Raw genomic sequence first — 55933 nt, 5'->3', positions numbered from 1 at the left:
ACGCGCTGGATGCGCCGGATGCGCCGGATGCGCTGGCCGAGGCGGACGCACCGGCCCCGGTGGCCATCCGGCCGCCCACCCGCTACGAGGAGCTGGCCCGCCAGCTCACCGGCATCGGCGCGGTCAAGCGCGACCTCGCCCGCCTCCTCCCCGCGGACTGCCCGCCCGCCGCGGGCGCCGTCATGACGCTGCTCGACCGCCACGGCGAGATGCGGCTCGGCCGGCTCGCCGACCTCATGGCCATCGACATCTCCGTGACCAGTCGGCACGTCGCGCACCTGGTCGACCGCAGCTGGATCACCCGCGACGCCGACCCGGGCGACGGCCGCTGCCGCATCCTGCGGCTCACCCCCGCCGGCCGGGCGCTCCTGGCCGAGATCGGCACCCGCCACACCGGCGCGCTGGAACGGGCCCTCGCCGACTGGTCCGCCCACGACATCGACGTACTCAACACCCTGCTGGCCCGGCTCCGGTCGAGCTTCCAGCTTCCAGACAAAGGACCCGCATGACCACCACCACACCGTCCGGTGTGCGGGGAGGCGCCCCGTCGCAGACCTCGTCCGACCACGCGCCCGCGCACGCGCCCATGACCCATCCGCAGATCATGAAAGCGCTGTCCGGGCTGATGCTCGGCATGTTCGTGGCGATCCTGTCGTCCACGATCGTCTCCAACGCCCTCCCCCAGATCATCAGCGACCTCGGCGGCACGCAGTCCTCGTACACCTGGGTCGTCACCGCCGCCCTGCTGTCGATGACGGCGGCGACCCCGCTGTGGGGCAAGCTGTCCGACCTCTTCAGCAAGAAGCTGCTGGTCCAGCTGGCCCTGGTCGTCTACGTCCTCGGCTCCGTCGTCGCCGGCCTGTCGCAGAACACCGGCATGCTCATCGCCTGCCGCGTGGTCCAGGGCATCGGCGTCGGCGGCCTGTCCGCCCTCGCCCAGATCGTGATGGCCGCCATGATCTCCCCGCGCGAGCGCGGCCGGTACAGCGGCTACCTCGGCGCGGTCTTCGCCGTCGCCACCGTCGGCGGCCCGCTGCTCGGCGGCGTCATCACCGACACCGAGTGGCTCGGCTGGCGCTGGTGCTTCTACGTCGGCGTCCCGTTCGCGGTCATCGCCCTGATCGTGCTGCAGAAGACGCTCCGCCTCCCGGTGGTCCGCCGCGACGTCAAGGTCGACTGGCTCGGCGCCTTCCTGATCAGCGGCGCCGTCTCGCTGCTGCTGATTTGGGTCACCCAGGCCGGCGACTCCTACGACTGGATCTCCTGGACGACCCTGGCCATGACCGGCGGCGCCGTCGTGCTCGGCCTGCTCTTCCTGCTCGTCGAGTCCCGGGCGAGCGACCCGATCATCCCGCTGCGCCTGTTCCGCAACAAGACCATCGCCCTCGCCTCGGCCGCCTCGCTGTTCGTCGGCATCGCGATGTTCTCGGGCACGGTGTTTTTCAGCCAGTTCTTCCAGTTGGCCCGCGGCGAGTCCCCCACGATGTCCGGAATCCTCACGATTCCGATGATCGGCGGGCTCTTCGTCTCCTCCACCGTTTCCGGTCAGGTGATCACCAAGACCGGCAGGTGGAAGGCCTGGCTCGTCTCCGGCGGCGTCCTGCTGACGGCCGGCCTCGGACTGCTGGGCACCCTGCGGTACGACACCCCGTACTGGCACATCGCCCTCTACATGGCGCTGACCGGGCTCGGCCTCGGCATGATGATGCAGAACCTGGTGCTCGCCACCCAGAACCAGGTGGCCCCCGAAGACCTCGGCGCGGCCAGCTCGGTCGTCACCTTCTTCCGCTCGCTCGGCGGCGCCATGGGCGTTTCGGCGCTCGGCGCGGTCATGGCCCACCGGGTCACCCACTACGTGAAGGAGGGGCTGGCCGGGCTCGGCCCGAAGGCCGCGGCCATGGGCCACGGCGGCACCGCCGGCGGCGGGATCCCCGACCTCGACAGGCTGCCGGCGCCGCTGCGCGAGCTGATCGAGTCGGCGTACGGGCACGGCGTCGGCGACGTCTTCCTGTACGCGGCCCCCGCGGCGCTCCTCGGGCTCGTCCTGGTGGTGTTCATCAAGGAGGTCGCGCTGCAGTCGAAGCCGGCGGTGCACGCCCCGGCCGCCTCCTCGCAGGAGTAGGCCCGCCGCGGCCGCGGAGCCGGACCGGCGCCGACGCGGGCCGCTACGGGGCCTCCGGGACCGCGGCCTTCGCCTGGATGCCGGCGATCAGGACGTCGAGGGCCAGGCCGAAGTCCCCGTCGGGCACCCGCCGGGCCGTGGCCCCGCAGCCGTGCAGGAACTGAGAGACGGCCAGGTGGGCGCCGGTACGGCCGGCGTCCGCCAGCCCGGTGGCGTCCAGCAGCCGCTGCACGGCGGAGTCGAAGGCCCGGGCGTGCGGGCCGATGTTGGGGTAGGCGGCCGTCAGCGCCGCCACCCAGGGGTGGTCGGCCAGCAGGCGGCGGTAGCCGCAGGCCAGCAGCCGCAGCCGGCCGGGCCAGCCCTCGCGGCTGCGGTCCGCGGCCGCCCGGGCCGGTCCGGCCGGCGGCAGCGGGATCTCGCCCAGGGCCCGGTCCAGGGCCAGTTCGAGCAGGTCGTGCTTGGTGTCCACGTACCAGTAGAGGGACATCGCGGTGACGCCGAGCGCGGCCGCGAGGCGCCGCATCGAGAACCGGGCGAGCCCCTCGGCGTCGAGCAGCCGCACCGTGGCCTTGGTGATCCGCTCCCGGTCGAGTCCGAAGGCGCCCTCGCTGCGGCGTCTGGCGGGTGCGGCGGGCCCGGCGGCCAGCCACACGCTGGTCCGGGTGTTGTCGGGATCGGCCGCGGTCACCATGGAGGCACCCTCCTCGCACCAGGGGTCGGCCCGGAATGCCCGGTCCGCCCCCTTGATGCTAGAGGGTGCCTCTCGCGTTTCGGCAGGTTCAGGACGGTGCGGACGTGGCGCTCACGGGGGCGGTCAGGTCGTAGAAGGTGGCGCTGCCGACGGTCACCGTACGGAAGTTGGCCTTGACCCACGTCGCGATCTCGTTGCTGGTGTTGCCGCCCGGGCCGCGCATGCCCGGCCCTTCACCGCCGCCCGGACCCTGTTCGCCGCCGATGAAGTAGTGGATCTTCCCGGCCCGGACGTACTCCTGGAACCGCGCGAGCGTCGGCGAGGGGTCGCTGCCGTTGAAGCCGCCGATCGGCATCACCGGCTTGCCGGAGGCCAGTTGGTAGCCGGCCGCGTTCTGGGCGCCGATGGTGGCCGCGGCCCAGGTGTACCGGTCCGCGTCCTTGCGCAGGGCTGCCTTGGCCTCCGCACTCGCCTTCGTTCCGTTCAGCAGGCCGCCGGGGCCGCCGGCCTGGCCGCGCCGCCCGGAGGAGCCGGCCGTACCGGTCCGGCCGCCCGGGCCGCCGGGGAGCGCCTGGCCCGCCTGGCCGCGGCCGGGCCAGGCCGGCCGACCGCCCTGCTGCTGCCCCGCCCCGCCCTGCTGCGGTCCGCCCTGCGGAGCCCCCGGGAAGCCGCCCTGCGGGCCGCCCTGGGCGCGGCCTCGCGCACCGCCCGGGAAGCCGCCCTGCGGGTTCATGCCCGGCGGGAGTTCACCGCCGGCGAAGAAGCGTCCGCCGCCGCCCATCCGGCCACCGGAGACCGCCGGACCGGCCGTCACGATGGAGCCGACGCTCGCGGAGTTCACCGTGGTCAGGCAGTACGCCAGCGGTCCGGCCAGGGCGGCGCCCAGGCCCAGCGCCGCCGCGGCCAGCGTGAACCTGCCACCGAAGCGCCGGCCGAACCGGGCGCCGAGGAACAGCCCGGCCGCCGTGAGCAGCCCGGCCGCGAGCACGGTCCAGCGCAGCCACGGCAGGTATCCGGGGGAGCGCCCGAGCAGGACGTACGACCACCAGGCGGTCAGGGCGAGGGTGGCGGACAGGGTGAGCGCGGCGGACGTGCTGCCCCGCTCCTCCCACAGCACGGACACGCCCATGCCGACCAGTGCGGCCACGAACGGCGCCAGCGCCACCGTGTAGTACTCGTGGAAGATGCCCTGCATGTAGCTGAAGACGAGTGCGGTGATCAGCAGCGCGCCGCCCCACACCAGGAAGGCCGCGCGGGCCATGCCCTCCAGGGAGTCGGCGGCCCGGCGGGCCCGCCAGGTGACCACCAGGCCGGCGACCAGCAGGACCAGGGCGGCCGGGAGCAGCCAGGAGATCTGGCCGCCGACGTTCCCGGAGAACAGCCGGTCGATGCCGGTCTCGCCCCAGCCGCCGCCCCCGCCGCCGCCGTTGCCGCCGGGACGCCCGCCGACGCTGCCGACCTCGTTGCCGTTGATGCGCCCGAGGCCGTTGTAGCCGAGGGTCAGCTCCAGGAAGGAGTTGGTCTGCGAGCCGCCGATGTACGGGCGGGAGGAGGCGGGCCAGAGCTCCACGATCGCCACCCACCAGCCGCCGGCCACCACCGCCACGGCGCCGGCCAGCGCCAGCTGGCCCAGTCGGCGGCGCAGCCGGGTCGGCGCGAAGACGGCGTACACGAGGGCGAGCGGCGGCAGGATCACGAAGGCCTGGAGGGTCTTCGTCAGGAAGGCGAAGCCGATGGCGACACCCGCCCACACCAGCCACTTGGTGTGCGCGCCGTCGAGGGCGCGCAGCACGCAGTACACGGTGACGGTCATCAGCAGGGCCAGCAGCGCGTCCGGGTTGTTGAAGCGGAACATGAGCGCGGCGACCGGGGTGAGCGCGAAGGCGGCGCCGCTGATCAGGGCGGCGGCCGGACCGAAGTGGCGGCGCACGGCGGCGTACAGCACGGCCGTGGTGCCCACCCCCATCAGGGCCTGCGGGACCAGGATCTGCCAACTGCCGAGCCCGAAGAGCCGGACGGACAGCGCCATCGGCCACAGGGCGGCCGGCGGCTTGTCCACGGTGATGGAGTTCCCGGCGTCGGAGGAGCCGAAGAAGAAGGCCTTCCAGCTCTCGCTGCCGGCCTGGACGGCGGCCGAGTAGAAGGAGTTGGCGTAGCCGGAGGCGCTCAGGTTCCACAGCAGCAGGGCGGCGGTGGCCAGCAGGAGGACCGCGAGGGCGGGGCGTTCCCAGCGGGGCCGCGGTGCGGCCGCGGCGTCGGTGGCGCCGGTGCCGTCGGTGGCGCCCGTGGCGTCGTGGGCGGAGCCCGCCGCTCGGGAGGCGGGGTGCGGGGCGGGGGCCCGTTCGGGGAACGGGGAGTCCATGGGCGGTACGGCCGTGGTCATCGCATGTCGTCCTTGGTGAGCGGGGTGCGCCGTTCGGGGAAGACCCAGGCGCGGAAGAGCAGGAACCGCAGCACGGTCGCTGCGAGGTTGGCCGTGATCAGCACGGCCAGTTCGGTGCCGTGGGCGGGGGTCGGCGTGGCCGCGCCGAGGGCGGCGAGGGAGCCGCTGGTCAGGGCCAGTCCGACGGCGAACACGACGAGCCCTTGGGCCTGGTGGCGCACGGCCCGGTCGCGGCCGCGGACGCCGAAGGTGAGCCGGCGGTTGGCCGCGGTGTTCGCGACGGCCGAGACCAGCAGGGCGGCCGCGTTGGCGAGCTGGGGCCCGGCCCCGAGCCGGAACAGGGAGTACAGGGCGAGGTAGGCCAGGGTGGACAGCACGCCGATGGTGCAGAAGCCCAGGAGCTGGCGGGCCAGCCCCCGGGGCACCCCGGGCAGCGCGCTGCGGTCGCGCGGGTCGTCGCCGAAGGGTCGGGCGAGCCGGTCGAGCGGCAGCGCGCCGACGGCCAGGGCCCGGCCCACCCGCCAGACGCCCTTGAGGTCCTCCACCGCGGTCCGCCCGAGGTGGACGGTGGAGTCCGGGTCGTCGACCCAGTCGACCGGCACCTCGTGGATCCGCAGCCCGGCGCGCTCGGCGAGCACCAGCATCTCGGTGTCGAAGAACCAGCCGGTGTCCTCCACCAGCGGCAGCAGCCGCTCGGCGACCTCCCGCCGGATGGCCTTGAACCCGCACTGGGCGTCGCTGAAACGGGCGGAGAGCGAGGAGCGCAGCAGCAGGTTGTAGGCGCGGGAGATGAACTCCCGCTTCGTGCCGCGCACCACGCGCGAGGAGCGGGCCAGGCGGGTGCCGATGGCGAGGTCGGAGTGGCCGGAGATGAGCGGGGCCACCAGCGGCAGGACCGCGTTGAGGTCGGTGGACAGGTCGACGTCCATGTACGCGAGGACGGGCGCCTCGGAACGGGACCAGACGGTCCGCAGGGCGCGGCCGCGTCCCTTCTCCTCCAGCCGGGTGCTGCGTACGCCCTCGATGGCGGCGGCGAGGCCGGCCGCGACCTCGGGGGTCCGGTCGGTGCTCGCGTTGTCGGCGATGGTGATGCGGAAGGGGTACGGGAAGGTGCGGCTGAGGTGGTCGTGGAGCCGGCGTACGCACGGGCCCAGGTCCTTCTCCTCGTTGAAGACCGGGATCACCACGTCGAGTACGGGCTCGCCGGGCACGGGCGCGAGGTGCGCCCGTGCCGGGAGGGCTCCGGTGGAGGTGTCGGTTCGCATGGACCGAGCCTGGCCGGGCGGGCTGTCACCGCTGTGTGGTGAGGCTGTGTCCCGTCTGTGAGTCCGTGACCGTGGCCGTGACCGCGGTCCTGAGGGCGACCGCCACCGCGTCCGGAACCGGATCTGGGTACGGGTCCGGGTCCGGGTCCACCGTCTCGGGGGCGAGGGGGAGCAGGACGTCGAAGCAGGTGTCTCCCGGCGCGCTCTCCACGCCGACGTGTCCCCCGTGCGCGCCGACGACCGCCTCGACGATGGCGAGTCCGAGCCCGGTGGAGCCTGCGGCCCGGGAGCGGGAGGCGTCGCCGCGGGCGAACCGCTCGAAGACATGGGGGAGCAGGGCGGGCGGGATGCCGGGGCCGTCGTCGGTGATCGTCAGCCGGACCACGGATGTTTCACGTGAAACACGGGCCGTGACGGTGGTGCCGGGCGGGGTGTGGGTGCGGGCATTGGCGAGCAGGTTGACCAGCACCTGCTGGATCCGGGCCGCATCGGCGCGGACGGGGGCGGGCTCATCCGGGAGTTCGAGCCGCCAGTGGTGGCCGGGGCCGGCGACGCGGGCGTCGCTGACGGCGTCGACGACGAGCGGGGCCAGATCGGTGTCCACCAGGGACAGGGGGCGGCCGGCGTCGAGGCGGGCGAGCAGCAGCAGGTCCTCGACGAGGCCGGTCATCCGGGTCGCCTCGGACTCGATGCGGCCGAGGGCGTGCCGGGTGTCGGGGCCGGGCTCCTCCCGTCCGCGGCGGGTGAGTTCGGCGTACCCGCGGATGGAGGCGAGGGGGGTGCGCAGCTCGTGGCTGGCATCGGCGACGAACTGCCTCACCCGCATCTCGCTCTGCTGGCGGGCGGTGAGGGCGGAGGAGACGTGCCCGAGCATCCGGTTGAGAGCGGCACCGACCTGGCCGACCTCGGTGCGGGGATCGGCCTCGGCGTCCGGGACCCGCTCGTGCAGGACGGGCTCGCCGCTGTGCAGGGGCAGTTCGGAGACCCGGGTGGCGGTGGCCGCGACCCGGCGCAGCGGGCGCAGGGCGACACCGACCAGGGCCTGGCCGGCGAGGGAGGCCGCGATCAGCCCGGCCAGGGTGACGCAGACCTCGACGGCGATCAGCGTGCCCACGGTGGAGTCGACCTCGGTGAGCGGGTAGCCGAGCGCCACGAAGCCGTCCGGGGAGGCGGTGGCCCGGTACGCGCCGAGCCCGGGCAGCTCCACGTCCACGGGCGCGGGCCGGCCCCGGCCGGCCGAGGCGCGTTGGGCGACCTTCTCCAGGGCGTGGGACTGGGCGGGGGTGAGCGGCCGGCGGGTCTCGAAGCCGGGACCGCCGATGGCGGCGAGGCGGGCGCCCTCGGTCGCGCCGTCCGGCTCCGACCGGATGCCCGCCGCGCCCAGCGGGGTGCCCGGGGCGCTGACGAACCACAGGCCGTCGCGCCCGCTCTTCCCCGGTGTGAGGCTGCGGGGCGTCGCCATGTCGACGGCCACGCGGAGCTGCTGGTCGAGCTTGGCGACCAGGTACGAGCGCAGTGCCAGGGTGGTGACGGCGCCGATCGCGGTGCCCACGACGGCGATCAGCGAGACCGCGGAGACGACGAGCCGGGCCCGCAGGGACCACGGGCGGCCCCGCCGCTGCAGCAGGCGGCGGCGCCCCCGGGTCCGGGGGCGGCGGGGGCGGAGGGCGTCGCGCAGGCGGGAGAACCGCGGCGGGCGCAGGGCTGCTACGGCCACTACGGCCTCTACTCTGCCGGCTTGATCAGGTAGCCGGCGCCGCGCCGGGTGTGGATCATCGACGGCAGGCCGGGGCCGCTCTCCAGCTTCCGCCGCAGGTAGGAGATGTACAGCTCGACCACGTTGGCCTGGCCGCCGAAGTCGTACGACCACACCCGGTCCAGGATCTGCGCCTTGCTCAGCACGCGCCGCGGGTTGCGCATCAGGTAGCGCAGCAGCTCGAACTCGGTGGCGGTCAGGTGGATCTCCCGGCCGGCCCGGGACACCTCGTGGCTGTCCTCGTCGAGCCGGAGGTCGCCGACGGCCAGGACGGAGCCGCCGCGGGCGGCCTGCGCCGCGCCGGAGCGGCGGACCAGGCCGCGCAGCCGGGCGACGACCTCCTCCAGGCTGAACGGCTTGGTGACGTAGTCGTCGCCGCCGGCCGTCAGGCCCGCGATGCGGTCCTCGACGGAGTCCCTGGCGGTCAGGAACAGGACGGGGATCTGCGGGATCTCGCGGCGCAGCCGTCCGAGGACGGCGAGGCCGTCCATGTCGGGGAGCATGACGTCGAGGACCACCACGTCGGGGCGGAACTCCCGGGCGGCGCGGACCGCGCCGGCCCCGTCGCCCGCGCTGCGCACCTCGCAGCCCTCGTAGCGCAGGGCCATGGACAGCAGCTCGGACAGCGGGGCCTCGTCGTCGACGACGAGCACGCGGCAGGGCCCGCCGTCGGGCCGGACCAGGGCGGCGGGGGTTGCGGTGGACGTGGACGCATGGGAGGTGGTCGTCGCAGTCATGCGACCACGCTGGCGGCCGCCTCTGAGAGCGTTCTTGTGCCTGTCTGTGAATTTCCTGAGAAACGGCCGCCGGGACTTCCCGGAGCCCGGCTCAGTCCAGCCCGAACAGGCGGGCGCCGTTGTCGTGGCAGACCGCCCGCAGCCAGCCGTCGCCGAGGCCGAGCCGTTCCAGGGCGGCGAGCTGGTGATCGTACGGGTAGGGGATGTTCGGGAAGTCCGTGCCCAGCAGGATCCGGTCGCCGAGGTCGGCGAGCCGCCCGAGCTCGGCTTCCGGGAAGGTGCTGAACTGCTCGGCGAAGTCGGTGAAGGCCATGGTGGTGTCCAGGTGCACCCGCTCGTACCGTTCGGCGAGGTCGAGGAAGTCGGCGTACTCGGGCATGCCCATGTGCGCGACGACCAGCGCCAGCCGGGGATAACGGGCCAGCAGGGCGGCGACCGGCCCGGGCCCGGTGTGCTTGCCCGGGACGGGCCCGGACCCGCAGTGGATCACGATCGGGATGCCGGCCTCCGCGAGCAGCCCCCAGACCGGCTCGAGCGCCTCGTCGTTCGGGTCGTAGGCGCCGACCTGGAGGTGGGCCTTGAAGACCCGCGCCCCCGCCTCGACGGCCCGGCGGACATAGGCCCCCGCGGACTCCTCGGGGAAGAAGGTCGCGGTGTGCAGGCAGTCCGGGGTCCGGGCGGCGAAGTCCGCGGCCCACGAGTTGAGCCAGGCGGCCATCTGCGGCTTGTGCGGGTAGAGCATCGAGGTGAAGGCCCGCACCCCGAACTCCCGCAGCAGGGCGACCCGCTGCTCCTCCTCGTGCCGGTAGGTGATGGGCCAGGGGACGCCGGTGAGCGGGCCGACGGAGTCGAAGTGGTCCCACACCTTGGCCAGGACCCGCTCGGGCATGAAGTGCGTGTGGACGTCGACCAGTCCGGGCAGGGCGAGCCGTTCCCGGAAGGCGCGGACCGCGTCAGCCGTTGCGGTCAAAGCCGTGACTCCGCTCCACGGTGCCGACGTGCAGGCTGTAGCTCTCGTACCAGTCGGCGCGGCCCTGCTTCATGGCGGCCTGGTGCTCCAGGTCCTGCCGCCACAGGGCGAGGGAGTCGTGGTCGCGGAAGTAGGCGACGGTGATCCCGAGGCCGCCGGGGGTGCGGGCGGACTCGTAGCCGAGGAAGCCGGGGTTGGCGGCGACGATCTCCTGCATGCGGGCGAGGGTCTCCGGATACCCGCTGTCGTCGGCGGTGCGGACGGAGGTGAACACCGCCATGACGTACGGCGGTTCGAAGGCGGGAACGGGCTTGGCGGACTTGATGGTCATGGCCACCAATCTCTGCGCCGGCCTGCGGAATGTCCACGGAAAAGCGGCCCGCGAGCCCAAAGGGATCCAAGTTTTGACCTTGGAGGCGCCGGCAGCGGCGTGGACGCGGCCGCCCGCTCAGAAGAGGCCGTCCTGCCCGCCGGCGGTGTCGGGCGGCACAGCCGGGGCGGTCGCCGCATCGGTCGTCCGGCCGGCGGCCGGGGCGACGAGCTCCCAGCCGGCCAGCAGGCGGGTGTCGACCACGAGACCGTCGGCGAGGTGCAGATCGGGCCCCGCCGCGCCCGCGAGCCGGCCGACGACGGCCGCGCCGGGGGCCATGGCCGTGACCACCCGGGCGGGCTCGGGCAGGGCGTCCAGCGCGAACGCGGCGGCATGGTCGACGACTTCGACCGCCAGCGGCTCCAGCGACTGCGGCCACCCCGGCAGGGCGGCGGCCCGCCCGTGCAGCTCGGCGACCTCCCGGGCCCGGTCCGCCGAGGCGGGCAGCAGGCCCCGTACCGCGCGCTTGCGGGCGTACGGGATCCGGTCGGGCACCCCGAGGGCGGCGCGCAGCAGCTCCTCGGTGCGGCGGGCCGCCATCAACGGGCCGCGGCCGAGCCAGGCCCAGGCCACCGCGCCCTGCTCCAGGAGCCGGACGGGGCCGCGCTCCTCGGCGGTGATGCCGACCTTGACCAGGCCGGGCCCGAACCAGGCCAGGTAGACCCGGTAGGTCCGCGGGTCGCCGGCGTGGGTGTCGGCGGCCACGGAGAACGAGCGGTCGAGGCGGGCGCACTCCGGGCACTGGGCGTTCCCGCTGCGGGCGGGCACGGCGGCGGCCGTGGGGCACGGCGTCCGCTTCCCGGCCCGGCGGACGCCGAGGCAGCGCCGCTCGCCCCGGGCGGCGAAGGCGAGGGACTGTCCGTACGCGAGCGGGCTGGTCCGCTCCCCGCGCCCCTCGGCCCACCACCCGACGGCCGGGCCGCCGCCGCTCCACCGGATGCCGGTGCACCGCCAGGTCACAGCGGCAGCGGCCGCTCGAAGAAGGTCTCCAGCACGACCGTCGCATGCGTCCCGCTGACGCCGTCGATCGCGTACAGGCGGCGCAGGACGTCCTGGAGCCGCTCGGTCGTGGACGTGCGCACCTTGACCAGGACCGAGGCGCTGCCCGCGATGACGTGCGCCTCCTGGATCTCCGGGATCGCCTCGAAGGCGGCGGCCGAGTCCCCCATCCAGGCGTTGGCGTCGACCATCACGTAGGCCAGCACCCCGCTGCCGACGGCGGCCGGGTCCACGTCGACCGTGGTCCGCCGGATCACCCCGCGCTCGCGCAGCTTGCGTACGCGCTCGTGCGTCGCGCCGGCGGAGAGCCCGACGGCGGCGCCGAGGGCGGCGTACGACTGGCCCGCGTCCTGCTGCAGGCGCAGAACGAGCGCCCGGTCGATGTCGTCCACGCGGTCTCCCTCCACGGCAATGCCTTGCGCAGACAGTACATGATCCTGCAATCTCAGCCCTGCGCCGAACAGAATTCGGTGCAACGCCTACAAGGGGGAACTGTGTCTTCCATAGCGGACCCGAATCTGTACGAGATCCTGGACGAACGCTTCCGCACCGGCCGCTGCGCCAACGGCGACGCCCGCCTGGAACGGCTCCACGACGACTGCCGCTGGGCGGAGGGCCCCCTGTACCTGCCGGCCTGGCGGCAGCTCGTGTGGAGCGACATCCCCAACGACCGGATGCTGCGCTGGGACGAGGCGACCGGCGCGGTCTCCGTCTTCCGCTCCCCGGCCGGACACCCCAACGGCAACACCCTGGACCGCGAGGGCCGCCTGATCACCTGCGAGCAGGGCAACCGCCGCATCACCCGCACCGAGCCCGACGGCACCCTGACCGTCATCGCGGACCGCTTCGAGGGCAAGCGGCTCAACAGCCCGAACGACGCCGTGGTCCGCTCGGACGGCTCGATCTGGTTCTCCGACCCGGACTTCGGCATCACCAGCGACTACGAGGGCCGGCGCGCCCCCTCCGAGATCGGTGCCTGCAACCTCTACCGCGCCGACCCCCAAACGGGCGCGGTGCGGCGCGTCGCGGACGGCTTCCTCGGTCCGAACGGCGTGGTCTTCTCCCCCGACGAGACCGAGCTGTACGCGGCGGACACCCGGGCGGGCCACATCCGCGCCTTCAAGGTCGGGGACGACGGCACCCTGAGCGACGACCGGATCTTCACGGCCTGCCCCTCGGTGGACAACATCCGCTTCGACGACGAGGGCCGGCTCTGGGCGGCGGCCATGGCGGACGGCGTCCACTGCTACGACCGGGACGGCACCCTGATCGGCCGCATCCGCGTCCCCGAACCCGTCTCGAACATCACCTTCGGCGGCCCGAAGAACAACCGCCTCTTCATCACCGCCACCACATCGCTCTACTCACTGGTGCTGTCGGTGACGGGCCTCCCGCGCGTCCGCTGAAACCCCGCGCAACGCAAGAGGCCCCCCGGCGAACCGGGGGGCCTCTTCGGCTGTGCACTCGGCAGGATTCGAACCTGCAACCTTCTGATCCGTAGTCAGATGCTCTATCCGTTAAGCTACGAGTGCTTGGGCTTCCCGGGGTTTTTCGCCCCGTTGGCCTTGCGAGAACAACAATACATGGACCTTGCCGGGACGCGAAATCCATTAGCCAGACCGGCTCTGACCTGCGAAAACACCCCGGATCATGATCGTCCGGGCGCTCGGCCCGACGGCGGGTCTCCGCCAAGGGGCGGCAGCAGAAGTCGACAAGAGGTGGCGGCACGAGGCCGGCAGCGGTCGCAGACGCCCGGCGCGCGTCGGCAGCGGCCGGCGGACATCGGCAGCGGCCGGCGGGCGTCGGCAGGAGTCCGCGGAGAGGTGCGCAGATGTGCGCGGACGCAGCGAAGCCCCGGTCCGTGGGACCGGGGCTTCGTGAACTGCGGAGGCGGAGGGATTTGAACCCTCGATGGGGGGTAAGCCCCAAACCGCATTAGCAGTGCGGCGCCATAGACCGGACTAGGCGACGCCTCCAGCACACCCCCGCGTACGAAGGTGCGTGCAGATGATGACACAGCCGCGGGGCCGGTCACCAATCCGCTCCCACGGTACTAGGACAGCTGGCCACAGGGCAAAGCCTTAATCACTCCCGGCACACGGGTCGGGCGGAGCCGTCACGCGGGCACGCGAATGTCGTTGGTCCCGGCGTACGACGTACGGACGACCTGGAGTGCCCCCATGCTGCGACTCGCCGCCTTCGCCGTCACCTCAGCCCTGGCCGCCACGGCTGCGGGTCCCCTGCCCCCGCTCCCGCTCGGCCGGCTGCTGGGCGGGCCCGACCACCTCACCGTCGCCGTGTCCAGGGCCCCCAACCCCCTGGCCAACGGGACGTACGTGCTGGAGTGCAATCCGGTCGGCGGGGACCACCCCGAGCGCGAGGCGGCGTGCGCCCGCCTCGACCGCCTGGAGCGGGACGCCGAGGACCCGTTCGCACCCACGGACGAACGCCGGATGTGCAGCCTGCAGAACGGCGGCCCGGCCGTCGCGCGCGTCACCGGAACCTGGCGGGGACAGAAGGTGGACGCCACGTTCCGGCGAACCAACGGATGCGAGATCGCCCGCTGGAACAAGTTGGAACCTGTGCTTCCGCCCGGACGGTCCTGACCTGGGCGGATGCGGCCGGCGCCCGGCCTCCCGGCAACATCGGCCACCTCAGGCCGGGGACGTGCCCTTAGACTCCTCCCGTGACATGCCGGTAGTCGTGGTCAGGGAGGAAGCTCGTCGTGAGCAGCAGGCCATCCCGAGGCGCTGCTCGCCTCGCAGCAATACTCGACGCGCTCCCGGACGCGCTGCTCCTCGTCAACGCCAACGGCACGGTCGTCAACGCGAATTCGATCGCGCTCGAGGCCATGGAGAGCCCCGGCACCGGACTCGTCGGCCGCGGCGTGCTCGACCTCTTCCCCGAGTTCGACTCCAAGCTGATCCCCGGCTCGATGCGCCGGCCCGGCGACGACGACGGCGGCCGGGCCAAGCCCAAGCGGATGGTCGCGCGCCGCACCGACGGCAGCGAGTTCCCCGTCGAGGTCACCCACGCGCACCTCGACGGCCGCGACGCCTACCGCGAGCCGCAGCCCGCGTACACCGGGGACGAGCTGCTCATGCTCGTCGTACGGGACCTGTCCGAGACCGTGGACACCGAGGCCGAGCTCGCCCGCTCGCAGCGGCAGACCGAGATGATCCTGCGCGCCGCCGCCGAAGGCGTCGTGGGCACGGACACCGACGGGCGGGTCGTCCTCGTCAACCCCGCGGCCGCCCAGATCCTCGGCTACCGCGCCACCGACCTCGGAAACCGCGAGCTGCACGCCCTGATCCAGCATTCGCGCGCCGACGGCTCCCCGTTCCCCTTCGAGGAGTCCCCGCTCGCCGACACGCTGCGCAGCGGCCGCAAGCACCGGGTGCGCGGGCAGGTCCTGTGGAACAAGGCCGGCCAGCCGGTCTCCGTCGACCTGACCACCTCCCCGGTGCGCGACGGGGACATGCTCGTCGGCGCCGTCATGACCTTCACCGACCGGCGGCCCTTCGACGCCCTGGCCGCCCGCCACGCCCAGCTGGTGGCGGTCCTCGGCGATTCGCTGCGCGGCCCGTTGGAGGAACTGCGCGGCGAGCTGGCCACCCTCGCAGCCGACGACGGCGGCCAGCTGTGGCCCGAGGCGAACCAGCTGCTGCACCACCTGGCCGCCGGGTACGCCCGGATGACCACGCTGGTGGACAACGTGCTCGGCTTCCAGCGCCTCGACGCGGGCAGCGAGAAGCTGAAGAAGAAGAACGTCCTGATGGACGGCGTGGTCAAGGCGGGTGTCGACGGCGCCGTCGACCTGATCGGCCCGGGCCGCGCCCAGTTCGCGGTGCACGCACCGACCATCGAGGCCGAGGTGGACGCGGAGCGGGTCGCGACCGCGCTCGCGCACCTCGTCGCGGACGTCGCCGGGGTCGACGCCACCGGCAAGACCCCGCAGGGCAGCGGGTACTCCGACTCCACCATCGTGGTCGCCGCCGCCCAGCGCGGCGAGGTCGTACGGATCGAGGTGCGCGGCCCGTACGAGGGCGGCAACCCGGTCCACGAGCCGATCGTGCGGGGCATCGTCACCGCGCACGGGGGCGTCCTGCAGACCGTCGAGGTCCCGGGCGCGCCCGGCGGCGCGTACGTGCTGGAGCTGCCGCTCGGCACGGGCGCGGGGACGGTGACCCTGCCCGAGCCCGAACCGGAACCCGAACCGGAGCCCGAGCCCGCTCAGCAGCCGCGGCCCGGGCAGCCCGGCGCCGAGGCCGGAGCCACGAAGGGCCCGGGGCGGCGCGGCCGGCGCGGTGTGGATGCGTTCCTGGAGGACTCGTCGGACGAGGCGGCTCCGGCCGGCGCGGCCCAGGGCGGCGGCGCGCTGGCGCTGCCGTCCGGACGGCGGCGGGCCGGCGAGGCCGTACCGGCGGAGGCGGCCGGAGCGGGCCCCGCACTCGCGCAGTCGCCGGTGAACCCGGCCGGCCTGGGCACCGGCCGCCGCCGGGGCAGGGACGGCGACGGCAGCGGCGACGGCAACGGCGGGCCCGGTCGGCCCGTGCCTCCGCAGGGCACCGCCATGCCCGCGCTCCCCCCCGTTCCTTCCGTACCCCCCGTCCCGGTGGCCGAGCACCCGGCCGCGCGGCGGCGCGCTCTGGGCCAGGCGGGCCCGGTGCGGCCCGGCGGCCCCGTGCCCGCAACCGGCCTCGGCCCGGCCCCGGCCGGCGGCCCCGGCCCGGTGCCGCCGCGGCCCGTCGCCCCGGAGGGCGGCTTCGCCCTGCCCGCCGGCCCGACCCCGGCGCCCGCCGCCGCCCAGGGCCCGGCCGCGCCCGGAGCCCCGGCCCCCGTTCCGGCCGGCGGCCCCGTCCCCGTTGCCGCTGCCGGACCCGTCCCTGCTGCCGGACCCGTCCCCGCTGTCGGACCTGTCCCTGCTGCCGGACCTGTGCCCGCTGCGGGACCCGTCCCGGCCGCCGGACCGGTTCCTGCTCCGGGTGCCGCGCAGGCCCCCGTCCCGGCCGAGGGCGAGCCACCCGCCGGGCGCCGGGCGCGCCGTGCGCTGGGTACGCCGGGCACCGAACCCGCGGCCGCCGCCGCGCCGCCCGCCGCGGCTGCGGAGGAGTCAGCGGTCCCGACCGGGCGGCGCCGGGCGCTGCCCGCCACCCCGGCCTGGCCGGTTCCGGCGGCCCGGACCGCCCCCGAGGACGACGGCGCCACGGGGCAGGTCGCCCTGCCCGGGGCCCGGCAGCCGCAGGACGCCCAGGCGGAGCCCGGCCGGCCGATCAGCGTGCGCGCCCTCGGCACCCTCGGCCAGGGCATCTCCGTCGATCCCGCGGCCGCCGACCCCGCCGCCGGAGCCGGTGCGGGGGCGGCAGGCGGGTCCGGCCGCCGCCGGCGCCTCGCCGAGCCCGCACCGCAGGGCCGGACCTTCGCGATAGGAGCCCCGGAGGCGGGCGCCGCCGAGGGCCCTGAGCCGCTGGACGGGCCGGGAGGCGCCGTCGAGGTGGTCAGTCGGCCCGTGCCGCCGCCCGTGGACGACGAACTGCCGCCGGAGCCGCTGGACAACCCGCGCCGGCTCCTGGTGTGGCCCGCCCCCGACGTGCAGACGCAGCAGGCGCTCAGCGACCGCGGCTACCGCCCGGTGGTCGTGCACTCCCGCGAGGAGGTGGACGCGCAGATCGCCGCGTTCCCCGCCGCCCTGTTCGTGGACCCGCTGACCGGGCCGATCACCCGGACCGCCCTGCAGTCCCTGCGGACCGCCGCGGTGGCCGCGGAGGTGCCCGTGCTGGTCACCGCCGGGCTGGGCCATGCCTCGCGCGAGGCGGCGTACGGCGCCGATCCGGCCGTGCTCCTCAAGGCGCTCGCGCCGCGCGACAGCGAGCAGCACCCCTCCCGGGTGCTGCTCATCGAGGAGCGCGACGAGATCGCGATCGCACTGACGGCCGCGCTGGAGCGGCGCGGCCTGCAGGTGGCCCGCGCGGGCGCCGACACCGATGCGGTGGAGCTGGCCTCCCGGATGCGGCCCAACCTGGTGGTCATGGACCTGATGCAGGTCCGTCGCCGACGGGCCGGGATCGTGGACTGGCTGCGCGCCCACGGGCAGCTGAACCGCACCCCGCTGGTCGTCTACACGGCCACCGGCATCGAGGCGGAGGCGCTGCCCCGGCTCGCCTCCGGCGAGAGCGTGCTGTTCCTTGCCGAGCGGGCCACCACGGCGGACGTCCAGGGCCGCATCGTGGACCTGCTGGCCAAGATCGGCGCCAACTAGCCATCCTGGCCCGATGGCCATCGCCGACACGTCCGAGCACACCGTCCCCGCCGACAGCGGGGAGGTGAGCCTGCTCATCGCCCGGCAGGTGGAACCGGGCTACGAGGAGGCGTTCGAGACGTGGGCGCGCGGGATCCTGGAGACCGCCGCGACCTTCCCGGACCACCTCGGGTACGGGCTGTTCCGCCCGGCGGCTCCGGGGGCGCCCTGGTTCCTGGTGCACCGCTTCCGCAACCAGGCCGCGTTCGAGCGGTGGCAGGACTCCCCGGAGCGGGCCGCGTTCTTCGCGCACTGCGAGGGCCACCACCACACGGAGATAGCCCGGCGCGAACTGCACGGCATGGAGACCTGGTTCGCCAAGCCGGGCACGACCCGGCCCGCGCCGCCGCGGTGGAAGATGGCGATCAGCTCGGGGCTGGCCATCTTCCCGATCTCGCTGCTCGGCAACGCGGTGCTCGGGCCGTACCTGGTGGACGTGCACTTCGTGGTGCGGACGGCCGCCTTCGCGGCCGTCTTCAGCACCCTGATGACCTACGTGGCCATGCCCGCCGTCAGCAGGCTGCTGCGGCCATGGCTCACGCGGGGCTGACGCCTACGCCGACGCCCCGACAGGGCCTCAGTCGAGGCGGGTCACGTCGAGCTCTCCTTCGGCGTACTGCCTGCGGATCACCTTCTTGTCGAACTTGCCGACGCTGGTCTTCGGGACGGACTCGATGAACGTCCAGCGCTCGGGCAGCTGCCACTTGGCGATGGACTGGGAGAGGAACGTCCGCAGTCCCGCGTGGTCCACTGTGGCGCCCTCCTTGAGGACGACGGTGGCCAGGGGGCGCTCGCCCCACTTCTCGTCCGGGACGGCGACGACCGCGGCCTCGGCGACCTCGGGGTGCGCCATGAGCGCGTTCTCCAGCTCCACGCTGGAGATCCACTCGCCGCCGGACTTGATGACGTCCTTGGCCCGGTCGGTCAGCGTGAGGAACCCGTCGGGGCTGATCACACCGACGTCACCGGTCCTGAGCCAGCCGTCGGGGCTGAACTTGTCCTCGGGGCGCAGCGGTTCGCCGGACGCGCCGCCGTAGTAGGCGCCCGCGATCCAGGTGCCGCGCACCTCCAGCTCGCCGGCCGACTCCCCGTCCCAGGGCAGAATGTCGCCGCCGGGGCCGACGAGGCGGGGCTCTACGCCCGCCGGGAAGCGGCCCTGGGTGATCCGGTACGGCCACTCCTCCTCGGCGCTCAGGCCGGCCGGCGGGTGCGCCATGGTGCCCAGCGGGGAGGTCTCGGTCATGCCCCAGGCGTGGCAGACGCGGACGCCGAGCTTGTCGTACGCCTCCATCAGGGAGGGCGGGCAGGCCGCGCCGCCGATGGTGACCTGCCGCATGGAGGACAGGTCGCGCGGGCGGGCGGTGACCTCGGCGAGCAGGCCCTGCCAGATGGTCGGGACGGCCGCGGCGTGCGTCGGCTTCTCCTGCTCGATCATCTCCGCGAGGGGGGCGGGCTGGAGGAACCGGTCGGGCATCAGCATGTTGATGCCGGTCATGAAGGTGGCGTGCGGCAGCCCCCAGGCGTTGACGTGGAACTGCGGGACGACGACGAGGGTCGTGTCCTTGTCCGTCAGGCCCATCGACTCGGTCATGTTGACCTGCATGGAGTGCAGGTAGATCGAGCGGTGCGAGTAGACGACGCCCTTCGGATCACCGGTGGTGCCGGATGTGTAGCACATGGCCGCGGCCTGGCGCTCGTCCAACTCCGGCCAGTCGTAGGCGTCCGAACGGCCCTCGAGGAGCTCCTCGTACTCGTGGACGGCCACGCCGAGCCCGTCGAGGACCGAGCGGTCGCCGATGCCGGTGACGACCACGTGCTCGACGGTCGGCAGGTGCGGCAGGAGCGGCGCGAGCAGCGGCAGCAGGGTCCCGTTGACCAGCACGACCCGGTCGGCGGCGTGGTTGACGATGAAGACCAGCTGCTCGGGAGGCAGCCTCAGGTTGAGCGTGTGCAGGACCGCGCCCATGGAGGGGATCGCGAAGTACGCCTCGACGTGCTCCGCGTTGTTCCACATCAGGGTGGCGACCCGCTCGTCCTGCCGGACACCGAGCTCGTCACGCAGCGCGTGCGCGAGGCGCGCGGCGCGGGCGCCGATCTCGGCGAAGCTGCGGCGGTGCGGCTCCGCCTCCCCCGTCCACGTCGTGACCTGGGAACTCCCGTGGATCGTCGTCCCGTGCCGGAGGATCCGGCTGACGAGGAGCGGTACGTCCTGCATGGTGCTCAGCAAAGCGTCCTCCCGGTGGGCGCTGCGGCGCTGCGGCGGCTTGGAATGCTGCCGATTCTGCGCACGTACCGGTCGGCATGTCACTACCCGGAGGTACAAACGCGGCGGGGAATCGCTGTGGGGGAACTCGACCTGGCACCGGGCACAGGCCGGGTGTGCCCGAACCGGGCATCGTGCACAAGCCGGGCCAGGAGCCTGCACCGATGTTTCACGTGAAACGGGCTGTTTCACGTGAAACCGCGAGGTCGGCCGCTCAGCGGACCGGGGTGAGCTCCGGGTCCTCGCGGAGCTTGACCAGGGCGCGGGAGACGGCGCTCTTGACCGTGCCGATCGAGACCCCGAGGAGCTCGGCGGTCTGCGCCTCGGTCAGGTCCTCGTAGTAGCGCAGGACGACCATGGCGCGCTGGCGGTCGGGGAGCCGGGTCACCGCGCGCCACATCGCGTCGCGCAGGGCCTGCGCCTCGGCCGGGTCGGTGCCCGGCGGCTCCTCGGTCTCCGGGAGCTCGTCGCAGGCGAACTCCTCGACCTTGCGCTTGCGCCACTGGGAGGTGCGGGTGTTGACCAGGGCCCGGCGGACGTACCCGTCCAGGGCCCGGTGGTCCTCGATGCGGTCCCAGGCGGCGTACGTCTTGGCCAGCGCCGTCTGCAGCAGGTCCTCGGCGTCGCACGGGTTGGCGGTGAGGGAGCGGGCGGTGCGCAGCAGAGTCGTGCCGCGGGTCCGGACGTACGCCGAGAACGACGGGTACGGCGTCGGTTGCGAGGCGAGCGTGCACACGGGCGTGGTCATGGCTCCACGCTAGGAGCGCGGGGCCCGCGGGGGATCGGCCGCAAGTGCCGAAGCGGGGTCCGTCTCAGGTTGTAGGGGTGGGGGCCGCCCCACCTCCTGAAGGTGGAGGAGGCGGGGCGGGCCCGGGGGCGGCCTCAGCCGTCGGCTCCGAGGACGAGTCCCGAGGTCGGCACTCCCGTCCCCGCCGTGACCAGGGCGTGGGCTGCGCCGCGGACCTGGTTGACGGAGGTGCCGCGCAGCTGGCGGACGGCCTCGGCGATGCCGTTCATGCCGTGCAGGTACGCCTCCCCGAGCTGGCCGCCGTGCGTGTTGAGCGGCAGGGCGCCGGCGGCCACGAAGTCGGCAGCCTCGCCCGGCTTGCAGAAGCCGAACTCCTCCAGCTGCATCAGCACGAACGGCGTGAAGTGGTCGTAGAGGATGCCGACGTCGATGTCCGAGGGCCGCAGTCCGCTGGTCCGCCACAGCTGCCGGGCGACCACGTCCATCTCGGGCAGCCCGGTGAGGTCGTCGCGGTAGAAGGAGGTCATGGCCTCCTGGCGGCGGCCCGCGCCCTGTGCGGCGGCCGTGATCACCGCGGGTGCGTGCCGCAGGTCGCGGGCCCGCTCGGTGCTGGTGACGACGAGCGCCTGGCCGCCATCGGTCTCCTGGCAGCAGTCCAGCAGCCGCAGCGGTTCGACGATCCAGCGGGAGGCGGCGTGGTCGGCGAGGGTGATGGGCTTGCCGTGGAACCAGGCGGCGGGGTTGTTCGCCGCGTGCCGGCGGGCGGTGACCGCGACGTGGCCGAACGCCTCGGGGGTGAGGTGGTGGGTGTACAGGTAGCGCTGGGCGGCCATGGCCACCCAGGAGGCCGGGGTGAGCAGGCCCCACGGCAGCGACCAGCCGAGGGCCGCCCCTTCGGCCGAGGGTTCGCGCTGCTGGACGCCGGAGCCGAAGCGGCGGCCGGAGCGCTCGTTGAAGGCCCGGTAGCAGACCACGACCTCCGCGATCCCGGTGGCGACGGCGAGGGCGGCCTGCTGGACGGTGGCGCACGCCGCGCCGCCGCCGTAGTGGATGCGGGAGAAGAAGGAGAGGTCCCCGATGCCGGCGGCCTGGGCCACCGTGATCTCGGGGCTGGTGTCCATGGTGAAGGTGACCATGCCGTCGACGTCGGCGGGCGTGAGGCCGGCGTCGTCAAGGGCGGCGTGCACGGCCTCGACGGCGAGCCGCAGCTCGCTGCGGCCGGAGTCCTTGGAGAACTCGGTCGCGCCGATGCCGGCGATGGCGGCGCGCCCGCCGAGCATGTCGCGGGCCCGTACGCTCATGCCGCACCTCTCGTGGGCTCCGCAGCGGCCGCCGGGACGGTGACCCTGACGGTTCCGGTGACGTGGTGGCCGATGCCGTTGGCACCGACGACGCGGATCTCGGCGGTGTCCCCGTCGAGGGCCGTGACGGTCCCGGTGAGGGTCATCGTGTCGCCGGGGTAGTTCGGGGCGCCCAGCCGGATGGACACGGCGCGCAGCACGGCGTGCGGGCCGAGGTGGTCGGTGACGTACCGGCCCACCAGGCCGTTGGTGGTCAGGATGTTCATGAAGATGTCCGGAGAGCCCTTCTCGCGTGCGAGGAGGGTGTCGTGGTGCACGTCCTGGTAGTCGCGGGAGGCGATCGCACCCGCGACGATCAGTGTGCGGGTGATCGGGATCTCCAGCGGCGGCAGCGCGTCGCCGACGTTCATGCGTCGTCCCCCTCGGATATGAGTGCGCCCAGTTCGGCGAGGAGTTCGCTGCCGCAGCCGAGGTGGGCGTCCAGCTGGCGTCCCCACAGGAAGTGCCGGTGCACGGGATGGTCCAGGTCGGCGCCCATGCCGCCGTGCAGGTGCTGGCCCGCGTGGACGACCCGCTTGCCCGCCTCCGAGGCCCACCACGCCGCGGTCAGGGCGTGCTCGCGCGCCGGGAGCCCCTCGTCGATGCGCCAGGCCGCCTCGTACGCGGTGACCCGGATCGCCTCCGTGTCCATGTACGCATCGGCCGCGCGCAGCATGACCCCCTGGTTCGTGGAGAGCGGCCGGCCGAACTGCTCACGGGTGGAGGTGTAGGCGGCGGCCCGGGCCACGGACCCGGCACAGACCCCCGCCTGGAGCCCGGCGAAGGCGGTACGGGCCGCGGTCAGGACCTCGTCGTACGCCCGCGGGCCGCCCAGGCGCTCGCCCTCGGCCCCGGTCAGGGTCAGGCGCCCCGCGGACCAGGGGGCGGTGGTCTCCACGGCGGCCGTCACCACGCCGGGCGCATCGGTCCGTACGAGCCACAGGGCCCGGTCGGCATCCGGGACCAGCACGTGGGTGGCGTCGCGCAGCCAGGGCACGGCGGGGGCGGTGCCGGTGAGCCGGCCGTCGGCGCGGGCGCTGATCCGGCCGCGGTCGGGGAAGGCCCCGGTGGCGACCGCCTCGCCGCTGCCGAGGGCGGGCAGCAGGCGGGCCCGCTGGTCGGCGGTGCCGTGCGCGGCGACGGGGAGGACTCCGTACGCGCAGGTGGCGGCGTAGGGGACCTGGGCGGTGGTGCGGCCCTGCTCCTCCAGCAGCAGGACCAGGCCGAGCTGGCCGACGTCCTCGACCGCGGCGATCAGGCCGGAGCCGGAGAGGGCCTTCCACAGCTCGGCGTCGCTGCCGGTGCCGGCCGCGGCGAGGCGCTCGTGGGTGGCGAGGTCGCCGAAGATGCGGGCGGCGAGTGCCGCCGCGGCGGCCTGCTCCTCGGTGGGACGGAAGTCCATCAGCTCTCGCTCCCTCGGAAGACCGGCAGTTCCAGCTCCTGGTCGACCCGGAGGAACTCCAGCCGGACGGGCAGCCCGATGCGCACCCGGTCGTGGGGGACGCCGGTGATGTTGGTGACCATGCGGACCCCCTCGGCGAGTTCGACGAGGGCGACGGCGTAGGGAGGGTCGAAGGCCGGGAACGGAGGATGGTGCATGACGACGTGGCTGAAGACGGTGCCCTCGCCGCAGGCCTCGACGGTGTCCCAGTCGAGGGAGGCGCAGGCGTTGCAGCCGGGCAGCCAGGGGAAGCGGAGGGTCGAGCAGGCGGTGCAGCGCTGGATCAGCAGCTTGTGGTCGCGCACGCCGTCCCAGAAGCCCTGGTTGTCGCGGTTGACGACGGGGCGGGGTCGGCGGGGTGCGGGCTGCGGCTGCGGTTCCGGCTGCGCCGCCGGCTGCGGACTCCGCTGCGGGGCGGGCTGCGGCCGCTCGGGGCGGGCGGCCGGCGCGTACTTGAGGATGCGGAAGCGGTGGGTGCCGGCGGGCTCGCCCCCGGCGCGGACGTCCATGCGGGTGGTCACGAAGTGGCCCGTGCCCAGCTTGGTCGTCTTGCGCGGCGACACCGACTCGATGACGGCGTCGAAGGTGATCTCGTCGCCGGGGCGGAGCGGCCGCAGGTACTCCTGCTCGCAGTCGGTGGCGACCACGGAGGTGCAGCCGGCGCCGTCGAGGAGGGCGAGGAGTTCGTCGTACGCGGAGGAGCGGTCGCCGTGGCCCGACAGCCCGCCCATCGTCCAGGCCTGGAGCATGGTGGCCGGGGCGACGGCGTCCGGGCCGGTGTAGGCGGGGTTGGTGTCGCCCATGGCCTCGCACCAGTGGCGGATCATCGGCCCGTTGACCGGGTCCTTGCCCCGGCCGCCGGTCGCGGCGGGCCGGCCCTCGAAGGCCCTGAGGAGCTCGTGGAAGCGGGCTGCCTCCTCCCCGGCCCCGTCCGCAGTGCCGGACGCGGTGGCGGTCATCGCTTCCGTCCCTTCATGCCGAGCCGCATCATGGCGACGATCTCCCGCTGGACCTCGCTGACCCCGCCGCCGAAGGTGTTGATCTGGGCGGCCCGGTTCATCCGCTCCAGCTCGCCGCCCGCGAAGGCCCCGGGTCCCGGGCCCCGTACGAGGGCCTCCTCGCCCACCACCTCCTGGCAGATCCGGTACACCTCGACGGCGGACTCGGTGCCGAGGAACTTCACGCCGCTGGCGTCGCCGGGGGCCAGGGTGCCGGCGCCCACGTCCTGGACCAGGCGCCAGTTGAGGAGGCGTACGGCGGCCAGCCGGGCGTGCGCCTCGGCGAGCCGGGACTGCACCCAGGGGCGGTCGGCGGGGCGTTCGCCGGTGGCCGGGTCGGGGGTGCGGGCGTGGCGCAGGGCGGCCGCGTGGAAGTCCTCGGCCTGCATGCCGATGGCGGCGAGCGCGACGCGCTCGTGGTTGAGCTGGTTGGTGATCAGGCCCCAGCCGCCGTGCTCGGGACCGACGAGGTTCGCTGCGGGCACCCGGATCGCGTCGTAGTAGGTGGCCGTGGTCGTCAGGCCGCCGACCGTCTCGATCGGGGTCCACGAGAACCCGGGCGCGTCGGTGGGGACGAGGATGATCGAGATGCCCCGGTGCTTGGGGGCCGCGGGGTCGGTGCGGCAGGCGAGCCAGATCCAGTCCGCGTTCTGGGCGTTGGAGGTGAAGACCTTCTGCCCGTCGATCAGCCAGTCGGCTCCGTCGCGTACGGCCCGGGTGCGCAGGGCGGCCAGGTCGGTACCGGCGCCGGGCTCGGAGTAGCCGATCGCGAAGACGATCTCGCCGCTGAGGATGCGGGGCAGGAACCACTCCTTCTGCTCCTGGGTCCCGTACTTCATCAGCGTCGGGCCGACGGTGTTGAGGGTGACCATGGAGACGGGGGCGCCGGCCCGGTAGGCCTCGTCGAAGAACACGAACTGCTCCTCGGCCCCGCGGCCCCGACCGCCGTACTCGGCGGGCCAGCCGAGGCCGAGCAGACCGTCGGCCCCCATGCGGCGCAGGAGCGCGCGCTGGGCTGCCGGGTCCTCGGGGACGCCGTCCGCGAGGAGGTCGTGGAAGTACGCGCGCAGTTCGGCGCGGAGCCGCAACTGGCCTTCGGTCGGGGCGAGGTGCACGGTGCTGGCCTCCCGGCGTCGCGTCGCATCGGCGAGTGGATCTGACTGTCCGTCAGATCTACTGCGGGTGTCAAGGCGTAGGCCGGGAGCCGCTCACGGCGGCGGGAGTCCGACGCGGACGCTGCCAGGCGGGGCCGCACACACGGCGAGGGCGCCCGCGCTGCCGGACCCCAGCCGGTCCGGTCGCACGGGCGCCCTCAGCGCTCAGAGCTGGTGCTGTTGCTGCTCTTGTCACCACTGCCGCTGCCACTGCCGCCACCGCGCAGCGAGCGGAGCACCCGCAGCACCTACCACCACGGGTGGAAGTTGAGCGCGACGTTCCCCTGGTTGATCGCTGTCAGGGCGGAGCCGTTGACCTGCGCGGCGTTGTTCTGGTTCGACGCACCGGAGCCGGTGGCGACCTGTTGGGAAGTGGACGAGTTGCCGAGGTTGTTCCCGCCCACGCCGCTGCCGACGATGCCGGCGACGCTCGCATTCGATCCGTCGTTCGCGAAGGAGCCGTTGTCGGCCGAGGCCACTCCGCCGAAGAGCGCGGCGGCGAGGGGGAGGGCGGCGACTGCGGCGAGGACGCGGGCGGTACGGATGATTGCCATGTTCGTGGATCCTCCAGGAAACCGACGTGGGGGTGCTTGCAAGGCAGTTGGCCGACCGCCTCGGCGTTTTCTGTGGTGACGACGTCGCGAGACCAGAGTTGCCCACCGAATCCCCGGCGAACCACCCCGGAGCCCGTGATTCCCCCGCAAGCATGAGCAACATCGGATAAACCTCCTTTGCATCCCGACGTCCCAGGTCAACGGGCCTGCGGCGGTTGAAACCACGACCGGGCAAGAGGCGAAACGTTCCTCCGGAATGATCCCTTCCGGGCATGCCGAAAGGGCCGCTGCCTCCGGGAACCCCACCGTCTCCCGGGCCTGCGACCCTGCAATGCCAAGCTTCACGCCCCCTGCACGCCTCCAGTGCGCCCCGGCGCCCGCCGCGTACGCGGTACGAGCGCTACGCGACGAGCGCGACCCCGTCACGACCGAGGGCGCGGGCGGGGGCGGGGGCGGCGACCACGGCGAAGGCGGCGACAGGGGCAGCGGAAGGGGAGGGGACAGCCGCAGCCGGGGGAACCGGGTCGGTGGCGGCGAAGGCAGCAGGAGCGGCGGAACGCCGGACGGAGGGGGAGGCACCGTGCGCCTCGGCGCCGATCCGCTGCTTGATCGTCGGCGGGAGCGAGCGGCCCAGCACCATCGCCCGCCAGACCCGCCGCGCGACCGGCCGGCGCACGGAGGCGGCAGCAGGCCGGACGGCAGCACGGACCGGGCCGGTGCCCGGCGCCGCGGCGGCGACCGCCGGGGTGGCGGCCCGGCCCCGGAACCCGAGAGCGGCGAGGAACGCCATGAGCGCGGTGACCACTGCGGTCCGGAGCGACGTGAGGGTGATGCGCTGAGCCATGGCGGGGTGCCTCGATTCGCGATGTTCCGACGGGCGGATCTGCATACATTCGTCATGATGTGTCCGCAACCGGAGCGCTCCCACCACGCGCGCCGATCTTCCGACAAACACCACCCGAAAGGCCGAGCCCGGCCCCGGAGGCCGCCCGGCCGACCCCCGGCACCACCCTCCGCACCCCACCCCGATGACCAACCGTCGTGGACCGGCCGGACGTTGACGTTCGGCCGTCCCGGGGCCGCACCGCCCTGGTCGGCAACGCCGCGTACCGACCGCCGAACGGCCCCGTGGAACGACGAAGGGGCGCCCCGTACGGGGCGCCCCTGTCGGTCGGCGTCTGTGCCGACCTGGTGCGGTGGGTGTGGGATTTGAACCCACGGTGGCTTGCGCCACGACGGTTTTCAAGACCGTTCCCTTAGGCCGCTCGGGCAACCCACCTGGCCGGTACAGAGTACCGGGAGGTGGGAGGCGCTGGGGTCAGGAATTCTGGGCCTTGTCGTAGGCGGCCTTCGCCTCGTTGCCGAAGTACGGGCCGAACATCCGGTTCGGCAGGAAGTTGTAGCCGAAGCTGTTCACCGAGACCTGGGTGCCGAGGCCGGTGGCCTCGTTGAAGTCCTGGAACCAGGGGCCGCCGCTGGAGCCGCCCGTCATGTTGCAGGCCAGGCTGTGGTCCTTGGTCAGCAGGAAGTCCTTGCCCGTGCTGCCGCTGCAGTAGATCAGCTTCTTGCCGTCGTAGGGCGCCGCCGCCGGGAAGCCGAACGAGTACATCTTCTTGTTGTAGCCGCCGTTGAACAGGATGCCCTGGGCGCCGACGGCCTGGCTGAGCTTCTGGCCGTTCAGCGGGGCGACGACGGCGAGGCCGACGTCCATGTTCATGTCCTCGCTCGCGGCCCACTGGTCCGTCGCGAAGGTCTTCGTGGCCGACCACTGCCCGTACGGCGCGTTGCCGTCGTCGTAGCCCGGGACGAAGATCCAGTTGGTGTGCCAGGTGCCCTGGTACTTCACGCAGTGGCCTGCGGTGATCACCGTGCTGCCGTTGGCGCTGGTGATGGAGTCACCCGAGCAGGAAGCGGTCCGGTCACCGAAGGTGAAGAACACCCGGCCCGAGGTCTTCACCACCGCACCGCCGCCGGTCCACGCGCCGCCCGCCTGCGGGAACGCCGTCGGAGAGGCGGCCGCGGACGGCGTCGTCGGCGCGATCCGCGTGGCCTGCGCCGAGCTCGCGACGGGGGCGCGCCCACTGCCCGGCGCCGCCACCACGTCCAACGGTGTGGCGCTGCGCATCCGATCCGCGGTCCAGAAGCCCTGGGTGTGCTGCGGCCGGAACGAGGCGGGGGCATCGGCGGCGGTCGCAGGGCCGGCCGCCGAAAGCGCGCCCGCGATCAGGGCGCCCGCGGCCAGGAGGACCGATGCTGCCGTGCGATGACGATTCACGCATGACTCCTTCTGCCGTGCCCGGTCCCGTCGGACCGGGCAGGGTGGGGGTGAAGAGCTGTCGGTGCGGATCGGCCGCAGGGTCGCACGCGCGGCACGAGAAGTCAGGAGACAGTCGGAACGTTCGGTCGGTTCCGGCCAGGAATTGGCCAAGTCCCGTCCGTGCGGCGGTCATACGGTCAGCAGCACCCCGGCATACGAGACCCCGGCCACCACGATCCACGCGCCCAGCCCGAGGAGGGCGGCCCGGCCGCCGGTCCGCGCCATGGACGGGAGGTCGACCGCAGTGCCGAGTCCGAACAGGGCCGCGGCGAGCAGGAGCTCCTGCGCCGTGTGCGCCCAGTCCAGGGCCGCACCGGGCAGCACGCCCGTGGCGCGCAGGGCGGCCGCGGCCAGGAACCCGGCCACGAACAGCGGCACCGGCGCCGGGCGGCGCCCCGACGGCGTGCGCACGCCGGTACGGCGGGCCCGGACGGAGAAGGCCACGGCGGCCACCAGCGGGGCCAGCAGGGCCACCCGCATCAGCTTGACCAGCACCGCCTCGCCGAGTGCGTCCGGGCCGGCGGTCTGGGCGGTCGCCACCACCTGGCCGACGTCGTGGACGCTCGCCCCGACCCACCGCCCGAAGGCGGCGTCCGAGAGCCCGAGCGGGTCCTGGAGCAGCGGGAGGACCGCGATGGCCAGCGTCCCGCACAAGGTCACCAGGGCCACCGAGGCGGCCACGTCCTCCTCGTCGCTGCCCGACACCTGGCTGACGGCCCCGATGGCCGAGGCCCCGCAGATCGAGTAGCCGGTGGCGATCAGCAGCGGCTGGTCGCCCGGCAGCCCGAGTCGGCGGCCCAGCCAGAGCGTGCCGAGGAAGGTCGCCGCGACCACGGCCGCGACCATGGCCACCGTGGCCCAGCCCAGCCGCAGCACCTGGTCCAGGCCCAGGCCGAGGCCGAGCAGGACGATGCCGATCCGCATCAGCCGCCGGCCGGCCAGTGACAGGCCCGGGCGGCCGACGCCGCGTACGGTCGCCCGTACCCCGGGCAGGTGGGCGGCGGCGATGCCGAGGACCACCGAAGCGGTCAGCATCGGGATCCCCGGAACCAGCCGGTGCACTCCCCAGGCGACGGCGACACCGGCGGCAGCCATGGCCAACCCCGGCCAGGAGGAGGGTGTTTCACGTGAAACCGCGCCGGCAGCCGCACTTCCGGCCGCGCGTACCGGGCGGTTGAGCAGCGCCATCAGTCGGCGGGAAGGGTGTAGACGCGGCGTACGCTGCTGCCCAGGCGGCTGACGTCGGCCCCGTAGACGTGGATGGAAATCGCCTTGGTGCGACAGGAGTTGCGCACCTTGTGGATGTCCCCGGGAGGGGCGAAGCCGCAGACCTCGCCGACGCCGTTGACGACCTGCTCGGTGGCCACCAGGCGGGCCCCGGCGTCTCCCGCGGCGGGGGCGAGCCGGTAGCGCAACTCGCTCTCCTCGCCCTCGTGCACCCCGGCCACGCACCAGGAGACGTGGTCGTGGATGGCGGTCTCCTGGCCGGGCAGCCACACCAGCGCCACGACCGAGAAGCTGCCGTCCGCCTCGGCGTGCAGGACGTGCTGCCGGTACCGGTCGGGGCTCCCCACGCACTGCTCGGGCGTGAGCAGGTCGGCGGCGGCCAGGTGCGGGGCGAGGCGCTCGCCCACCAGGTAGGCGGTCAGGTCCGGGGCCAGGCCCCGGTCCACGACCGTGCGTATCTCACGGACGAGGGCGGACATCCTCGCGGTCGTCCGGGACGGTGTCGTGGTCGTGGTCGTGGTGGTCATATGGGCAGCGTCGAGGAGCCGACCCATCACGTCCAACGACAGTTCTCACCTGAAATCCCAAGCACAGCTTATGGATTCGGCGGGTGCGCGGTCAGCACCCTATGCGGTTGGAGGCCACCACCCTGAGCGCGTCGAGCACCACCGCCGTCGCCGGTATCCGCAGGTGATCGCGGTAGACGTAGGCGGCGATGTGTCGGCGGGCGGCCGGCTGGAGGGCCCGCCCGCACACCCGGTTCAGCGAGAGCGAAGGCAGCACCAGGGCGGGCATCATCGCCACGCCGAGCCCCTGCCCGACCATGCTCTGCACCACCAGGTTGTCGTCCGTGGCGAACCGGATGTCGGGGACGAAGCCCAGCTCGGCGCACTCGTGCAGAAGGTTGGCGCGGCAGCGCGGGCAGCCGGCGATCCACCGTTCCTCAGCAAGGTCGGCCAGGTGCACGGCCCGGCGCCGGGCCAGCGGGTGGCCGGTCGGCAGCAGCACCGTCAGCTGGTCCTCCAGCAGCCTGACCTCGGCGACCTCCCCGGGGATCTCCTCGTGGAGCCCGGGATAGGTGAAGGCCAGGGTGATGTCGCACTGGCCGCGCTCGAGCCGGCGCAGCGATTCCGGCGGCTCCCCCTCCAGCAGCTCGACCTGGATGCCCGGGTGGTCCTTGGCGAGGCTGCTGAGAGCCTCCGGGACGAGGGTGGCGTTGGCGCTGGGGAAGCCGCACAGCCGTACCCGGCCGGTGCGCAGGCGCGCGTACGCCTTCAGCTGGGCCTCGGCGGCGGTGAGGCTGCCGAGGATGGACTCGGCGTGCCGGGCCAGGGACTGCCCGGCCTCGGTGAGCTGCATCCTGCGGCCCACGCGGGTGAACAGCGGGGTGCCGACGGCGCGTTCCAGCGCCTTCATCTGCTGGGTGATCGCGGGCTGGGTGTAGCCGAGGACACGGGCGGCCGCCGAGTACGAGCCGGAGGCGACCACTTCGTGGAATGTACGGATGTGCCGCGAATCGAACACACGGGAAGCATAAGCGGACGTTGGGAGGGGCCGTAGGCGGAATCCCGCCCCCGGCCCCTCACCATCCGGCCACCTGCCGGGCGCCTGCCGGGCACCGGCTCGCTCCGGCCTGCCGCCGGCCGCTGCGCCGGCCGCTCCGGCTACTTGTCGCCGACGCGCGAGCCGAGGGTGATGTCCACGGTGGTCGGCTTGCCGTCGCGCAGGTACGTCAGCTTCACGACGTCGCCCGGCTTGTGCGTCCAGATCTCGCTGATGAGGGTCGGGCCGCTGTCGATCGGCCGGTCACCGAACCGCGTGATGACGTCACCGGGCCTCAGGCCCGCCTTGCCGGCCGGGCCGTTGGGGTCGACCAGCTCGTCGGCAGGCGCACCCTGCTCGGAGATCTTGGCGCCGTCCACCTTCGACTGGAGGTCCACGGAGACCGAGATGACGGGGTAGACCGGCTTGCCGGTCTTGATCAGCGACTCGGCCACGTTCTTCGCCTGGTTGATCGGGATGGCGAAGCCGAGGCCGATCGAACCGGCCTGGCCGCCGCCGAGGCCGCTGCTGCCGGCGGACTGGATCGCGGAGTTGATGCCGATGACCGCGCCGCGCCCGTCGATCAGGGGACCGCCGGAGTTGCCGGGGTTGATCGAGGCATCCGTCTGCAGGGCGCTCATGTACGAGCTCTTGCCGCCGGAGCCGTCTCCGGAGGCCACCGGGCGGTCCTTGGCGCTGACGATGCCGGTGGTCACGGTGTTGGACAGGCCGAACGGCGCGCCGATGGCGATGGTCGGATCGCCGACCGCGACCTTGTCGGAGTCGCCGAGCGGCAGGGGCTTGAGCCCGGACGGCGGGTTCTTCAGCTTGATCACGGCCACGTCGTAGCCCTGGGCCCGGCCGACGACCTCGGCGTCGTACTTCTTGCCGTCGGGGAAGGTCGCGGAGAGCTTGCCGCCGTTCGCCGCGGAGGCGACCACGTGGTTGTTGGTGAGGATGCGGCCCTCCTGGTCGTAGACGAAGCCGGTGCCGGTGCCGCCCTCGCCGTCGCCCGCGGAAGCCTGGATGGTGACCACGCTGGGCAGCGCGGCGGCGGCGAGGCCCGCGACGGAGCCGGGCTCGCGCTTGAGGTCCTTCGGCGTGTTCCCGGCGGTGATCGTCGTCGAGCCGAAGCCGTCCTTGTCGTTCCGCTCGGCGGCCCAGTAGCCGACGCCGCCGCCGACGCCGCCCGCGAGGAGGGCCGCGACGAGCACGGCGGCGATCAGACCGCCCCGGCCCTTCGCCTTGGCCGGCGGAACCCCGTCGGCCAGGGACGCACCCCAGCCGCCGCCGTGGCCGCCGCCCGCCCCGTACGCCGGGGCCGCCGGCGGCGGGGGCGGCCAGCCCTCCGCCCCGTGCGCGGCGGGGGCAGCGGCCTGGGCCGGGTACGGCTGCTGCTGCGGATGCGGTGTGGGGGCCTGGGCGTAGCCCGGGGCCTCGGCCGGGGTCGGCGGGATCTGCTGAGTGTGCTCCGCGCTGGGCGCGTTCGTCGGCGGGAGCTGCTGGGTCGCGGGCTCGGCGGCCGGCGCGGCGTGGACCGGGACCTGGGCCGTCGGCGCAGCGTGACCCGGGGCCTGGGCGGCCGGCGCAGCCGGGGCCGCAGGCGCCGGGGGCTCGGCGGGCGCGGCCGGCGCAGGCGTCGCGGAAGCAGGAGCGGCCACCGGGGGTGCGGACGGGGCCGCGGGGGGCGTCGGGGCCGCGTTGCCCTCGTTCTCGGTGCTCACAGCGCTCTCTCCTCGTCACACACGGCTTCGTACAACCAACGTTTAGGCCCGACTGAACGTTCGACGAGCCTCACAAGTTCCAGGGAAAGCGTTCCCCATCACCCGTCAGAGCACTGTAAGCCGGACCTGTGCGTCTCCCCCATCCTTCATCTCCGGCATTTCGGTCGCATCCGCAGGCGGGACCCGCCGTCCGGGGCCCCCGCGGTGGCACCATGACCCGGTGACCCACGCAACGCCGCCCATCCAGGTCGTCGCCCACCGCGGAGCTTCGGAGGACGCCCCCGAGCACACGCTGGCCGCCTACCGCAAGGCCATCGAGGACGGCGCCGACGCCCTCGAATGCGATGTCCGGCTCACGGCCGACGGCCATCTGGTCCTGGTCCACGACCGCCGGGTCAACCGCACCTCCAACGGCCGCGGCGCCGTCTCCGCCCTGGAGCTGGCGGACCTCGCCGCCCTCGACTTCGGCTCCTGGAAGGACCGCGAGGAGTCCCCCGACTGGGTCGCCGACCCCGAGCGCACCTCCGTGCTGACCCTGGAGCGGCTGTTGGAGCTGGTCGCCGATGCGGGGCGGCCCGTACCGCTCGCGATCGAGACGAAGCACCCCACCCGCTGGGCCGGACAGGTGGAGGAGCGCCTCCTCTTCCTCCTCAAGCGGTTCGGGCTGGACGCCCCGCCCTCCGACGGCCCCCACCCGGTCCGCGTCATGAGCTTCTCCGCCCGCTCCCTGCACCGGGTCCGGGCCGTGGCGCCGACCGTCCCGACCGTCTACCTCATGCAGTTCGTCTCGCCGCGCATGCGCGACGGCCGGCTGCCGGCGGGAGTGCGGATCGCCGGCCCGGGCATGCGGATCGTGCGCAACAACCCGGGCTTCGTCCGCAGGCTCCAGAACGCCGGCCACTCCGTCCACGTATGGACCGTGAACGAACCGGATGACGTTCAGCTCTGCGCTGATCTGGGTGTAGAAGCGATCATCACGAACCGGCCACGTCAGGTTCTGTCCCAGCTCGGACGCTGACGTCCCGATTTGCCCACCCGCCCCGTACGGCTCGTGCGTGACACGGTGTGCCCCGGCGCATCCGCTCCGCAGTCGCTGGTCATGAATGCGTCAGAGGGCTCCGCTTCACCGGTTTCCGGTCCAGGCCACGGGGGCATCCAGACCATGGCGTGGGACTAAGGAGGTTCCGGGGGTGGCGTTGGTGGTGGCACAGGAAGTGCCCACGTCGTCGTGCGTGGACGTACGCCATGGTCCTGCGGGCGTGGGTGAGGCGAGACACCGGATGCGCGAGCAGCTGCGCATCAGCGGGGTGTCCGAATCGGTCGTGGACGACGCCGTACTGATCCTTTCCGAACTGCTCAGCAACGCCTGCCGGCACGGCAGACCGCTGGGCGCGGGCGAGGTCGGGGACGGGGAGATTCGCGCCGCATGGCGCGTCGACCAGGCGGGGCGGCTGACGGTCGAGGTGACGGACGGGGGCGGACCCACCCGGCCCGTTCCGGCCACGCCTTCGGTCACCGCGCACGGCGGCCGGGGGCTGAACATCATCAGCGCCCTCGCACAGGACTGGGGAGTGCGGGACGGGGCGGCGGGCGAGGTCACCGTATGGGTGATCGTCGCGTGCGGGCCCCGCCACGTCGATTTTGCTACGCGCGTTGCGGCCCCGGTCCTCGACTTCGCCTCGGCCTTCGACGACCTGGATCCCTGACCGGATCGCGGCCGTCCGCACACGCGGCCGACCGGGAGCGCACGCCGACCGTGCTCCCGGCCGCACCCCACCGGTTGCGGCGGTACGAGCGGCTAGGCTCACGCCCAGACGCAACAGCCGTACCGCCGCAACCGGGAGTCACGCACGATGGCCAAGAAGCGCCCCGCAGCCAAGACTGCAAAGCCGCAGATCGAGAACGGGGAGATCCCGGTGGTGGGCGCCCGCGAGCCCTGCCCCTGCGGATCCGGCCGCCGCTACAAGGCCTGCCACGGCGCGGCCGCCTCGCACGCCGCCACCGCGCACGTGCAGCGTCCGTTCGAGGGTCTGCCGAACGAGTGCGACTGGGTGGCGCTGCGCGAGCTCGTGCCCGCGGCCACCGTCCCGCTCTCGCTCAAGGGCGGCCTGCCCGAAGGCGTCCCCTCCGTCACGCTGGTGACCGTACTGCCCATGGCTTGGCCGGCGCTGCGCCGCGAGGACGGCTCCGTCCTGCTCGGCCTGCAGAACGACTCCACCACCGGGGACCTCGCCCGCGACATGGCCGACACCCTGGAGCGCGCGCTCGCCACGGAACCGGGCAATCCCGTTCCGGGCCGCCGGGTTCCCGCCGAGGGGCCGCGACTTCAGGATCTCCTGGACACGGACGGCGTTTTCGAGCCGGTTGTGCACAGCGGCTTCGAATTCTGGATTCCGGATGCGGAGACCGCCCAGAACGCCTCCCCGGAGATCGCCGCCTCCCTGGAGCGCGCCAACGCCGCCGCCATCCCCACCGTCAAGCTGGCCGGTGTGGACGCGGCCTACTGGTGCGAGACCCCGGACAAGAACCACCTGCGCTGGGTCATGCCGCACCCCGAGGAGAAGCTGCTCGACGCCCTGGCCCGGCTGCACGCGGCGGGCACCTCCTCGCTCGGCGAAGGCACGCGGCTCGTGGGCTCCTTCCGGGCGCACGGCCTGATGGTCCCGGTGTGGGACCTGCCCACCGGGATGACCGCGCAGGACGTGGAGAAGCCGGCCGCGGAGTTCGCGGAGCGGCTGGCCACGGCCCTGGCCTCGGATGCCCCGCTGACCGCGGAGGAGCGCCGGGCGCGCGGCGGGCTCACCAACCGCCAGATCACGCTCAGCTGATCCGGGAGCGGCCCGCAGGGGCGGTGACCGGAGTCACAACTCCCGCTAATCGCCTGCAAATCGGTGTCTGAATATCAGAGATCGAATTTGCGAACAGGCGATCTCTTGTTACCGTTCTTGTAGCCCGGTCGCTGGTGCATCCCCCGTCGCCAGCGACCGGGCCCTTCCATTTCCGGGCCGGGTCAACCGTCCGCCGGTGCCGGTGAGTTGCTCCCGGACCGCAGCAGCAGGTGTCCTTCGTCGCCCGGAGCCGCGTACTCCGCCACCGCCGAGTACGCGTCCTGCAGCCCTGCCGAAGGCTCCCGCGGCGTCTCGCACAGCCCCGGTTCGTCCCCCGCCCCGACCGTGCAGCGGATCTGGACCGTGTGCCCGGCCGGCCCCATCACCGTCAACACCGCGTCCAGGGCGCGGCCGCTGGTGTTGCGGTAGTAACTGCGGCCCCACGTCCGGCCCTCGGCGGCCAGGACGCACGTCTGCGCCTCCAGCCCCGGCGGAGCGGAGAGTTCGGGTCCGCACCGGGAGTCGGTGCGGGGCTGTTCGGGCGGACCGGGCTGCTGCGGTGCGGCCGATGCCGGCGCACCCGAGGGGGCGGCGGAACCGGGACCGCCGGACTCCCCCGCTCCGGCCGGGCGGCCGTCGGCCGCGGCAGCAGGTGCCGGCGTACGGGAACGGCCCTGAGAACCGGAAGAGCCCGAAGAGCCTGAAGAACCGGAAGGGCCTGAAGAACCGGAAGAGGCCGAGCGGCCCGAGGGGTCGGCAAACCCGAGCGACGAGAGCAACCCGCCGCCTTTTCCGTCATCCTGACCGGCGAAATCCGGTCCGGCGATCGCTCCTGCCAGCGGGAGCGACAAGATGATCAGCACACCGGCGCCGATACCGATCAAGCGGAGATTCATTCGGCGAACATAGCGATGCGGGAATGGGGCACGGAGATCCCCGCGCCCAATTCCCTTGGAAACGCGTCGCTCTGGCACCCGTACGAGTGATCCGGAGGGGTCCAGGGCGCCAGGTGAGCCCGGAAGGCGCAGGCCCTGCCGGTCCGCTCAGTACGCGAGCCGGCTGCCGCCGCCGGAGGCCCCGCTGCTCGCCTCGACCAACGCGTGCACCACGGCCTCGACCTCGGGCAGCCACAGGCTCCCGGTATCCGCCGGTTCCCGCTCCCAGCGCACCTGTCCGCCGCCGGACGCGGGCGAGGGCGGCAGCAGCAGGTAGCCGCCCTCGCCGTGGAAGCGCAGCGCGGAGGGCACGTGGTCCTTGGCGTAGAGGAGTTCGCCGAGGCGCTCCAGCGAGTACGGCGCCACCAGCAGCGACCAGCGGGTGGGCGTGGCCGCGATCGGGCCGAGCCGCATGCCCTGCGCGTCCAGCCGTACGACGGCCCGCGCGGCCGCGGCGGCCGGCAGGCTCACCGCGCACGGAGCGGAGCCGCCGGTGGCGAGCAGCACCGGGGCACTGGGCCGGCGGGTCCACCACCACGCGACCATCCGGGGGTCGGTGGTGGCCGCGAGCAGCCCGGGGTCGAAGGGGTGTGCCCCGGGGACGGGGCAGTCGGGGTCGGGGCAGGCGCACCGCGCGCCGTCGGACCCGCCGCCGGCCCGGCCGACGCCGGGCAGAACGGGCCACTGCCAGACGGAGGCGCAGGTCAGCGCGGTGTCGAGGAGGGCCGGGTCGGGGGAAGCCGGGTCGGGGGAAGCCGGGTCGCCGCTCTGCACCGCGGCGGGCCGAAGGGTTTTCAGGCGGTTGCGGAGCCGCTGGAGACGCCTTCCGAGGATCTCGCGCATGAGCGCTCGTTCCTTTCCGTTGAACGCCGAGGGCCACATCACACCATGTGAGCGGTGTCTCACCACACGTACACGTTTCGCGTCACTGTCCGCCAGAAGCAGGTTCACACGGTTCGTGCAGTTTTCTTACGGGCTCATGAAACGCCCGGCGGGGGCGGAACGCGACCCGCGCCGGCGCCGGGACCGGCTGCCGCTGCTGAGGACGGCGGCCCGTGCCGGGCGGTTCCCGGCGGACGCCGGGCTGCGCCAACTGTCCCCGGACATCACGGACTACGTACCCGGGGCCACTTCGACGCCTGACCAGTCGATCGCAAAAACCGTCCGCTTCCGGCTTTTTCCAGCCAAGTTCTAGCCTTGGCTGGACCGTGAGTTGCTGTCTCACGGACACCAGGATTCCCACCGGGACAATGCTGGACATCGATCCTCGTGTGCGTGTAGATGTGGATTCATTGATGGCGGCGCAGCACGATCTGGGGGTTTGCGATGCTATATGGCGAATCGCACCAGGTGGAAAGGCGGACGCCATGAGCGCCCCGCATCTGCCGAAAGTGGCTGGAATCGATCCGGAAGCTACAGCGGTCCCGCACACTACGGCACCCGCGCCCGCCCGCACCGTGCTCGCACCGGCCGCGGCGCCCGCCCCGAGCACGCTCATCCAGGACCGGCTCGCGGGCATGGTCTCCGACCTGACCACCCTCCACGAACTGACCGAGCGACTCGCCCGCGCCTGCGACCTCGACTCCTCCCTCCAGGAGTTCCTGCGCGCCGGAGCCGCCCTCGTCGGCGCGCGCCGCGGCCTGATCGTCCTGGAGCCCTCCGACGGCCTCGGCCCCACCACCACGATCGGCCTCGGCCTCGGCCGCGCGGACCTCGGGCACATCGAGACCGTGCCGCGCGCCGCGACCTCGTACGGCCGCATCCTCGACGGACTCCCCGACGCCCACGGCGGCTCCGAGGTGCTCCCCGAGCCCGATGCCGCCCCCGGCATCGGCGGGTACGGCGCGCCCGTCGACCCCCGGCACCGGGAGGTCGCCGCCCGGCTCGGCTACGCCGCCAGCTACGCCCTGCCGCTGACCGCCGAGGCCACCGGCCGGCTCGGCGCGGCCGTCTGGCTCTACGACGAGCAGGCCGAACCGAGCGACCGCCAGCGCGACCTCGCCGGCCTCTACGCCCGGCACGCCGCCGAGCACCTGGCCCGGATGCTCGAGGTGGAACGGTCCCGCAGCCGCCTGGCCACCGTGGCCGAGGAGTTGCTGCCCAGCCGGCTGCCCCGGATCCCGGGTGTCCAGCTCGCCGCCCGCCACCACACCGGGCCGCGGGGCGGCGGCGACTGGTACGACGCGCTGCCGCTGCCCGAGGGCGCGCTCGGGCTGGCCGTCGGCTCCGTCACCGGCGCCGGGCCCAGCGCCGTCGCGGCCATGGGCCGGCTGCGGGCCTCGCTGCGGGCGTACGCCGTCATGGAGGGCGAGGACCCCGTCGCCGTCCTGTCCGACCTCGAACTGCTGCTGCGGCTGACCGAGCCCGCGCGCTGCGCCACCGCCCTGTTCGCCTACTGCGAGCCCGCCCAGCGCAAGATCCTGCTGGCCGGTGCCGGGCACGCCCCGCCGCTGGTGGTCGGCGAGCGGCGCACGGAGTACGTGGAGACCTCGCTGTCGGCGCCGCTCGGGATGCTGTCCTGCTGGGAGGCGCCGAGCGTGGAGATCGACGCCGCGCCAGGAGAAACGGTGCTGCTGTACACCGACGGGCTGCTGCGGCGCACCGGGGATGCGATGGACCGGGCCTACGCCCGGCTGCACGCGGCAGCGGCGGGGGCGCCGCGCGGCGTCCGGGACGATCCGGCGGCGCTGTGCGACCACGTCCTGCGGACGGTGCTGCCCGAGGGCGACCCGGCGCTGGCGGCCGTGGTCGGCCCGACCGGCCCGGCGGGTGCGCCGGCCGGGATGCCCACCGCCCCGACTGCGCCCGGCCTGGCCGCGGCCGGGGGCCGCACGGGGGAGGCAGTGGAGGACATCGTCCTGCTCGCCGCCCGCTTTGACTGATTTGTCACATCCGCGGCCGGGCGTCTTCCCCTCGCACATACGATGGACAGGGTCCCTACCCGGTCCTGTCTGTCGTAGCTGAGGAGAAGACGTGGCTGACGAGCTCACCCCGGAGACCCCGGAAGAAGAGCAGCCCAAGGAGACGCACAAGCCGCGCAAGAACGGGCTCTACCCGGGCGTCAGCGACGAACTCGCCGAAAACATGCGCACGGGCTGGGCGGACACAGAGCTGCACGGCCTGGAGCCGATCGCCCAGGCCGAGCACACCGCCGCCCGCCGAGCCGCGCTGTCCGCACGCTTCCCCGGCGAGCGCCTCGTCGTGCCCGCCGGCCGGCTGAAGGTCCGCTCGAACGACACCGAGTACCCGTTCCGCGCCTCCACGGAGTACGCGTACCTGACCGGCGACCAGACCGAGAACGGCGTCCTGGTCCTGGAGCCCTCCGGCGAGAGCGGCCACACCGCGACCGTCTACCTGCTGCCCCGCTCCGACCGCGAGAACGGCGAGTTCTGGCTGTCCGGCCAGGGCGAGCTGTGGGTCGGCCGCCGCCACTCCCTCGCCGAGGCCGAGCGGCTCCTCGGCATCCCCGCCAAGGACGTCCGCGAGCTCGCCGACGCCCTCGCCGAAGCGACCGGCCCGGTCCGCGCGGTCCGCGGCCACGACGCGGTCATCGAGAAGGCCCTGACCGACAAGGTCACCGCCGAGCGGGACGAGGAGCTGCGCGTCTACCTCTCCGAGGCCCGCGCGGTGAAGGACGACTTCGAGATCGGCGAGCTGCAGAAGGCCGTCGACTCCACCGTCCGCGGCTTCGAGGACGTCGTGAAGGTCCTGGACAAGGCCGAGGCCACGTCCGAGCGCTACATCGAGGGCACCTTCTTCCTGCGCGCCCGCGTCGAGGGCAACGACGTCGGCTACGGCTCGATCTGCGCCGCCGGCCCGCACGCCTGCACCCTGCACTGGGTCCGCAACGACGGCCCCGTCCGCCCCGGCGACCTGCTGCTCCTCGACGCCGGCGTGGAGACCCACTCCCTCTACACCGCCGACGTCACCCGCACGCTGCCGATCAACGGCACGTACACCGACATCCAGCGCAAGGTCTACGACGCGGTGTACGAGGCCCAGGAGGCGGGCATCGCCGCGGTCAAGCCGGGCGCGAAGTTCCGCGACTTCCACGACGCCGCCCAGCACGTACTGGCCGAGAAGCTCGTCGAGTGGGGCCTGCTGGAGGGCCCGGTCGAGCGCGTCCTGGAGCTGGGCCTGCAGCGCCGCTGGACCCTGCACGGCACCGGCCACATGCTCGGCATGGACGTGCACGACTGCGCCGCCGCCCGCACCGAGGCCTACGTCGACGGCACGCTGGAGCCGGGCATGTGCCTGACCGTCGAGCCCGGCCTGTACTTCCAGGCCGACGACCTGACCGTGCCCGAGGAGTACCGGGGTATCGGCGTCCGCATCGAGGACGACATCCTCGTCACCGAGGACGGCAACCGGAACCTGTCGGCCGGCCTGCCGCGCGCCTCGGCCGAGGTCGAGGACTGGATGGCGCGCCTGAAGGGCTGACGCCGCGGGCCGCTCAACCCCGAACGGGCGGGATCTCGTACGCACTGTCGTACGCAGGTCCCGCCCGTCGGCGTTCCCGCAGCGGCCTCGCCGCCGCTACGAGGCCTTGAGCAGGGCACCCTCGCGCCACTTGAGGATCTTGTCGAAGCTGACCACCGCACCGCGGCCCGGCCGGTTGCGGAACCGCACGTGGTCCGCGAGCTCCTCGATCAGCCACATCCCGCGGCCGTTCTCGCGCTCGGACGGCTCCACGGCGTCGCGGGCGTCCCGGGGCGCCGACGCCCGCTCCGGCTGCGCCTCCGGAAAGCCCGGGCCCGAGTCGGTCACCTCGATCCGGCAGCGGTCCCCGTCGAGGTACGCCGTGACGCGGTAGCCGGAGTGCGCCTCCGGGAGCGGATCACCGCCGTGGCCGGCGGGCTGCGCCGGTCCGCCGTGCTCCACCGCGTTGGCGCAGGCCTCGCTCAGCGCCACCGACAGCTCGAAGGAGATGTCCGGATCCACCCCCGCGGTCTCCATGGTTCTCAGCAGCAGCCGCCGGGCGAGCGGCACGCTCGCGGCTTCGCGCCTCAAGTGGAGAGACCACCAGATGCTCATACGGGTACCTATTGCCGCCCACGGCGGACCGTAAGCCCCCGACCGCCTCCGGAGCCCTCATTCGGCCGATGCGGCTCATGCGGGGGCGTTGTATGCGCACGGGGTCGTGGGCTCCCTCCGGCCGTGGTGTCGTGGGCACGCTCCGGTTCGTCGGCACACTCCAGTCGCAGGCGCACTCCGGCTGTGGGCGCACCCCGGCCCCGCGAACCTGACGGCCTTGCGGACCTGCCGTAGGGAGGGCGTGAGTGCAGTGCGATGATGGCCCGGCCATGACTGTCCCCCACACGACGCCCGCCGGAGCCGGTCTCCGGCTGCTCCGGGCCGCGGTGTTCACCGCGGTCTGCGTCGTGCTGTCGGCGGGCGGGCACGCCCTGGCGTCCTGCGCCACCGTGCCCTGGTGGGCCCTCGCCCTCGGCTTCCTGGCCGTGCTCGCCGTCGCCGCCCCGCTCGCGGGCCGCCGACGCTCGCTGCCCGGGATCGCCGCGGGACTCGCCGTCGGCCAGCTGGGCCTGCACGCCGTGTTCGGCCTCGGCCAGCACAGCGCCGCGGCCGCACAGGCGAGCACCCCCTCCGACACCTCGCTCGCGGCGCTCGCCGCGCAGCTGGTGTGCGGGGGCAACTCGGTCCCGCTGACCCCGTCCGACGCCCGGCAGATCCTGGAGGCCGCCGGACTCGACCCGGCCGCCCTCGCCGCCCAGGCGGCGGTCCAGGGGCACCTCGGCCACGCCCACATGGCACAGGCCTCCGCCGCTCCGGCCACCGGCCTGTTCAGCCCCGGCATGCTCCTCGGCCACCTGCTGGCCGCGCTCGCCGCGGGCTGGCTGCTCGGGCGCGGCGACGCCGCCCTGTTCCGGCTGGTCGAGCTGTCGCGCGGCAGTGCGGCGGTGGACCCGGTGCGCCCGCTGCGCGCCGCGCTGGCTTTCGTACGGGCGCTCGCGGCCGGGCTTGCGGGCGCACCCGCCCGGGGTCGGCAGGCTCCGCGGACCGCGTCCGAGCCGGCTCCGTACACCGGCAGGGAAACGCTCCAGCACACGGTGGTCCGGCGCGGGCCGCCCGCGGCCTTCGCCCTCGCAGCCTGACGCGGCACCCCTGATCCCCGGAGCACCCGGGGCGCTGGTGCCGCGGAATCCGCGCGCGCCCGCGTGCGGTGCCACCGTCACCCTGCCTCTGGAGTGTTCCGCCATGAAGACCTCGAAGACCTCGCGCGTCTCCCTCGCCGCCGCCCTTGCCGCCGGAGCCGTCCTCGTCCTGTCCGGTCCCGCCTTCGCGCACGTCAGCGTGCAGCCCGGGGAGGCCGCGAAGGGCGGCTACGCCACCTTGAACTTCAAGGTCCCGAACGAGCGCGACAACGCGTCTACCACGCAGCTTGAGGTCAATTTCCCGACCGACCAGCCGCTGTCGTCCGTGATGCCGCAGGACATCCCCGGCTGGACCGTCACGGTCGAGAAGACCAAGCTCGACAAGCCGCTGACCGTGCACGGCAAGCAGATCAACGAGGCCGTCACCAAGGTGACCTGGAGCGGCGGCAAGATCGAGCCGGGCAAGTTCCAGCAGTTCCCGGTCTCCGTCGGCAAGCTGCCGGACAACGCCGACCAGATGGTCTTCAAGGCGATCCAGACGTACGACAACAACGAGGTCGTCCGGTGGATCGAGGAGGCCAAGGAGGGTGCGGCCGAGCCGCAGAACCCGGCGCCCGTCCTGAAGCTGACGGCCGCCAAGGCCGCCGACGGCCACCACGACGACGCCAAGAAGCCGGCCGACTCCGACGACCACGCCAAGGAAGGCCACGAGGAGGCCGCTGCCAAGAGCGGCTCCGACACGACGGCGCGCGCCCTCGGCATCGCCGGCATCGTCGTCGGCCTCGGCGGTCTCGCGTTCGGTATCGCCTCGCGCCGCCGCGCCTCCTGACCCGGCGCCCTCCGGGGCCGTATCCAGAAACATCCGCACAGCCGGGGGCCCGGCGCGGCCGGAAGCGGGACTGCCCGCGTCCGCGGCGCCGCCCTGCCCGGCCGTGCATCCGCACACAACCCCCGATCCCAGGGACATCCTCACCATGCGCACCACACGTGTGACGACGGTCGCCGCCCTCCTCGCGGCGGCCGCGCTCACCCTCACCGCCTGCGGCGGCGAGCCCGCCGCCAAGACCCCCGCGGTCACCCAGCTCACCGGCCAGTCCGAGCCCGGCCGGGCGACCGTCCTCGACCGGCCCTTCGACAAGCCGGAACTCGTGCTCACGGACACCACGGGCAAGCCGTGGAACCTGCGCGAGCAGACCAAGGGCAAGCCGACGCTCATCTACTTCGGCTACACCAACTGCCCCGACGTGTGCCCTCTGACAATGAGCAACATCGCCGTCGCCAAGAAGGCACTGCCCACGGCGGACCAGGACAACCTCCGGGTCGTCTTCGTCACCACCGACCCCGAGCGCGACACCCCCGAATCCCTCGGTGCCTGGCTCAAGGCCCAGGACCCGTCCTTCATCGGGCTGACGGGGGACTTCCCCACGATCCAGGCCGCCGCGCGCAAGCTCGGCATCGGCATCGACCCCGCCAAGAAGGAGGCCGACGGCAAGGTCGTCTCCATGCACGGTGCCCAGGTCATCGCGTTCTCGCCCAAGACCGACGAGGGCTACGTCCTCTACGGCGAGGGCACGACCGTCGACGACTACACCAAGGACCTGCCGAAGATCGCCAAGGGGGAGAACCCGTGAACCGCCGCACCATCCGCACCCTGGCCACCGCCCTCTCCGTGACGGCTGCCCTGGCCATATCCGGCTGCTCCTCGGACTCCGGCTCCGGCTCCGATTCCGGCGGCAAGGCCGCAGCGGACAAGCCGAAGCCGACGGTCAGCGGTGCGTTCATGCCCGAACCGGTCAACGACAAGATGGCCGGCGCCTTCATGGTCATCAAGAACGACTCCAAGACCGCCGACAAGCTCACCGCCGTCACCAGCCCGCTCTCCGACGACCTGCAGATCCATGAGACCAAGGACCAGAAGATGCAGCAGGTCCCGTCCATGGACCTGCCGGCGAACGGCGAACTGAAGCTGGAGCGCGGCGGCAACCACATCATGTTCATGGGGCTCAAGGACAAGCCGAAGGTCGGCGACAAGGTCACCATCGAGCTGCGCTTCGAGAAGGCCGACCCGGTCAAGGTCGAACTGGACGTGAAGGAACGGACGTACCAGGCCCAGAACACCAACGCCCACTGACGGACCGAGGGACTGACACGCCATGACGGCCACCGCCCCCGCCCCTTCCACGGCCCGCGACCGGGCCGCGGCGATCCTGCCGCGGCTCGCGCTGGTCCTCGCAGCCCTGTTGGCGAGCCTGTTCACCGCGGCCGGCCCGGCCGCGGCGCACGCCGCACTCACCGCGAGCGACCCCAAGGACGGAGCGGTGGTCGCCACGGCCCCCGCCCAGGTGACCCTGTCCTTCTCGGAGCAGGTCGCCATGGGCGGCGACTCCATCCGCGTCCTGGACCCCCAGGGCAAGCGGGTGGACACCGGCGAACTGCGGGACATGTGCAGCGGATCCACCGTCCGGTACGGCACCGCCCTGCACTCCGGGCTGCCCGACGGCACCTACACCGTCGCCTGGCAGGCCGTCTCCGCGGACAGCCACCCCGTCTCCGGTGCCTTCACCTTCTCCATCGGCGCCCCCTCGGCCACCAGCGTCTCGCTCCCCTCCCGCGAGGCGGGAGGCGGGCCCGTCGGCATCGCGTACGGCATCGCCCGCTACGCCGCCTACGCCGGCTTCACCGTCCTGGTGGGCGCCTCCGCCTTCATCCTGCTGTGCTGGCGCCGGGGCGCCGCCGAGCGGCCGCTGCAGAAGCTCGTCCTGCGCGCCTGGGTCACGCTCACCGCCGCCACCCTCGCGATGCTGGTGCTGCGCACCCCGTACACCGGGTCCGGGAAGTTCGCCGACGTGCTCGACCTCGACGGCCTGCGGGCAGTCCTGGGGACCAAGACCGGTGCCTCCCTGGTGTCGCGGCTGCTGCTGCTGGGCGCCGCCGCGCTGTTCCTCGCCGTCCTGTTCGGCGCGTACGCGCGCCGGCAGGCCGGCGAGAGCGGGACCGTCGGCACCGGCGCCGAGGACGAGACAGACGCAGAGAAGAACAAGGAGAAGGACAAGGAGACCGGCGACCTGGAGTTCGGGCTCGGGATCGGCGGGGCCGTCGTCGCCGGCGGCATCGCCGCGACCTGGGCCCTGTCCGAGCACGCCTCCACCGGCATCCAGCCCGGTATCGCCATGCCGGCCGACATCCTGCACCTGCTGGCCGTCGCCGCCTGGCTCGGCGGACTCACCGCGCTCCTCGTCGCACTCCACAAGGTGCCCGGAATGGAGCGCGAGGCGGTCCGGCGCTTCTCCCGGGTCGCCTTCACCAGCGTCGTCGTCCTCACGATCACCGGCCTCTACCAGTCCTGGCGCCAGGTCGGCAGCTGGTCGGCGCTGACCGGAACCTCCTACGGGCGGCTGCTGCTGATCAAGGTCGGCCTCGTCGCCGTTCTCGTCGGGATCGCCTACGTCTCGCGGGGCTGGACCGCACGGCTGGCCCAGGTATCTGCCGCGCGGCCGGTCGAGGTCGGCGCACCGGCGGGCCGTGTCTCCGCCCCGGCCACCGCTGGGAGCACCTCCGGTGAAGCGGCCCTGGCCGATGTTTCACGTGAAACGGACTCCGCCGACGTTTCACGTGAAACATCCCCCACCGAGGAAGCCGCCCTCGAGGAAGCCGCCCCCGAGGACCCGAAGCGGGCCGCGCAGCTGGCCCGGCAGCGGGCGGCGCGCGAGAACGCACGGGAGCGGCAGGCCCGCGACGCCGATCCGAACCGGGCCGGCCTGCGCCGCTCGGTTCTCGCCGAGGCCGCGGTGGCCGTCGTCCTGCTCGCCGTGACCACCGTGCTCACCGGTACCGAGCCCGGGCGTACCGCGCAGAAGGAGGCGGGGCGCAGTTCCGGCGCGGCCTCCACGGCGGTCCCCGACCGTGCGGTCAAGGTGACGCTGCCGTTCGACACCGGCGGCCCCAGCGGCAAGGGATCGGTGCGGCTGGAGCTCGACCCGGGCCGGGTCGGCGCCAACACCCTCCACCTCTGGGTGGAGTCCCCCGAGGGCGGGCCGCTCGACGTCCCGGAGCTCAAGGTGGCCTTCACCCTGCCCGCCAAGGACATCGGCCCCCTCCCGCTCGTTCCCGAGCGGGCGACGCCGGGACACTGGAGTGCCTCCGGAGTGCAGCTGCCGCTCACCGGGGAATGGCGGATCGACGTGACCGTCCGCACATCCGACATCGACCAGACGACCGTCCAGAAGACCGTGAAGATCGGCTGACCAGCGTGAGCGAGAGCAACCCCCACATCGACATCTCCCGCCGCCGGCTGCTGGGCACCGTGGGTGCCGCAGGCGCCACCGGGCTCGCGCTGGGTGCGACGGGCGGCGCGCTGGTGCACTCCGCGCTCGGCGACGCGCCGGCCGGAGCCTCCGGCGCGGCGGGAGGCCTGGCCTCGGTGGGTGCCACCCGGGTCGCCTTCCACGGCGAGCGCCAGGCCGGCATCACCACGCCCCTCCAGGCCAAGGGCCACGTCCTCGCCTTCGACCTGGCGCCCGGCGCCGGCCGCAAGGAGGCCGCCGCCCTGCTGCGACGCTGGTCCGAGACGGCCCGCCGGCTGATGGCCGGTGAGACTGCACCGACAGCGGATTCGGGCATCGCCCTCGACTCCGGGCCGTGCTCGCTCACCGTCACCTTCGGGTTCGGCCACTCCTTCTTCGAGCGCACCGGGCTCACGGACCGTCGGCCCACGGCGCTGGACCCGCTGCCGGACTTCTCCGCCGACCAGCTCGATCCCCAGCGCAGCAACGGCGACCTGTGGGTGCAGATCGGCGCCGACGACGGCCTCGTCGCCTTCCACGCGCTGCGCGCGCTGCAGAAGGACGCCGGGGACGCCGCCCGGGTGCGCTGGCAGATGAACGGCTTCAACCGCTCTCCCGGGGCCACCGCCTCCCCGATGACCGCCCGCAACCTGATGGGCCAGGTCGACGGGACCGCGAACCCCAAGCCGGCGGACCCCGACTTCGACAAGCGGATCTTCGTGCCCGCGGCCGGGCCGGGCCCTGCCGCGCACGCGTGGATGGGCGGGGGCTCGTACGCCGTCGTGCGGCGCATCCGGATGCTGCTGGATGCCTGGGACCAGCAGAGCCAGGCCCAGCAGGAGCAGGTCATCGGCCGGACGAAGGCCAACGGAGCGCCTCTGAGCGGCGGCACCGAGACCACCGCGATGGATCTCGACAAGCTGGGCCCCGACGGGAAGACCGTCATCGCCGCCAATGCGCACGCCCGGATCTCCGCGCCCGCGCAGAACGGCGGGGCCGCCATGCTCAGGCGCCCCTTCTCCTTCCACGACGGGATCGCGGCGGACGGCACCCCCGACGCGGGGCTGCTGTTCATCTGCTGGCAGGCGGACCCGCTGCGCGGTTTCGTGCCGGTGCAGCGCAAGCTCGACCGCGGGGACGCCCTGTCGGCGTTCATCCGGCACGAGTCCAGCGGCCTGTACGCGGTGCCGCCCGGCCCGCGTGAAGGGGAGTACGTGGGGCAGCGGCTGCTCGAAGGGTGAACAGCACCCCTCGGGCCGGGGGCCCGGCATTAGGCTGATCGCATGTCGGCCACCCGCTTCACGTATCTCGGTCCCGAGGGCACCTTCACCGAAGCCGCCCTCCGCACGCTGCCGGAAGCCGCGACCCGGGAGCTCGTCCCGATGGTGTCGGTGGCCTCCGCCCTGGATGCCGTGCGCAACGGGGAGGCTGCGGCCGCCTTGGTGCCGATCGAGAACTCGGTGGAGGGCGGTGTCACCGCCACGCTGGACGAGCTGGCCTCGGGCGAGCCGCTGATGATCTACCGCGAGGTGCTGCTGCCAATCGCGTTCGCGCTGCTCGTGCGGCCGGGCACCGCGCTGTCGGACGTGAAGACCGTCACCGGGCACCCGGTCGCCCAACCGCAGGTGCGCAACTGGCTGCGGGCGAACCTGCCCGACGCGGTATGGGAGTCGGCCGCGTCGAACGCCGACGGGGCCCGGCTGGTCCAGGAGGGCCGCTTCGACGCCGCCTTCGCGGGCGAGTTCGCGGCGGCCACCTACGGGCTCGTCCCGCTGGTCACGGAGATCCATGACGCGGAGAACGCGGAGACGCGCTTCGTGCTCGTGGGCCGCCCCGCCCGACCGGCCGCCCCGACGGGCGCCGACAAGACCTCCGTGGTGCTGTGGCTCGGCGACGACCACCCCGGTGCGCTGCTGGAACTGCTCCAGGAGTTCGCCGTGCGGGGGGTCAATCTGATGCTGATCCAGTCGCGGCCGACGGGGGAGGGAATCGGCAACTACTGCTTCGCCGTGGATGCCGAGGGCCACATCTCGGACCGCCGCGTCAGCGAGGCGCTGATGGGACTGAAGCGGACCTGTCCCCAGGTTCGCTTCCTGGGCTCCTATCCGCGGGCGGGCGTCACCCGCAGTGAGGTCCGGGCCCCGCGGCCCGGGACGTCGGACGGTGACTTCACGGCCGCTTCGGACTGGCTGACACGCTGCCTCGACGGCCGGCCGTAGCCGCCTCCGGCGGTTCTCCACTGTCCACAGAGTTATCCACAGGGCGAGATGCGGACCTGTGGACTAGTCGACAGTTGAGCCCGGCAAGGTCGACAAATCGGTCGGCGAGCCCAGGTTTCGCGCTGAAGAGCGGAAGGTGAACGGCGTCACCCGCGCATCACCGATGAACTCTTAGGGGCGAGGCATTCCCACCCGAATGAGTGTGTGGAGCCGGTTTGAACCCTGATTCGTTCCGGCCGCCAGGTGAACGGGATTGATCTCATTCCGTGTCCACAGATGCGGCGCACAGCCTGTGGACAACTCGGTGGGCTGGGCGTTTCCTGTGGACAAGGTGAGAGCTCCGACGCCCACCCAGAGGGGCGGGATGCTCGGATTGTTCCCCTTTCCGGGGAATGGGGCATTCTTTGTCGACGATTCGGGAGGGCCCACTTCCGGCCAGTCGATCAGAGTTTTCCATTCTCGGCAATTAGGACATAGCGACACGCAGCGTGATATCGGTGTGAGTCCTGGAAGCCCAGACCGGTAGCCTGGAGGGGTGATTGACCTTCGGCTGCTCCGTGAAGACCCTGACCGTGTCCGCGCCTCGCAGCGCGCCCGTGGAGAGGACGTCGAGCTCGTCGACGCCGTGCTCTCCGCCGATGAGCGCCGCAGGTCCTCCGGCATGCGCTTCGACGAACTGCGCAATGAGCAGAAGTCGCTCGGCAAGCTCATCCCCAAGGCCTCCCCGGAGGAGCGGGCCGAGCTGCTGAAGAAGGCGGAGCAGCTCAAAACCGACGTCAAGGCCGCGGAGGCCGAGCAGAACGAGGCCGACGACGCGGCCCGCACCCTGCTCCTCAAGCTCGGCAACGTCGTCCACCCCGACGTGCCGGTCGGCGGCGAGGAGGACTTCACCGTCCTCGAGACGCACGGCACGATCCGCGACTTCGCTGCCGAGGGATTCGAGCCCAAGGACCACCTGGAGCTCGGCGAGGCGCTCGGCGCCATCGACGTCGAGCGCGGCGCCAAGGTGTCGGGCTCGCGCTTCTACTACCTCACCGGTGTCGGCGCCCTGCTGGAGCTGGCCCTGGTCAACGCCGCCATCGCGCAGGCCACCGAGGCCGGCTTCATCCCGATGCTCACCCCCGCGCTGGTCCGTCCGCGCGCCATGGAGGGCACCGGCTTCCTCGGCCAGGCCGCGGAGAACGTGTACCACCTGGAGAAGGACGACTTCTACCTGGTCGGCACCTCCGAGGTCCCCCTCGCCGCGTACCACATGGACGAGATCATCGACGCCGAGAAGCTGCCGCTGCGCTACGCCGGCTTCTCCCCGTGCTTCCGCCGCGAGGCCGGTACGTACGGCAAGGACACCCGCGGCATCTTCCGCGTCCACCAGTTCGACAAGGTCGAGATGTTCTCGTACGTCGCGCCGGAGGACGCCGAGGCCGAGCACGCCCGCCTGCTCGCCTGGGAGAAGCAGTGGCTGACCAGCCTCGAGCTGCCGTTCCAGGTGATCGACGTCGCCACCGGTGACCTCGGCGCCTCCGCCTCGCGCAAGTTCGACTGCGAGGCGTGGATCCCGACCCAGGGCAAGTACCGCGAGCTGACCTCCGCCTCGAACTGCGACGGCTTCCAGGCCCGCCGCCTGTCGATCCGTGTCCGCGACGGCAAGAAGACCCAGCCGCTCGCCACGCTGAACGGCACCCTGTGCGCCGTGCCGCGCACGATCGTCGCGATCCTGGAAAACCACCAGCAGGCCGACGGCTCCGTGCACGTGCCCCCGGTCCTGCGTCCCTACCTGGGCGGCCGCGAGGTCCTGGAGCCGATCACCAAGTGAGCCCGGCCCCGTTCCCGTACAAGCTCGTCGCGACCGACCTCGACGGCACTCTGCTGCGTGGCGACGACACCGTTTCGGAACGCACCCGTGAGGCGCTCGTCGCGGCCACCGCGGCGGGCGCGGTGCACATCATCGTCACGGGCCGGGCCGTGCCCTGGACCCGGAGCGTGCTCGACGACCTCGGCTACCGGGGGATCGCGGTGTGCGGGCAGGGCGCCCAGGTCTACGACGCGGGGGCGCATCGGCTGCTGACCTCGGTGACCCTGGACCGGCAGCTCGCCGGGCTGGCACTGGCGAAGCTGGAGGCCGAGGTGGGCCCGCTGGCCCTCGCGGCCAGCCGCGACGGGCTCGACGGCGACGTGCTGCTCGGGCCGGGCTACCGGGTACAGGGGGGCCTTCCGGCCCGCTACCTGGACGACACCGCGGCCATGTGGTCGGCTCCGCTGAACAAGCTGTACATCCAGCACCCGGAGCTGGACGACGACGCGCTGGTCAAGGTGGCCCGCGAGACGGTCGGCTCCCTCGTGGACATCGTCATGGCGGGCCCCGGGATAGTGGAGATCCTTCCGCTGGGGCTCACCAAGGCCACGGGCCTGTCCCTGGCCGCACGCCGGCTGGGGGTCAAGGCGGCCGAGACGATCGCCTTCGGCGACATGCCCAACGACATACCGATGTTCGGCTGGGCGGCGCACGGCGTGGCGATGGCCAACGCCCATGCGGAGCTCAAGGCGGTGGCGGACGAGGTGACGACCTCCAACGAGGAGGACGGCATCGCGGTCGTCCTGGAGCGCCTGCTCGGCGCCGCATGAGGCTTGGGCGGCCGCGGCGTCATCGCCGCGGCCGTCATGCACGAGGGTCCGGGGCAGCCCGCGCCGCAGGGCGCGCTCGAAGTGGCTGCCCCGGACCTTTTGTTACTCCCCGCACGACTCACTCTGCCCCTGCCCGAAGCGCCGTACCAGCGATTTTCTCCGTACGTCAGCCGTGGCGCCGGCGCCGCCAGTAGGCGACGGTCACAACGGCGAGCAGCGGCCCCCACAGCACCAGGGGCGCATAGCAGAAGGTCATCACCCAGGCCGCGGTTCCGGTCGGAGCATCTGCCGCCGCCATCGCGTCGTCCCAACGCCACAGGCCCGGGAAAGTGATCAGCGTGACGGCCGCAGCGCCGACCGAGGCCGGGATGACCGCGGCGAGGGGCGGGATGCCGCGCCCGCCCAGCCACGGGACCCAGTGCGGCAGCACCTCGCCCCAGCGCTGGACCAGTCCGAGGCTGAGCAGGCCCAGGCATTCGGCGAAGAGGGTCAGGCCCACCAGGTAGAAGGAAGTGGGGCCGGGGAAATGATCGACGTGCAGCGGGTTGCCGGGCTTGAAGCCGGACGGCACGCCGACGGCGACCGCCAGCCGCCACAGGCCGCTCGGCACCAGCGTGAGCGCGGCGGCCCTGGCCACCCACACCAGCGGCCGGCTGACGCCCTCGGCCGGGTCGGTGGCAGCGGGCCGGGGCGGGATGGGCATGGCGCTGGCGGTGGGCGCGGACATCGTGGACTCCGTTCGGCGGGGCGGCGGTTGCTGCCTCAAGGCTCGACCGACGCTGCCACCGGCCGCCATCCGCCGATCGGCACGGCCAAGGCCTTCCCGGGGCGGCTCCCGTCTGCCGAACGGCAGATGGTCGGGGCGAGCCGGGGCTCGTAGGGTCGCGGGCATGTCCCTGAAGCTGCGTGCCTGCCCCCTGTACGCCCCGCTGACCGCCGTCACCGGCGTGCTCTGCCTGGGCTGTTCGGTGGCCGGGGCGCCCGCGGCCTGGCTGCTGGCCGGGGCCGTGCTGCTGCTGCCGCTGCTCGCGCTGGCGGCCCGGTGGGCTCCCCCGCGCCGGGCGGTGTCCGCCTGTGCGGTGGGCGTGGCCGGCGTCGCGCTGTGGCCGGTGCCGTTCCTGCTGGACTCGGGGGCGGACTTCGCCTCCGACGGCGGGTGGGCGCGGTGGCTGGAGATGGCCGGGGCCGCGGCGTTCTGGTCGCTGCCCGCGCTCGGCGCCGTGGCCGTCGGCGGGTACCTGCGCTTTCAGGCGGCTCGGGTGCGGCAGGCGGTCCGGGAGGCCCGGCGGGACCAGCAGCTGGAACTGGCCCGGGATCTGCACGACTTCGTGGCCCACGACGTCAGCGCCATCGTCGTCCAGGCTCAGGCGGCCCGGTTCGTGGCCGACAGCGATCCGGGCCGGGCCCTGCCCGCCCTGCAACGCATCGAGGCGGCGGGCCTGAGCGCACTGGCCTCCATGGACCGCACGGTGCACGCCCTGCGGGCGGCGGGCGGCGGCCCCACGACCCCGGCGCCGGGGCTGGATGCCCTGCCGGAGCTCGTGGGGCGGTTCGAGGGCGCGGCGCTGGAGGCCGCGCCGGAGGCAGCGGGCGCGCTCTCGCGCGAGGCGGACGCCGCCGCGTACCGGGTGGCGGTGGAGGCACTCACCAACGTACGCCGCCACGCGCCCGGGGCTCGGGCGGTACGGGTGGAGGTGCGCCGGGCCGGGACGGGGACGGAGCTGGCCGTGTCGAACAGCGCGCCCGCGCGCGGGTCCCGCAGCCTGCTGGGCCGGTGGCGCCACGGCGGGGGCACGGGTCTGGCCGGGCTGCGGGAGCGCGTGGAGGCGGCAGGCGGCACGCTGGACGCAGGCCCGGACGGTACGGGCGGATGGCGGGTTCTCGCGGTGTTCCCTGCCGTGGACCGGGGCGACGGGTGATCATGGCGCCGTGACCACACGCATCCTGATAGCCGACGACCAAGAGGACATCCGCAGCGGCTTCCGGCTGATCCTCGACTCGCAGCCGGACATGACCGTGGTGGGGGAGGCCGCCGACGGGGAGAGCGCGGTGGCGCAGGCTCGGGCGCTGCGGCCGGACGTGGTGCTCGCGGACATCCGGATGCCGCGGCTGGACGGACTGGAGGTGACCCGCCGCCTCTCGCCGCAGACCCGGGTCGTGGTGGTCACCACCTTCGACCAGGACGAGTACGTGCAGACGGCACTGCGCCACGGGGCCTGCGGCTTCCTGCTGAAGCGGTCGGGGCCGACCCTGCTGATCGAGGGGGTGCGGGCGGCGATGGCCGGGGACACCCTGATCAGCCCGCAGATCACGGTACGGCTGCTGAGCCGGCTCGCCCCGGCCCGGCCCGCGGTGCCCCGGGCGGATGCGGCCCATCCGCTGACCGGGCGGGAGGTGGAGATCGTACGGCTCGTGGCGCGGGGGCTGACCAACGCGGAGATCGGCGCCGAGCTGTACATCAGCGCGGGGACGGCGAAGACGCACATCGCGAACGTGCAGGCGAAGGTCGGTGCGCGCAACCGGGTGGGGATCGCCGCGTGGGCCTGGGAGCACGGGGTGGTGCGGGCGGAGGACCGCGAGGTCTAGCCGGCTCGCCATGTTTCACGTGAAACAGCGGCTGTCGGCGGAGGGTGGCGGGTGAGCGGCCAGGCGAGCAGGCCGACGGCGAGCGAGATGGCATGCCCGAGGTCGGTGAACGTGCTGCCGGTCAGGAGCGGGATCCCGTAGAAGGCGACGGCTCCGGCGAGGTAGAACCACCGCACCGGGCTGGGCAGGTGGTAGGTCAGCACGCCGATGGAGGCGGCCAGGCCGTAGGAGACGCCGACGTCGACGACGTGGACCATGCTCTGCGGTGCCCGGTGGTCCTGGATGGCCGTCAGAACGACCTTCTGGCTGATCAGGGTGGCCGTGATGTGCGCGGTGGCGACGATGGCGAGCCAGCGCAGGGTGCCGAGCCAGCGTTCGACGGGGGCGTGGAAGAGCTCGAAGAGGACCGCGTACAGGACGAGCGAGGCCGGGTTCTCGATCCAGAAGGCGCTGGAGAGCAGGGCCCGTACGGGGTGTCTGGTCAGCTCGTGGATGTTGCTGCTGTGCCGGTGAAGCAGCACGTGTTCGAGATGGTCGGGGGCGATCACGACGATGAGGCTGGTGATGGCGATGACGAGCAGCCATATGTGCGTGCCGGGCGAGGAGCGTATCCAGGACCGTACGGGCCTGGACGGCTCGGGCTCGGCGTGCTCCGTCATGCACCGATCATGCCTCGGACGGCCGTGCCCCGCCCGGCCGGTGGGCCGGGCGGGGCACGGGCTGCGGGGCCGGTGCGGCCGGTTCTACTCCTCGCCCGCCAGGGTGAGGCGGCGCAGCTTCTGGCCGGCGTAGAGGGTGGCGCCGACGGTGACCACCGACAGCAGGACCACCGCTGTGGGCAGGCCGACGGTGGCGTCGACGTAGCCTTCGCCGGCGACCTTCTCGGCCAGGGCCAGGGCCCACTGCTGGACGCTGAGGGTCTTCGCGCCGGAGACCAGGCTGCCGAAGAGCGACTCCCAGATCAGGGCGTAGACGAGACCGAAGACCACCGCGTGTCGGCTGACCGTGCCCAGCAGCAGGAACAGGGCGCTGTAGGCGATGGAGGCGACGAGGGCGGCGACGGTGTAGGCGACGGCGATCTGCTGGCCGTTGCCGTTGAGGATGAAGCCGGCGACCAGCGTGGGGATGGCGGAGAAGGCCATGGTGACGGCGATCGCGACGGTCAGCTTGGTGAGGATGATCGTCGGCCGCTTCACGGGCTTGGAGAGCAGGTAGACGATCGAGCCGTCGTCGATCTCGGGGCCGATGGCTCCGGTGCCGGCGATGACGCCGATCAGCGGGACCATGGTCGCGAGGGCGAAGCCGCCCAGCAGATCGGCGGCGATCTTGTCGTGCGCGCCGGGGGGGGCGCGGCCGGCGCCCGGGTTGTAGAAGAGCACGGCGGGGCGCGCGGAGAGGGTCGGCGCGCGGGGGCGGGCGAGCAGGGGGGGGTTGGTGTGGCGGGGGCC

The 55933-nt window shown here is 73.3% G+C and carries 51 protein-coding genes and 3 tRNA genes; 22 read left to right on the top strand and 32 right to left on the bottom strand.

What is annotated here, in order from left to right; all coding sequences use genetic code 11:
- The first annotated feature begins 59 nt into the window (after positions 1 to 59).
- Together AB0F11_RS10080 and AB0F11_RS10075 are read left to right on the top strand one after the other, a co-directional pair.
- On the top strand, positions 60 to 509 hold the full coding sequence (locus tag AB0F11_RS10080) for a MarR family transcriptional regulator (RefSeq protein WP_362170460.1): 450 nt from the start codon (positions 60 to 62) through the stop codon (positions 507 to 509).
- The gene (locus AB0F11_RS10075) at positions 506 to 2122 is read left to right on the top strand and encodes an MDR family MFS transporter (RefSeq protein ID WP_362170307.1); all 1617 of its coding nucleotides are present in this window, start codon (positions 506 to 508) and stop codon (positions 2120 to 2122) included. The genes AB0F11_RS10080 and AB0F11_RS10075 overlap by 4 nt, the downstream gene beginning before the upstream one ends.
- 43 nt (positions 2123 to 2165) lie before the next feature.
- Here AB0F11_RS10075 and AB0F11_RS10070 read toward each other — a convergent pair whose 3' ends face one another.
- From AB0F11_RS10070 to AB0F11_RS10030, 9 genes are all read right to left on the bottom strand, one after another.
- Positions 2166 to 2813 (bottom strand): TetR/AcrR family transcriptional regulator, encoded by a 648-nt coding sequence (locus AB0F11_RS10070; RefSeq protein WP_362170305.1) that lies wholly within the window; start codon positions 2811 to 2813, stop codon positions 2166 to 2168.
- Positions 2814 to 2901: 88 nt separating this feature from the next.
- Entirely contained in the window at positions 2902 to 5196 is a 2295-nt protein-coding gene (locus AB0F11_RS10065) for a glycosyltransferase family 39 protein (RefSeq protein ID WP_362170303.1), read from the bottom strand.
- Positions 5193 to 6461: a bifunctional glycosyltransferase family 2/GtrA family protein gene (locus AB0F11_RS10060; protein WP_362170301.1), complete on the bottom strand. Its 1269-nt coding sequence runs from the start codon at positions 6459 to 6461 to the stop codon at positions 5193 to 5195. Before AB0F11_RS10060 ends, AB0F11_RS10065 begins: the two co-directional genes overlap by 4 nt.
- Positions 6462 to 6486: 25 nt before the next feature.
- Positions 6487 to 8088, bottom strand: a complete 1602-nt coding sequence (locus AB0F11_RS10055) for a HAMP domain-containing sensor histidine kinase (protein ID WP_362170458.1) — start codon at positions 8086 to 8088, stop codon at positions 6487 to 6489.
- Positions 8089 to 8186: 98 nt separating this feature from the next.
- Positions 8187 to 8954 carry a response regulator transcription factor gene (locus tag AB0F11_RS10050; RefSeq protein WP_361903565.1) on the bottom strand — a complete coding sequence of 256 codons (768 nt, stop codon included), beginning with the start codon at positions 8952 to 8954 and terminating at the stop codon, positions 8187 to 8189.
- Between the two features lie 91 nt (positions 8955 to 9045).
- Entirely contained in the window at positions 9046 to 9924 is an 879-nt protein-coding gene (locus AB0F11_RS10045; RefSeq protein WP_362170299.1) for an amidohydrolase family protein, read from the bottom strand.
- Positions 9908 to 10255 carry an antibiotic biosynthesis monooxygenase gene (locus AB0F11_RS10040; protein ID WP_362170297.1) on the bottom strand — a complete coding sequence of 116 codons (348 nt, stop codon included), beginning with the start codon at positions 10253 to 10255 and terminating at the stop codon, positions 9908 to 9910. The genes AB0F11_RS10045 and AB0F11_RS10040 overlap by 17 nt, the downstream gene beginning before the upstream one ends.
- Before the next feature lie 117 nt (positions 10256 to 10372).
- Positions 10373 to 11254: a DUF2797 domain-containing protein gene (locus AB0F11_RS10035; protein ID WP_362170295.1), complete on the bottom strand. Its 882-nt coding sequence runs from the start codon at positions 11252 to 11254 to the stop codon at positions 10373 to 10375.
- Entirely contained in the window at positions 11251 to 11685 is a 435-nt protein-coding gene (locus tag AB0F11_RS10030) for an Lrp/AsnC family transcriptional regulator (protein ID WP_362170293.1), read from the bottom strand. The genes AB0F11_RS10035 and AB0F11_RS10030 overlap by 4 nt, the downstream gene beginning before the upstream one ends.
- A gap of 102 nt (positions 11686 to 11787) precedes the next feature.
- Here AB0F11_RS10030 and AB0F11_RS10025 point away from each other — a divergent pair, with 102 nt between their 5' ends.
- Positions 11788 to 12699 (top strand): SMP-30/gluconolactonase/LRE family protein, encoded by a 912-nt coding sequence (locus AB0F11_RS10025; protein ID WP_362170291.1) that lies wholly within the window; start codon positions 11788 to 11790, stop codon positions 12697 to 12699.
- Between the two features lie 53 nt (positions 12700 to 12752).
- On the opposite strand, the gene AB0F11_RS10020 is transcribed toward AB0F11_RS10025, so the two are convergent.
- Positions 12753 to 12825: transfer RNA gene (locus AB0F11_RS10020), tRNA-Arg, on the bottom strand.
- Positions 12826 to 13178: 353 nt separating this feature from the next.
- Positions 13179 to 13269, bottom strand: a tRNA-Ser gene (locus AB0F11_RS10015).
- 204 nt (positions 13270 to 13473) lie between these two features.
- Here AB0F11_RS10015 and AB0F11_RS10010 point away from each other — a divergent pair.
- The 3 genes from AB0F11_RS10010 to AB0F11_RS10000 all read left to right on the top strand — a co-directional run bounded on the left by AB0F11_RS10010 (position 13474) and on the right by AB0F11_RS10000 (position 18141).
- Positions 13474 to 13899 (top strand): SSI family serine proteinase inhibitor, encoded by a 426-nt coding sequence (locus AB0F11_RS10010; RefSeq protein ID WP_362170289.1) that lies wholly within the window; start codon positions 13474 to 13476, stop codon positions 13897 to 13899.
- 119 nt (positions 13900 to 14018) lie between these two features.
- Positions 14019 to 17552 (top strand): PAS domain-containing protein, encoded by a 3534-nt coding sequence (locus AB0F11_RS10005; protein ID WP_362170287.1) that lies wholly within the window; start codon positions 14019 to 14021, stop codon positions 17550 to 17552.
- 13 nt (positions 17553 to 17565) lie between these two features.
- Complete coding sequence (locus AB0F11_RS10000) at positions 17566 to 18141, top strand: antibiotic biosynthesis monooxygenase (protein WP_362170285.1); 576 nt, start codon at positions 17566 to 17568, stop codon at positions 18139 to 18141.
- 27 nt (positions 18142 to 18168) lie between these two features.
- Here AB0F11_RS10000 and AB0F11_RS09995 read toward each other — a convergent pair whose 3' ends face one another.
- The 15 genes from AB0F11_RS09995 to AB0F11_RS09925 all read right to left on the bottom strand — a co-directional run bounded on the left by AB0F11_RS09995 (position 18169) and on the right by AB0F11_RS09925 (position 32899).
- The gene (locus AB0F11_RS09995; RefSeq protein WP_362170283.1) at positions 18169 to 19818 is read right to left on the bottom strand and encodes a long-chain fatty acid--CoA ligase; all 1650 of its coding nucleotides are present in this window, start codon (positions 19816 to 19818) and stop codon (positions 18169 to 18171) included.
- Positions 19819 to 20068: 250 nt separating this feature from the next.
- On the bottom strand, positions 20069 to 20602 hold the full coding sequence (locus tag AB0F11_RS09990) for a SigE family RNA polymerase sigma factor (protein WP_361903595.1): 534 nt from the start codon (positions 20600 to 20602) through the stop codon (positions 20069 to 20071).
- A 134-nt stretch (positions 20603 to 20736) separates the two neighbouring features.
- On the bottom strand, positions 20737 to 21903 hold the full coding sequence (locus AB0F11_RS09985) for a lipid-transfer protein (protein WP_362170281.1): 1167 nt from the start codon (positions 21901 to 21903) through the stop codon (positions 20737 to 20739).
- On the bottom strand, positions 21900 to 22313 hold the full coding sequence (locus AB0F11_RS09980) for a MaoC family dehydratase (RefSeq protein ID WP_362170279.1): 414 nt from the start codon (positions 22311 to 22313) through the stop codon (positions 21900 to 21902). Before AB0F11_RS09980 ends, AB0F11_RS09985 begins: the two co-directional genes overlap by 4 nt.
- Complete coding sequence (locus AB0F11_RS09975) at positions 22310 to 23344, bottom strand: acyl-CoA dehydrogenase family protein (RefSeq protein WP_362170277.1); 1035 nt, start codon at positions 23342 to 23344, stop codon at positions 22310 to 22312. Before AB0F11_RS09975 ends, AB0F11_RS09980 begins: the two co-directional genes overlap by 4 nt.
- Positions 23344 to 24342 (bottom strand): OB-fold domain-containing protein, encoded by a 999-nt coding sequence (locus tag AB0F11_RS09970; protein WP_362170275.1) that lies wholly within the window; start codon positions 24340 to 24342, stop codon positions 23344 to 23346. Before AB0F11_RS09970 ends, AB0F11_RS09975 begins: the two co-directional genes overlap by 1 nt.
- The gene (locus tag AB0F11_RS09965; RefSeq protein ID WP_362170273.1) at positions 24339 to 25496 is read right to left on the bottom strand and encodes an acyl-CoA dehydrogenase family protein; all 1158 of its coding nucleotides are present in this window, start codon (positions 25494 to 25496) and stop codon (positions 24339 to 24341) included. The genes AB0F11_RS09970 and AB0F11_RS09965 overlap by 4 nt, the downstream gene beginning before the upstream one ends.
- Positions 25497 to 25783: 287 nt before the next feature.
- Positions 25784 to 26089: a hypothetical protein gene (locus AB0F11_RS09960; protein ID WP_362170271.1), complete on the bottom strand. Its 306-nt coding sequence runs from the start codon at positions 26087 to 26089 to the stop codon at positions 25784 to 25786.
- A 400-nt stretch (positions 26090 to 26489) separates the two neighbouring features.
- Positions 26490 to 26933, bottom strand: coding sequence for a DUF6344 domain-containing protein (locus AB0F11_RS09955; protein ID WP_362170269.1), 444 nt, complete (start codon positions 26931 to 26933; stop codon positions 26490 to 26492).
- Positions 26934 to 27283: 350 nt separating this feature from the next.
- Positions 27284 to 27368: transfer RNA gene (locus AB0F11_RS09950), tRNA-Ser, on the bottom strand.
- Between the two features lie 39 nt (positions 27369 to 27407).
- Positions 27408 to 28364 carry a peptidase gene (locus tag AB0F11_RS09945; RefSeq protein WP_362170267.1) on the bottom strand — a complete coding sequence of 319 codons (957 nt, stop codon included), beginning with the start codon at positions 28362 to 28364 and terminating at the stop codon, positions 27408 to 27410.
- 171 nt (positions 28365 to 28535) lie between these two features.
- Complete coding sequence (locus AB0F11_RS09940; RefSeq protein ID WP_362170265.1) at positions 28536 to 29594, bottom strand: putative sulfate exporter family transporter; 1059 nt, start codon at positions 29592 to 29594, stop codon at positions 28536 to 28538.
- Positions 29594 to 30160, bottom strand: a complete 567-nt coding sequence (locus AB0F11_RS09935; protein WP_362170263.1) for a cysteine dioxygenase family protein — start codon at positions 30158 to 30160, stop codon at positions 29594 to 29596. Before AB0F11_RS09935 ends, AB0F11_RS09940 begins: the two co-directional genes overlap by 1 nt.
- A 91-nt stretch (positions 30161 to 30251) precedes the next feature.
- Entirely contained in the window at positions 30252 to 31157 is a 906-nt protein-coding gene (locus AB0F11_RS09930) for a LysR family transcriptional regulator (protein WP_362170261.1), read from the bottom strand.
- Between the two features lie 140 nt (positions 31158 to 31297).
- Positions 31298 to 32899: a trypsin-like peptidase domain-containing protein gene (locus tag AB0F11_RS09925; RefSeq protein ID WP_362170259.1), complete on the bottom strand. Its 1602-nt coding sequence runs from the start codon at positions 32897 to 32899 to the stop codon at positions 31298 to 31300.
- Between the two features lie 220 nt (positions 32900 to 33119).
- Here AB0F11_RS09925 and AB0F11_RS09920 point away from each other — a divergent pair, with 220 nt between their 5' ends.
- From AB0F11_RS09920 to AB0F11_RS09910, 3 genes are all read left to right on the top strand, one after another.
- On the top strand, positions 33120 to 33917 hold the full coding sequence (locus AB0F11_RS09920; RefSeq protein ID WP_362170257.1) for a glycerophosphodiester phosphodiesterase: 798 nt from the start codon (positions 33120 to 33122) through the stop codon (positions 33915 to 33917).
- A gap of 85 nt (positions 33918 to 34002) precedes the next feature.
- On the top strand, positions 34003 to 34605 hold the full coding sequence (locus AB0F11_RS09915; RefSeq protein WP_362170255.1) for an ATP-binding protein: 603 nt from the start codon (positions 34003 to 34005) through the stop codon (positions 34603 to 34605).
- A gap of 147 nt (positions 34606 to 34752) precedes the next feature.
- Complete coding sequence (locus tag AB0F11_RS09910; RefSeq protein WP_362170253.1) at positions 34753 to 35727, top strand: DUF5926 family protein; 975 nt, start codon at positions 34753 to 34755, stop codon at positions 35725 to 35727.
- 182 nt (positions 35728 to 35909) lie between these two features.
- Here AB0F11_RS09910 and AB0F11_RS09905 read toward each other — a convergent pair whose 3' ends face one another.
- Both AB0F11_RS09905 and AB0F11_RS09900 read right to left on the bottom strand, forming a co-directional pair.
- The gene (locus AB0F11_RS09905; protein WP_362170251.1) at positions 35910 to 36122 is read right to left on the bottom strand and encodes a hypothetical protein; all 213 of its coding nucleotides are present in this window, start codon (positions 36120 to 36122) and stop codon (positions 35910 to 35912) included.
- 648 nt (positions 36123 to 36770) lie between these two features.
- Positions 36771 to 37505 (bottom strand): bifunctional DNA primase/polymerase, encoded by a 735-nt coding sequence (locus tag AB0F11_RS09900; protein ID WP_362170249.1) that lies wholly within the window; start codon positions 37503 to 37505, stop codon positions 36771 to 36773.
- Between the two features lie 407 nt (positions 37506 to 37912).
- Here AB0F11_RS09900 and AB0F11_RS09895 point away from each other — a divergent pair, with 407 nt between their 5' ends.
- Together AB0F11_RS09895 and AB0F11_RS09890 are read left to right on the top strand one after the other, a co-directional pair.
- On the top strand, positions 37913 to 39544 hold the full coding sequence (locus tag AB0F11_RS09895; protein WP_362170247.1) for a PP2C family protein-serine/threonine phosphatase: 1632 nt from the start codon (positions 37913 to 37915) through the stop codon (positions 39542 to 39544).
- A 91-nt stretch (positions 39545 to 39635) separates the two neighbouring features.
- Positions 39636 to 41102 carry an aminopeptidase P family protein gene (locus AB0F11_RS09890; RefSeq protein ID WP_362170245.1) on the top strand — a complete coding sequence of 489 codons (1467 nt, stop codon included), beginning with the start codon at positions 39636 to 39638 and terminating at the stop codon, positions 41100 to 41102.
- Between the two features lie 96 nt (positions 41103 to 41198).
- On the opposite strand, the gene AB0F11_RS09885 is transcribed toward AB0F11_RS09890, so the two are convergent.
- Positions 41199 to 41696, bottom strand: coding sequence for an ATP-binding protein (locus AB0F11_RS09885; RefSeq protein ID WP_362170243.1), 498 nt, complete (start codon positions 41694 to 41696; stop codon positions 41199 to 41201).
- Between the two features lie 269 nt (positions 41697 to 41965).
- On the opposite strand from AB0F11_RS09885, the gene AB0F11_RS09880 reads away from it, so the two are divergent.
- From AB0F11_RS09880 to AB0F11_RS09840, 9 genes are all read left to right on the top strand, one after another.
- Positions 41966 to 42775 carry a hypothetical protein gene (locus AB0F11_RS09880; protein ID WP_362170241.1) on the top strand — a complete coding sequence of 270 codons (810 nt, stop codon included), beginning with the start codon at positions 41966 to 41968 and terminating at the stop codon, positions 42773 to 42775.
- Positions 42776 to 42878: 103 nt separating this feature from the next.
- Positions 42879 to 43604 carry a YcnI family protein gene (locus AB0F11_RS09875; RefSeq protein ID WP_362170239.1) on the top strand — a complete coding sequence of 242 codons (726 nt, stop codon included), beginning with the start codon at positions 42879 to 42881 and terminating at the stop codon, positions 43602 to 43604.
- 145 nt (positions 43605 to 43749) lie between these two features.
- The gene (locus tag AB0F11_RS09870) at positions 43750 to 44406 is read left to right on the top strand and encodes an SCO family protein (protein WP_362170237.1); all 657 of its coding nucleotides are present in this window, start codon (positions 43750 to 43752) and stop codon (positions 44404 to 44406) included.
- Positions 44403 to 44906, top strand: coding sequence for a copper chaperone PCu(A)C (locus AB0F11_RS09865; RefSeq protein ID WP_362170235.1), 504 nt, complete (start codon positions 44403 to 44405; stop codon positions 44904 to 44906). The genes AB0F11_RS09870 and AB0F11_RS09865 overlap by 4 nt, the downstream gene beginning before the upstream one ends.
- Before the next feature lie 22 nt (positions 44907 to 44928).
- Positions 44929 to 47019, top strand: a complete 2091-nt coding sequence (locus AB0F11_RS09860; RefSeq protein ID WP_362170233.1) for a copper resistance protein CopC — start codon at positions 44929 to 44931, stop codon at positions 47017 to 47019.
- Complete coding sequence (gene efeB, locus AB0F11_RS09855) at positions 47016 to 48299, top strand: iron uptake transporter deferrochelatase/peroxidase subunit (RefSeq protein WP_362170456.1); 1284 nt, start codon at positions 47016 to 47018, stop codon at positions 48297 to 48299. The genes AB0F11_RS09860 and efeB overlap by 4 nt, the downstream gene beginning before the upstream one ends.
- A gap of 42 nt (positions 48300 to 48341) precedes the next feature.
- Positions 48342 to 49277 carry a prephenate dehydratase gene (pheA, locus tag AB0F11_RS09850; protein ID WP_362170231.1) on the top strand — a complete coding sequence of 312 codons (936 nt, stop codon included), beginning with the start codon at positions 48342 to 48344 and terminating at the stop codon, positions 49275 to 49277.
- 535 nt (positions 49278 to 49812) lie between these two features.
- Complete coding sequence (serS, locus tag AB0F11_RS09845; RefSeq protein WP_362170229.1) at positions 49813 to 51090, top strand: serine--tRNA ligase; 1278 nt, start codon at positions 49813 to 49815, stop codon at positions 51088 to 51090.
- A complete protein-coding gene (locus tag AB0F11_RS09840) occupies positions 51087 to 51899 on the top strand; it encodes an HAD family hydrolase (RefSeq protein ID WP_362170227.1) in 813 nt (270 codons plus the stop codon). The genes serS and AB0F11_RS09840 overlap by 4 nt, the downstream gene beginning before the upstream one ends.
- Before the next feature lie 166 nt (positions 51900 to 52065).
- Here AB0F11_RS09840 and AB0F11_RS09835 read toward each other — a convergent pair whose 3' ends face one another.
- On the bottom strand, positions 52066 to 52626 hold the full coding sequence (locus AB0F11_RS09835; protein ID WP_362170225.1) for a hypothetical protein: 561 nt from the start codon (positions 52624 to 52626) through the stop codon (positions 52066 to 52068).
- A 163-nt stretch (positions 52627 to 52789) separates the two neighbouring features.
- Here AB0F11_RS09835 and AB0F11_RS09830 point away from each other — a divergent pair, with 163 nt between their 5' ends.
- Positions 52790 to 53818 (top strand): histidine kinase, encoded by a 1029-nt coding sequence (locus AB0F11_RS09830; RefSeq protein ID WP_362170223.1) that lies wholly within the window; start codon positions 52790 to 52792, stop codon positions 53816 to 53818.
- Positions 53819 to 53828: 10 nt separating this feature from the next.
- Positions 53829 to 54485, top strand: coding sequence for a response regulator transcription factor (locus AB0F11_RS09825; protein WP_362170221.1), 657 nt, complete (start codon positions 53829 to 53831; stop codon positions 54483 to 54485).
- On the opposite strand, the gene AB0F11_RS09820 is transcribed toward AB0F11_RS09825, so the two are convergent.
- Both AB0F11_RS09820 and AB0F11_RS09815 read right to left on the bottom strand, forming a co-directional pair.
- Positions 54482 to 55144, bottom strand: a complete 663-nt coding sequence (locus AB0F11_RS09820; RefSeq protein WP_362170219.1) for a rhomboid-like protein — start codon at positions 55142 to 55144, stop codon at positions 54482 to 54484. The genes AB0F11_RS09825 and AB0F11_RS09820 overlap by 4 nt on opposite strands.
- An 84-nt stretch (positions 55145 to 55228) precedes the next feature.
- Complete coding sequence (locus AB0F11_RS09815; RefSeq protein ID WP_362170454.1) at positions 55229 to 55909, bottom strand: ABC transporter permease; 681 nt, start codon at positions 55907 to 55909, stop codon at positions 55229 to 55231.
- Positions 55910 to 55933 lie beyond the last annotated feature (24 nt).

Origin of the sequence: Streptomyces sp. NPDC032472 (assembly GCF_040636955.1) — a bacterium.
Lineage (GTDB): Bacteria > Actinomycetota > Actinomycetes > Streptomycetales > Streptomycetaceae > Streptomyces.
The sequence above is the reverse complement of the archived record's forward strand: the minus strand, read 5'-3'. Positions and strand labels throughout refer to the sequence as shown.

Bases quoted from the DNA above. Each gene is read 5' to 3' on its own strand.
- AB0F11_RS10075 (WP_362170307.1), top strand. From the start codon at position 506: ATGACCACCACCACACCGTCCGGTGTGCGGGGAGGCGCCCCGTCGCAG.
- AB0F11_RS10070 (WP_362170305.1), bottom strand. From the start codon at position 2,813: ATGGTGACCGCGGCCGATCCCGACAACACCCGGACCAGCGTGTGGCTG.
- AB0F11_RS10065 (WP_362170303.1), bottom strand. From the start codon at position 5,196: ATGACCACGGCCGTACCGCCCATGGACTCCCCGTTCCCCGAACGGGCC.
- AB0F11_RS10060 (WP_362170301.1), bottom strand. From the start codon at position 6,461: ATGCGAACCGACACCTCCACCGGAGCCCTCCCGGCACGGGCGCACCTC.
- AB0F11_RS10050 (WP_361903565.1), bottom strand. From the start codon at position 8,954: ATGACTGCGACGACCACCTCCCATGCGTCCACGTCCACCGCAACCCCC.
- AB0F11_RS10040 (WP_362170297.1), bottom strand. From the start codon at position 10,255: ATGACCATCAAGTCCGCCAAGCCCGTTCCCGCCTTCGAACCGCCGTAC.
- AB0F11_RS10010 (WP_362170289.1), top strand. From the start codon at position 13,474: ATGCTGCGACTCGCCGCCTTCGCCGTCACCTCAGCCCTGGCCGCCACG.
- AB0F11_RS10000 (WP_362170285.1), top strand. From the start codon at position 17,566: ATGGCCATCGCCGACACGTCCGAGCACACCGTCCCCGCCGACAGCGGG.
- AB0F11_RS09990 (WP_361903595.1), bottom strand. From the start codon at position 20,602: ATGACCACGCCCGTGTGCACGCTCGCCTCGCAACCGACGCCGTACCCG.
- AB0F11_RS09985 (WP_362170281.1), bottom strand. From the start codon at position 21,903: ATGAGCGTACGGGCCCGCGACATGCTCGGCGGGCGCGCCGCCATCGCC.
- AB0F11_RS09980 (WP_362170279.1), bottom strand. From the start codon at position 22,313: ATGAACGTCGGCGACGCGCTGCCGCCGCTGGAGATCCCGATCACCCGC.
- AB0F11_RS09975 (WP_362170277.1), bottom strand. From the start codon at position 23,344: ATGGACTTCCGTCCCACCGAGGAGCAGGCCGCCGCGGCGGCACTCGCC.
- AB0F11_RS09970 (WP_362170275.1), bottom strand. From the start codon at position 24,342: ATGACCGCCACCGCGTCCGGCACTGCGGACGGGGCCGGGGAGGAGGCA.
- AB0F11_RS09960 (WP_362170271.1), bottom strand. From the start codon at position 26,089: ATGGCAATCATCCGTACCGCCCGCGTCCTCGCCGCAGTCGCCGCCCTC.
- AB0F11_RS09955 (WP_362170269.1), bottom strand. From the start codon at position 26,933: ATGGCTCAGCGCATCACCCTCACGTCGCTCCGGACCGCAGTGGTCACC.
- AB0F11_RS09940 (WP_362170265.1), bottom strand. From the start codon at position 29,594: ATGGCGCTGCTCAACCGCCCGGTACGCGCGGCCGGAAGTGCGGCTGCC.
- AB0F11_RS09935 (WP_362170263.1), bottom strand. From the start codon at position 30,160: ATGACCACCACGACCACGACCACGACACCGTCCCGGACGACCGCGAGG.
- AB0F11_RS09915 (WP_362170255.1), top strand. From the start codon at position 34,003: ATGCGTCAGAGGGCTCCGCTTCACCGGTTTCCGGTCCAGGCCACGGGG.
- AB0F11_RS09910 (WP_362170253.1), top strand. From the start codon at position 34,753: ATGGCCAAGAAGCGCCCCGCAGCCAAGACTGCAAAGCCGCAGATCGAG.
- AB0F11_RS09900 (WP_362170249.1), bottom strand. From the start codon at position 37,505: ATGCGCGAGATCCTCGGAAGGCGTCTCCAGCGGCTCCGCAACCGCCTG.
- AB0F11_RS09895 (WP_362170247.1), top strand. From the start codon at position 37,913: ATGCTGGACATCGATCCTCGTGTGCGTGTAGATGTGGATTCATTGATG.
- AB0F11_RS09885 (WP_362170243.1), bottom strand. From the start codon at position 41,696: ATGAGCATCTGGTGGTCTCTCCACTTGAGGCGCGAAGCCGCGAGCGTG.
- AB0F11_RS09880 (WP_362170241.1), top strand. From the start codon at position 41,966: ATGACTGTCCCCCACACGACGCCCGCCGGAGCCGGTCTCCGGCTGCTC.
- AB0F11_RS09875 (WP_362170239.1), top strand. From the start codon at position 42,879: ATGAAGACCTCGAAGACCTCGCGCGTCTCCCTCGCCGCCGCCCTTGCC.
- AB0F11_RS09870 (WP_362170237.1), top strand. From the start codon at position 43,750: ATGCGCACCACACGTGTGACGACGGTCGCCGCCCTCCTCGCGGCGGCC.
- AB0F11_RS09860 (WP_362170233.1), top strand. From the start codon at position 44,929: ATGACGGCCACCGCCCCCGCCCCTTCCACGGCCCGCGACCGGGCCGCG.
- pheA (WP_362170231.1), top strand. From the start codon at position 48,342: ATGTCGGCCACCCGCTTCACGTATCTCGGTCCCGAGGGCACCTTCACC.
- AB0F11_RS09835 (WP_362170225.1), bottom strand. From the start codon at position 52,626: ATGTCCGCGCCCACCGCCAGCGCCATGCCCATCCCGCCCCGGCCCGCT.
- AB0F11_RS09830 (WP_362170223.1), top strand. From the start codon at position 52,790: ATGTCCCTGAAGCTGCGTGCCTGCCCCCTGTACGCCCCGCTGACCGCC.
- AB0F11_RS09820 (WP_362170219.1), bottom strand. From the start codon at position 55,144: ATGACGGAGCACGCCGAGCCCGAGCCGTCCAGGCCCGTACGGTCCTGG.